A 54779-nucleotide genomic window follows, 5' to 3' on the forward strand; every position below is an offset into this window, starting at 1 on the left:
GACAGCACCTTCGGGGTGAGCCTGCCGTTCACCACCGCCGGGGTGGTGCTCGCCGAGGCGTTCGTCGCCATGCCGTTCCTGGTCATCGCCGTCGAGGGTGCGCTGCGTGGGGCCGACCGCCGGTACGAGGAGGCCGCGGCCACCCTAGGGGCCGGACGCTGGACCAGCTTCACCCACGTCACGCTACCGCTGGTCGCCCCGGGCGTGGCGGCCGGCGCGGTGCTCTGCTGGGCCCGCGCGCTCGGCGAGTTCGGCGCGACCATCACCTTCGCCGGCAACTATCCCGGCCGCACGCAGACCATGCCGCTCGCCGTCTACCTGGCCCTGGAGACCGACCTTCAGGCCGCGATCGTGCTCAGCCTCATCCTGCTCACCGTCTCGGTCGGCATCCTCGCCGGGCTGCGCGACCGCTGGGTCGGTACGCCGTGACCGCCGCACCCCTGCTCGACGCGCACCTGGTCGCCGACCGGGACGCCTTCCACCTCGACGTCCGGCTGCGGATCGCCGCCGGGCAGGTGGTCGCGCTGCTGGGCCCGAACGGCGCCGGCAAGACCACCGCCCTGCGGACGCTCGCCGGGCTGCACCCGCTCACGGCCGGCCACCTCAGCCTGGGCGGCGTCGACCTGGACCGCCCCGACCAGCGGGTCTGGATTCCGCCCGAGCGGCGGCCGGTGGGCGTGGTCTTCCAGGACTATCTGCTCTTCCCGCACCTCAGCGCGCTGGACAACGTCGCCTTCGGGCCGCGCCGGCACGGCGCCGACCGGCGGGCCGCGCGGGCCCGGGCCCAGGCCTGGCTCGACCGGGTGGGCCTGGGCGGGCAGGCCCGGCACAAGCCGCGGCAGCTCTCCGGCGGCCAGGCCCAGCGGGTCGCCCTGGCCCGGGCCCTCGCCGTCGAGCCGACCCTGCTGCTGCTCGACGAGCCGCTCGCCGCCCTCGACGCGCGGACCCGGCTGGACACCCGCGCCGAACTCCAGCGGCACCTCGGCGACCACGCCGGCGCCGCCCTGCTGGTCACCCACGACCCGCTCGACGCCCTGGTGCTCGCCGACCGGCTGGTCATCGTCGAGCACGGGCGGGTGGTCCAGGAGGGCGACGCGGCCACCGTCACCGCCCGGCCCCGCACCGACTACGTGGCCCGGCTGGTCGGCCTCAACCTGCACCGCGGCCGCGCCGCCGGGCACCAGGTCACCGTCGGTGGACTCACCCTCACCGCGGCGGACACCGTGCACGGGGACGCCTTCGTCGCCTTCCCGCCCGCCGCCGTCGCGCTGCACCCGACCCGCCCCGACGGCAGCCCGCGCAACGTCTGGCCGGCCACCGTGACCGGGGTGCAGCGGCACGGCGACAACCTGCGCGTCCAGCTCGACGGCCCGGTCGCCGTGGCCGCCGACGTCACCCCCGCCGCGGCCGCCCACCTGCGGCTGCGGCCCGGCCAGCCGGTCTGGGCCGCGGTGAAGGCGGCGGAGACCCGGGCCTACCCGGCGTGACGGACGCCTCGTGGACGCTGCACCCTCGCCTGAGGGAGGTTTGAGCTGGGGTTCTGCCCGGTCAGTGAACCGGGAGCGACGAGGAGAGGGGTTCGGGTGCCCGACACGACACACAACCGGTCCAGCCAGGATGCCGTGCTGCCGGACGACGTGACCGACCCGCTGCTGTGGCGGGCGGCGTACGACGTCGCCACCGCGCACCAGCCGGACGAGTCGGGCCGCTGTCCCAGCCTGCTCTGCGGCGGCCAGGCCGCGCCCTGCGACACGCTGGTCGACGCCCGCCGGGCGATGCACCTCGCCCGGGGCGGCACGCCAACCACCCGGCCGACCCGCGACACGCCCGCCCGCGACCGGCACCGCGAAGCGGCCTGACCATCCCTCTCCTCGCGGATCTCGCGGCTCTGGTTGCCGGTTCGCGGGGATATGCCCTTTTCGCTGGCACCGCACCGCAAGATCGGCGCGAGCAGGATGGGGTCAGTGGCCGGGGGTGGGGCCGAAGGCGGTGAGGAAGCGGTCCCGGAAGGTGTCCATCCGCCACACCGGGGCCTGCGGCCCGGGTCGCAGCCCGTCCTGCCAGCCCCAGCCGGCGATCCGGTCCAGCACCTTCGGATCCTTCGCCACCACGGTGATCGGCACGTCCCGGCTGGCGCCCTCGCCGGTGACCGTCGCGGCCGCCTGGTGGTCGCCGAGGAAGACCAGCACCAGGTCGTCCCCGCCGTACGTCAGCACGTACGAGACGAGGGTGCCGAGCGTGTACTGGATGGAGTGCGCGTAGTCGGCCCGGATCTGGGCGGTGTCGCGCTGGACCACGTCCCGGCTGCCGCCGGTGCGGACGGACGCCTCGTCGAAGATCGACCCGTCGCCGACCGCGTCCCACGGCACCGGCTTCGGGATCGCCGACCAGGGGGAGTGGCTGGAGACCAGCGGGATCTCCGCCATCAGCGGGGCGTGCGGCCGGGCCCGTTCCAGGCGCTGGAAGGTGGCCAGGGTGTACTGGTCGGGCATCGGCGCGTAGCTGAACTTGGGACCGCGGTAGGCGAGCTTCTCGGCGTCGTAGTAGCGGTCGTAGCCGAAGAACCTCCCCTCCGGCCAGGGCTGGGTGGCGGCCGGCAGCACGCCGACGGTCTGCCAGCCGGCCCGGTGGAACGCGCCGTTGAGGGTGAGTCGGTCTCCGGCCAGCAGGTCGCGGTGGCGCTGGTCGTTGTCGATCCACAGGCCGGAGAGCAGGGTGGCGTGGGCCAGCCAGCTCCCACCGCCGAACGTGGGCGAGGTGAGGAAGCCGCTGCGGGCGTCGTACCCGCCCGCGCGCAGTTGGCGGTAGCCGTCGTCGAGCACCGCGTTCACGCCCGGCGCGAGCGCCGGGTCCTCCACGGCGTCCCGGCCGTAGCTCTCCACGAACGCGACCAGCACGTCCTTGCCGCGCAGCCCGGTCAGCAGCCGGTCGCCCGGGACGTCCCGGTACGCGTCGGTGGCGGCCTCCCCGGCGAACGCCACCCGGTCCCGCAGTCCGTGCCGGATCTGGCCGGCGTGCGCCGCGACCAGGGCGGTCGCCTCCCGGTCGGCGACCGGAACGCCGGCGGTGAGCCGTACCCCGAAGACGGCGCAGCCCAGCCAGAGCACCGCCAGGGCCGCGACGACCCGCGCCCACGCGGCCCGGTGTTGGGCGAGCAGCCGGGTCAGCCGCAGTACCGCCAGCGTGACCAGGACGAGCAGGCCGACGACGAGCAGCCCGGCCCCGACCGCCATGGCGACCGCGGCCGCCCGGCCCATGGAGTCGGTGAGATAGCCGAAGCCGTCGTCGAACAGCCCCCAGTCGAGTAGCACGTCGAACGGCCGGTCCCGGGCCACGAAGAAGCCCATGTCCAGCAGCTTCAGCACGGTGAGCAGGCCGAGGAGCAGGCCCGTCAGCGCGGCGACGGGCCGGCGTACCCGGGGCGGGAGGACGAGCAGCAGGGCCACCGCGACCAGCGCCTCCACCGGGACGCGCAGCACGGCGGCCGGCCCGACCCGGCTCAGCTGGTCCGGCACCGTCAGCGCCGCCACCACCAGCAGCGCGGCGAGCCCGGTGAGGGTGGCGGCGGCGATCCGGCGGGCCAGCGACGGCGGCCCCGCGTCGGGCGGTGCGGTCCCGTCCGGTGTCGGCGTCGCCTCCGGCGGTGCGTCCGGGGCGGGGGTGGTGGGTTCGCCGGTCGGGAGGTCCCCGGCCGGCCGGCGGAGGCGAGCGAAAGGCGACAAGACAGGTCCTTCGGCTGCGAGGGGAGGAGGTCGGGCGGCGCGGCGTCAGACGGGTTGGCGGGCGGCGATCCGGGCGGCCAGCGGCACCGGCCGGGCCACCGGGCCGGCCGGGCGGGCGGCCCGGACGGTGGGTTCGAGGACGATCCGGGTGGGCTGCGCCGCGGCTCGTGCGGCGTCCCCGGCCAGCCGGGCGTGCACGCCGGCCGGCCGGGTGGTGGCGGCGCCGGCGGGCGCGGCGGCGCCGACGGACGGGGCGGCCACCGGGCGCGCGGCCGGTGCGGTCGCGGCCGGACGGTGCCGCCACAGCCAGGCCACGTCGTGCCCGAACGACTCGACCAGCAGGGCCAGCGCGCCCACGACCAGCGCGGTGGTGGCCATCGGAGGCAGCACCTGGCTCGCCGCGACCGCCAGCACCACGCCCTGCGCCGCCGCGACGACCTTGCGCCAGTACCGGGGTGGCAGCGTGTGCCGCATCCAGGGCAGCACCCAGCTCGCCGCGACGAAGGCGTACCGCATCCCGCCGATGGCCAGCACCCAGCCGCCGACGGACGGCGCGAGATGGACGCTGAGCACCAGGATCAGGAACGCGTCGACCTCCATGTCGAAGCGGGCGCCCAGGGCGCTCGTGGTGCCGGTGCGCCGGGCCACCCGGCCGTCGACCGCGTCCAACGCCAGCGCCACCGCGGTGAGTGGGACCAGCAGCGCCACCGGGGCCGGGCCGGCGCCGGCGGCCACGACCAGGGCCAGCACCCCGCCGACCAGCAGCGCCCGGGCCAGGGTCACCCGGTCGGCCGGGCCGAGCCGCTCCGTGCCGGCGGCCCGCAGGCCGCGCCACAGCAGAGCGCAGAGCACCCCGGCGTACGCCAGGCCGGCGAGCCAGCCCGTCACGCCGAGCCCCACCGTGCCGTCGAGCGCGGCCAGCAGGAGGAACTGGACGGCCAGCCCGAGCATTGGGCCAGTTCGAACCGTGGACACCCTGCCTCCGTGTCTATGATCGACAACCCTGCCCCCCACTACGGGGAAAGTGCCCGTTCGGTTCGGCCCGATGCGGAAGAGAGGTGAATTCGTGACCCGCGACGCCCGCGCCTTCTGGCTCCGCGCCCCCGGCGAGGGCGAACTCCGCCCGGTCGACCTGCCCGTGCCTGGCCCCGACGAGGTGCTGGTCCGGACCCTCTTCTCCGGCGTCAGCCGGGGCACCGAGACCCTGGTCTTCACCGGCCGGGTCCCGGCCGACCAGTACGCCACGATGCGGGCTCCGTTCCAGGAGGGCGACTTCCCGGCCCCGGTGAAGTACGGCTACCTCAGCGTCGGCACGGTCGAGCAGGGACCCGAGGCGCTGCGCGGGCGTACCGTCTTCTGCCTGCACCCGCACCAGACCGCGTACGTGGTCCCGGCCGACGCCGTGCTGGTCGTGCCCGACGGCGTGCCGGCGGCCCGGGCGGTGCTGGCCGGCACCGTGGAGACCGCGGTGAACGCGCTCTGGGACGCCGCGCCGCTGGTCGGCGACCGGGTGACCGTGATCGGTGCCGGCATGGTGGGCTGCTGCGTCGCCGCCCTGCTGGCCCGCTTCCCCGGCGTACGCGTCGAGCTGGTCGACGCGGACCCGGCGCGGGCCGCGGTGGCCGCCGCGCTCGGCGTCGACTTCGCCCTCCCCGCCGACGCGGCCGGCGAGCGGGATCTGGTGGTGCACGCCAGCGCCACCGCCGACGGCCTGCAACGCGGGCTGGACCTGCTCCGCCCGGAGGGGACGGTGCTGGAGCTGAGCTGGTACGGCGACCGTCCGGTCACGCTCGCCCTCGGCGGTGCCTTCCACTCCCGGCGGCTCGGCATCCGCAGCAGCCAGGTCGGCACGGTGTCGCCCCGGCGGGCCGACCGCAGCTACGCCGACCGGCTGGCGCTCGCCCTGGAGCTGCTCGCCGACCCGGCGTTCGACGCGCTGCTCACCGGCCCGTCCCGCTTCGCCGACCTGCCCGACGTGCTCGACCGGCTCGCCTCGGGCCGGCTGCCCGCGCTCTGCCACCTCATCAGCTACGGCGAGGAGTGATCCGTGTTCAGCGTGACCGTCCGGGACCACATGATGGTCGCCCACAGTTTCCGCGGTGAGGTGTTCGGCCCCGCCCAGCGGCTGCACGGCGCCACCTTCGTCGTCGACGCCACCTTCCGCCGCCAGGAGTTGGACGCCGACGGGATCGTGGTCGACATCGGCCTGGCCACCGAGCAGCTCAAGGCCCTGCTCGGCGAGCTGACCTACCGCAACCTGGACGACGAGCCGGCCTTCGCCGGGGTGAACACCACCACCGAGGTGCTGGCCCGCACGGTCGCCGACCGGCTCGCCGAGGCGGTGCACGCCGGGCGGCTCGGCGCGGGGGCGCGCGGCCTCGCCGGGATCACCGTCACCCTGCACGAGTCGCACGTCGCCTGGGCCAGCTACGAGCGGTCCCTGTAGCGGATGGCCGTCGTCCACGTGGTGCTGCCGGGTGACATCGACGACCCGGCCAGCCCCAGCGGTGGCAACGGGTACGACCGCCGGGCCTGCCGGGGCCTGGCCGCGCTCGGCTGGACGGTGCGGGAGCATCCGGTGCCCGGCGGCTGGCCGCACCCGGGGGCGGGGGAGCGGGCCGCGCTGGCCGAGGTGCTCGCCGCGCTGCCCGACCACGCCCTCGTGCTGCTCGACGGCCTGGTCGCGTCCACCGTGCCGGAGGTGCTGACCCCGCACGCCCGCCGGCTGCGGCTGGTCGTGCTCGTGCACCTGCCGCTGGACGACGAGGTCGAGGCCCGCGCCCTGGTCACGGCCACCGCCGTGGTCACCACCAGCGAGTGGACCCGACGCCGGCTGCTCGACCGCTACCCGCTCACCCCCGACCGGGTGTCGGTCGCCGCGCCCGGCGCGGACCCGGCGCCGCTCGCGGCCGGCTCGCCCGACGGCACCCGGCTGCTCTGCGTTGCGGCGGTCACCCCGCTCAAGGGCCACGACGTGCTCGCCGCCGCCCTGGCCGAGGTCGCCGACCTGCCATGGACCTGCGACTGCGTCGGCGCGCTCACCCGTGACCCGGGCTTCGTCGACCGGCTCCGCCGGCAGCTCGCCGACGCCGGCCTGACCGACCGGGTACGCCTGCCCGGCCCGTGCACCGGGGCGGCGCTGGACGCTGCGTACGCCGCCGCCGACCTGCTGGTGCTGCCCTCCCGGCGGGAGACCTACGGGATGGTGGTGACCGAGGCCCTGGCGCGGGGCCTGCCGGTGCTGGGCAGCGACACCGGTGGGCTGCCCGAGTCGCTCGGGCACGCCCCGGACGGAGCCCGACCCGGCCTGCTCGTGCCGCCCGGGGACCCGGCGGCCCTGGCCGGCGCGCTGCGTACCTGGCTCACCGGGCCGGAGCTGCGGACCCGGCTGCGCCGCGCCGCCCGGCGGCGGCGGGACACCCTCACCGGCTGGACGGTCACCGCGGACCGGCTGGCGGCTGCCCTGAAGGAGGCGACCGCGGCATGACCACCCAACTACCCCCTCAATTCGCCGACTGGCTGCGGTTGCGGGAGCCCGTCGACGCGGCGGCCCGGTCAGCCGACCTGGTCGACATGGTCCGGCGTCGGCTCGCCGTCGACCGGCCGGTCGTGGTGCACGACCTGGGCAGCGGCACCGGGTCGATGGCCCGCTGGCTGGCGCCCCGGCTGCCCGGACCGCAGCGCTGGGTGCTGCACGAGCGGGACGCCGACCTGCGGGCGCTCGCCGCCGCCGAGCCGCTGGTCGCCGCCGACGGCAGCCCGGTCGCCGTGGAGACCCGCGACTCCGACATCACCCGGTTGGCTGACGCCGATCTGGCCGACGCGCACCTCGTCACCGCGTCGGCGCTGCTGGACATGCTCACCGCCGACGAGGTCGAGCGGGTGGTGGCCGCCTGCGCCGGCCACCCCACCCTCTTCGCGATCTCCGTGGTCGGCCGGGTGGAGTTCACCCCAGCAGACCCGCTCGACGCCGAGTTCGCCGCCGCGTTCAACGCCCACCAGCGCCGCACCGTCGACGGCCGCACCCTGCTCGGCCCGGACGCCGTGGACGCCACCCGGGCGGCGTTCCGCCGCCGGGGAGTCGACGTGCGGGTCCGGTCCACCCCGTGGCGGCTCGGTCCCGAGCAGTTCGCGCTGACCGCCGACTGGCTGGCCGGCTGGCTCGAGGCGGCCGTCGAGGAGCGGCCGGAGCTGGCCGGGGTCGCCGACGCGTACCGGGAGCGGCGGCTGGCGGACGCGGCGGCCGGGCGACTGCGGGTGGTGCTGCACCACGCCGACCTGCTGGCCGGGTGAACCGACCGGCGTCGTGGGACGTGACATCGGGTGGACCGAGGGAGGACCGCTTGTCACCCGGCACCATCGTCGCCAGCACGCCGACGCCCGCCGGGCCGGCCGCGCCCGCCGCGCTCGCCGCGTCGACCGCGAGCGCGCCGGCGCGGTCGCCCTGGGCCTGGGTACGCACGCTCGGCGGGCTCGGCGTCCTCGCCCTCCTGGTCTGGTCGGTGGGTACCGGCCCGTTCCTGGCCGGGCTGCGGCTGATCGACGCGCCGGCGCTCGCCGCCGCGCTCGGCATCGGCGCGCTCACCACCGTCTGCTGCGCCTGGCGCTGGTCCCTGGTCGCCGGTGGGCTGGGCGTACGGCTGCCGCTGGCCACCGCGGTTGCCCACTGCTACCGGGCGGTCTTCCTCAACTCCACCCTGCCCGGCGGGGTGCTCGGCGACGTGCACCGGGCGGTCCGGCACGGCCGGGACGCCGGCGACGTGACCCGGGGCGTCCGAGCCGTGGTCTGGGAGCGGACCGCCGGTCAGGTGGTCCAGCTCGTCATCGCGGTGGCCCTGCTGGCGGCGCTGCCCTCCCCGGTCCGGCCGTACCTGCCAGCGCTGGTCGCCGTGCTGGCCGTCGCCGCGCTCGGGCTGGTGCTGCTGGCCCGGGCGGTGCCCCGCTCCGGCGCCTCCCGATGGGCGCGGGCGGCCCGGACCGCCGTCGCGGACGTCCGTGCCGGCCTACTGGCCCGCCGTACCTGGCTGGGCGTGGTGATGGCCTCGGCGGTGGCGGTCGCCGGCCACCTGGCCACCTTCGTGGTCGCGGCGCGCACCGCGGGAGCGGACGCGCCGCTGTCCCGGCTGCTGCCGTTGACTCTGCTGGCGCTGCTCGCCATGGGGCTGCCGATGAACGTGGGCGGCTTCGGGCCCCGCGAGGGGGTGGCCGCCTGGGCGTTCGGCGCCGCCGGCCTCACCGCCGCCCAGGGCGTCGCCGCCGGCACGGTGTACGGGGCGTTGGTCCTGGTCGCCAGCCTGCCGGGCGCGGCGGTGCTGCTGGCCCGCCGGCGCCCTGCCCGGGAGTCCGGCGACTGTCGGTGATGCCGCCTACGGTGAAGGTGCGAGGTGTGCGTTGCCGGGTCCGTCCGGCAGCCCGGACGGAGGTAAACGATGGACGAAACGCTGCCCACGGCGACGGTCCGCACCCAGGTCACGGTCCCGCTGCGGTTCCCCGACGGGTACGTCACGACCGCCCGGGTCTCCTCCTTCCATGGGCTGGCGGACGGCCGGGAGCACCTCGCGCTCGGGCTCGGTGACCGGGCGGCCGGCGGGGACCGGCAGGAGGCGGATCTGCCCCCACCGCTGGTCCGCCCGCACAGCGAATGCCTCACCGGGGACGTCTTCGGCAGCCAGCGCTGCGACTGCGGGCCGCAGCTGCGGGAGGCGGTCGAACGGATCGCCGAGGCCGGGGGATACCTGCTCTACCTGCGCCAGGAGGGCCGGGGCATCGGCCTGTACGCCAAGCTCGACGCGTACGCCCTGCAGGACGGGGGCCTGGACACCTACGAGGCGAACGAGGCGCTGGGGCGGGGTGCCGACGAGCGCGACTACACGGTCGCCGCGCAGATGCTCACCGCGCTGGGCGTGACCCGGGTGGCCCTGCTCAGCAACAACCCGGACAAGGCGGCCCAGCTCGACCGGCTGGGCGTGACGGTGGTCGACCGGGTGCTCACCGGCGTACACCTGTCCCCGGCGAACGCCGGCTACCTCGCGGCCAAGGTGACCCGCGCCGACCACGCCCTCGACCTGCCGTTCGTGCCATGACCGCCCGGCCATACGTGCTGCTCAGCTGCGCGATGTCGATCGACGGCTACATCGACGACGCCTCGACCGAGCGGCTGCTGCTCAGCAACGACTCCGACCTCGACCGGGTCGACGAGGTCCGGGCCGGCTGCGACGCGATCCTGGTCGGCGCCGCCACGGTGCGGCGGGACGACCCGCGGCTGCTGGTGCGCTCCGAGCAGCGCCGCGCCGACCGGGTGTCCCGCGGCGTGCCGCCGTCGCCGGTGAAGGTCACCGTCACCGGCAGCGGCGACCTCGACCCGGCCGCCCGCTTCTTCACCTTCGGGGACGGGACGAAGCTGGTCTACTGCCCGAGCGGCGCCGTGGAGAAGACCCGGGAGCAGGTGGGCGAGGTGGCCACCGTGGTCGACGGGGGCGACCCGGTGACCCCGGCGGCGATGCTCACCGACCTGGCCGACCGGGGCGTACGCCGGCTGATGGTGGAGGGCGGCGGCAGCCTGCACTGCCAGTTCCTCACCGCGGGCGTCGCCGACGAGCTGCACCTGGTGGTCGCGCCGTTCTTCGTGGGGGACGGCCGGGCGCCCCGCTTCGTCGGGGACGGCAGCTTCCCGTGGCACCCGGGCCGGCGCGCCCGGGTCGTCGAGGTACGCCAGCTCGGCGACGTGGTGCTCACCCGGTACGCCCTCTCCGACCGCTGCGACTCCGCCTGACGCGGGCGGCCGACTGCCCGACCGACTTTGATCAGCCAGGCTACGGTCGGCCGCATGTCGAACGGGAGGATGCCGACCTATCCCAACGTCCCCCTCGCCTGCCTACTGCCGTGCGCGATGATGGTGGTCATCGGGATCTTCTCCGACCCGAAGCCACCACCTCCACCGGCCGGCGTGCTCGTTCCGGCGGAGGTGCTCGACGTGCGGCGGGACGAGACCGGCCGGGCGGTCTCCGTACTGCTGCGGGTGGACCAGGCCGACGACCTGCCGGTCATCTGCGGTATCGAGCGGGCGGCCTTTCCCGATGGCCGCCCGCCGGCGCTGCATTCGCGGACGACGGTCGACTACACGCCGCCCGCCGGCTGCGCGCCCCCGCCGTCGTCCGAGGACCAGCTCCCCGGCTGGGCGGTGAGCGTGGCCGGGGCCGTCGGGCTGGCCCTGATGATCTTCTGGCTCTGGGCGGGCTCGGACCGCGCCACCCGGCCCCGCTACCGGAGGACGAGGGAGCGGGGCCGGGCGGTCGCGGAGGTCAGAGCACCTGGGACAGGAAGCGGCGCAGCCGCGGATGCTCCGGCGCCTCGAACACGGCGGCCGGCTCGCCGGCCTCCAGGACCACGCCGGCGTCCATGAAGGCCACCGTGTCGGCCACCTGGCGGGCGAAACCCATCTCGTGGGTGACCACCACCATGGTCATGCCGGCGGCCGACAGGTCGGCCATCACCCTGAGCACGCCCTTGACCAGCTCCGGGTCGAGCGCCGAGGTGGCCTCGTCGAAGAGCATCACCTGCGGCCGCAGGGCCAGCGCGCGGGCGATCGCCACCCGCTGCTGCTGGCCGCCGGAGAGGTGCGCCGGCCGGGCGTCGGCCTTGCCGGCCAGCCCGACCAGGTCCAGCTGGGCCCGGGCGATCTGCACCGCCTCGTCCTCGGGCAGCTTCTTGAGCTTGCGCAGGGCGAGGGTGATGTTGCGCTGCACGGTCATGTGCGGGAAGAGGTTGAACTGCTGGAAGACCATGCCGATCCGCTGGCGCAGCGCGTCCGGGTCGTCGCGCAGCACACTGCTGCCGTCCAGCAGCACGTCGCCCCGGTCCGGTTCGATCAGCCGGTTGATGGTGCGCAGCAGGGTCGACTTGCCGGAGCCGGACGGGCCGATCACGCAGGCGGTGGCGCCCCGGGCGACGTCGAGGTCGGCGCCGCGCAGCACCTGGTGCGCCCCGAAGGCCAGGTGCACGTCGCGGACGGCGAGGCTGACCGAGGTGGCGGTGGCGGTCGCGGTGCTCATCGCGGATCCTTCCGTCCGGTGGTGGGCAGGGCGGTCTCACCGGCCACGGCCAGACCGGCGTCGTCGGCGTCGTCCGGTGCGACGGCGACTGTGCGGCCCTGGCGCAGCCGCCGGTCGATCCAGTTGACCGCGTGGGTCAGCGGCACGGTCAGCGCCAGGTAGCACAGGCCGGCCAGCAGCAGCGCGGACTCGTTGCCGGTGGTGGCCGCGTAGTCCTGGCCGATCCGGAACAGCTCGCGCTGGCTGGCGACCAGGCCGAGGAAGTAGACCAGGCTGGAGTCCTTGATCAGGGCGATGAGCTGGTTCACCCAGGCGGGCAGCACCCGGCGTACGCCCTGCGGGACGATGACGAGGCGCATCGCCTCCCCCCAGGAGAAGCCGAGCGCCCGGGCCCCCTCCAGCTGGGCGGCCTCCACACTCTGGATCCCGGAACGGAAGATCTCGCCGATGTAGGCGGCGGCGATCAGTGACAGCGCCAGCACGCCCAGCGGGTAGGGGTTGGGGCCCCAGACCTCCATGCCCAGCGGCGCCAGGCCGACGCCGATGAGCAGGATGGTCGCCGCCGCCGGCAGGCCGCGGAACACGTCGGTGTAGACCCGCGCCGGCCACCGCAACCACCGGGTACGCGAGATGCCCGCGACGGCCAGCAGCATGCCCAGCACCGAGCCGAGCAGGGCGGCGGAGACCGCCAGGATCAGCGTGTTCGGCAGCCCGACGGTGAGCATCTCGGGCAGCGCCTCGCGCATGGAGTCCCAGTCGAAGAAGGTCTCCCACAGAGTACTCAATGGATCCATCAGACGTCCCTCCTACCGCCCCGCTCGTTCGTCGTCGTAGGTCAGGAAGCCGCCGACGGCGACGGCACCGCGACCGTGCCGCTGCCCGGCTTGAAGTCGGCCGGCACGGGCCGGCCGGGGTAGTACTGCGCCTGGAGCTTGCTCCAGGTGCCGTCGGCGATCACCTCGTCGAGGCCCTTGTCCAGCGCCTCGCGCAGCTTGTCGTTGCCCTTGGCCACGGCGTACGCGGTCGGGGCCGGGCTGAGCTGCTTGGCGGCCACCTTGATCTTGCCGTTGCTGTCGGCGGCGGACTTGTCGCCGATCTCGGCCGGGGCGATCCAGGCGTCGGCGGTGCCGGCCTTGAGCTGGTTGACCGCGCCGTTGTAGTCCGGCACCCGCACCGGGTTCAGGTTCTGCTTCGTGGCGAAGTCGTCCTGCACCGTGCCCTGCACGACCACCACCCGCTTGCCGGCGAGCTGGTCGAAGCTCGTGATCGACGAGCCGGTCGGCACGTCGAGTCCGAAGTAGCCGAAGTCGTAGCCGTTGCCGAAGTCGACGGTCTTCTTCCGCGCCTCGGTGATGGTGATGGAGGAGCTGCCCACATCGAACTTGTGGTTGTTGACCTGCGACAGCAGGGCCGAGAAGTCGGTGCCCACGAACTCGACCTTCAGGCCCGCCTTGGCGGCGACCGCGGTGAGCAGGTCGTTGTCGAAGCCGGTGAACTTACCGTCCTTCAGGTACACGTTCGGCGGGGCGTCGGTGAGCGTGCCGGCCCGCAGCACACCGGGCTGCAGCAGGCCGTACGGGTTGGCGGCCTCGCTGGTGGAGCCGTCGTCGCCGCAGGCGGTGAGGCCGGTGGCGGCGAGCAGGGCGGCGGCGCCGAGCACGGCGACGCGGGTCAGGGCGGAACGGATGCGCACGTGTTTTCTCCAGACTGGACCGTCGGCGCGGGCGCGCGCCGACGACGGCTCGCCGAGAAGGGGCGGAGCCGCGGAGGTGGATCGAGAAAAAAGGGGGAGTGGCGCTCAGCGCGCGCCGGCGCGGCGACAGGCGTCGCTGCACACCCGCATCAGGTCGACGTGGCGGCGCTTGACCAGCGCGAAACCGGCCGGGTATGCGACGACGTCGACGGGCGGGGTGCGGAAGTGTGCAGACATGGTGCTCCCTGGTCGGTGATGACCTGGGTACCAGGCCACGCTTGCACCGGCGGCTGCCGGTGCCTGGTCTTCACCCGGGGCACCCCACCGCGGAGGAGGGTTGCCGGCCAGCGAGCCGGGGCTTGGCGCTGGCGCTCATGACCTGCCGAGAAGGCTAGCAGCAGCCCCGCCGGGCCCGTCCAGCCGTTATGACCACCCTCACGTCGCGTCCATACCCGCGTCGGCTCAGGGGCGGCGCACCGGAGTGGTTCGGGCAGCTCGGACCGGCCCGATCCGGCGGTACCCGACCCGCCCGCTCGGGCGGGCCGGCAGGATCGGCGCGTCCCGGCCGGTGCCGTGCCGGCCGTCACCGGACGACCGCTGCTCGTGGTACTCCTGCTCCACGTTGACGGTCCAGACGTCGTGTCGGGCGCCGTGGGCGATGTTCTCCGCGGTCAACATGGCCGTCAACATCGAGTGGTCCTGGTTGTTGTACCGGTGCATGCCGTTGCGCCCGACCGGATGCACGTTCGGCACCTCGCGGGCCAGCCAGGCGCGGATCACGTCCACGTTCCGCTGGTACCGCTCGTCGTAGACCGGGTACGCCTTCGGCATCCGTACCACGTGGCCGGCCTCCACGCACCCGGGCCGGACCAGGCCGAGCCGCTCCAGCTCCGCGGTGGCGAGCGTGACGAGTCGCTCGTCCGGCGTACGCCACATCTCGTCGTCCTCGAAGACGAAGTACTCCAGGCCGAGACAGGTGCGCCCGTCCTTGACCAGGTACGGCGACCAGGAGCCGAAGTTCTGGATCCGCCCCACCCGCACAGTCGGATCGTGCACGTAGATCCAGTTGTCGGGGAACGAGAACTCGGCCGGGACGACCAGCGCGACCGTCAGGAAGTCCCGGTAGCGCAGATCGTCGGCGGCGGCGATCACCGCGGGCGGGGCAGCCGGACGCAGCGCCCGCACCAGCGCGGAGATCGGCATCGAGGAGATCACGTGGTCGGCCGGCTCGACCCGTTCCCCGCCCAGGTCGGCCACCGTGACACCGGTCGCCCGTCGGGCCGCCGGGTCCCGGTGCACCGCGATCACCGGGGTGCCGGTACGCACCGAGCCGCCCCGCTTTTCCACCTCCTCCGCGCAGCGCTCCCACATCATCCCGGGGCCGAACTTCGGGTATTGGAACTCCTCGATCAGGCTGGTCACGTCCGTGCGGTCGGGCCGGGGCAGCAGGGCGTTGCGCACCGCCTTGGCGAGCGAGAGGTTCCTGATCCGCTGCGCGGCCCAGTCCGCCTGCAACCGGTCGGCCGGCATCCCCCAGACCTTCTCCGTGTACGTCTTGAAGAAGATCGAGTAGAGCCGCCAGCCGAACCGGGCCGACACCCAGCCCTCGAAGTGCGACTGGTTCCTCGGCGGCCGCAGCCGCGCCCACCCGTACGAACCGACGCAGCGCAGCGCCTCGACGATCCCCAGGTTGCGCAGGGCGTTGCGGGCGTTCAGCGGGTAGTCGTAGAGCGCGCCACGGTAGTAGATCCGGCTCATCCGGGGCCGGAGCAGGAAGTCCTCGTCGGGCAGGAGCTCGTGCCAGAAGGCCTCGACCCGGGAGACCTTGGTGAAGAACCGGTGCCCGCCGATGTCGAAACGCCAGCCGTCCCGCTCGACCGTGCGGCTGATTCCGCCCACCACCTCGTCGGCCTCGAAGACGCGGACCGCCTCCCCGTGTCGGAGCAGCTCGTACGCGGCGGTCAGCCCGGCCGGCCCCGCGCCGATGATCACGGTGCCGTTGTCATCGCTCATGGTGCCCCGAGCCCCCCGCCGCCTGTCGATGCGGCAGCGCGCATACCCGCCCCACGCCCCGTCTCACCTGCGCCGTGCGGGCGAATGTCGCGGGCATCCGGCCGTCTCCGCCTCGGCCCCGGGGAACAATCCACTCATGGGGGACGGGCGGTGGACCGGCGCCGCCACCGTTGTGCGCCGCTCCGGCGTGCGCGACCGGATGCGACCGCTGGGTCGCGCGGCGTCCGGGCTCGCCGACCGGGTGCCCGCCCCGTGGGGCTTCGTGCTCGCGGTCTTCGTCGGGTCGAAGGTCGTGCTGAGCCTGGTCGGCGTGATGGCGTTGGCCGCCTGGGACGGCGTTCCGGGCGCGCCCCCGGCTGACGAGACGCTGATGCGCGTCCAGCAGCGCGCCATCTCGCCGCACCGGTGGATCTCCCTCTGGTTCGCCTGGGACTCGTTCCTCTACGACCGGCTGGCGCGACTGCCCCTGGACGAGCCCTGGCGGGACTTCGCCTTCCCGCTGCTCTACCCGTTCCTGGCCCGGCCGTTCGCCGTACTGCTCGGCGGGCACACCGCGTGGGCGCTGCTGCTGGTCAGCAACGTCGCCCTGGTGTTCCAGCTCTACTACGCCCATCAGCTCGGCGGCCGCCTGCTCGGCGACGGCGGCGCGGGGGCGGCGGGGCGCCGGTTCACCCGGTACCTCCTGCTCCTGCCGACCGCCTTCCTGTTCCAGGCGGCGCTGACCGAGTCGCTCTTCCTCTGCCTCGCCCTGGCCGCCTTCTGGTATGCCGAGCAGGGCCGCTGGCCGCTGGTCGGGCTCGTCGGCTTCTTCCTGGCGCTGAGCCGCTCGATCGGCTTCCTGGTGGTCGTCCCGCTCGCCCTGGTGCTGCTGCGCCAGCACGGCTACCGTCTCGGGCTCCGGTCGCTCGCGCGGTACCTGCGGGTCGGCTGGCCATTGGTGCTCGTACCGGCCGGGTGGCTGACCTTCATGGCGTTCGGCCGGTGGCAGAGCGGCGACTGGTTCGCGTACAAGCACGCCCAGGAGCAGGGCTGGGGCGTCAGCGTGCAGAACCCGCTGGCGGTGATCGTCCACGGGCTGACCGGCCCGCCCGTTGACGTGTTACGGGTCGGGTTGGCCGTGGCGGTGCTGGTGATCGTCCTCGTCGGCCTCCGCCGGGCCGAGCTGCCCTACCTGGTCTACAGCCTGATCGTGGTGCTGGTGCCGCTGTCGATCGGGCCGCCGGTGTACCGGAGCCTGCTCCGCTATCTGCTTGCCGCCTTCCCGGTCGCTCTGGTCCTGGCCCGCTGGGCCCGCCGAACCACCCTCGACACCTGGCTGACCGCCGGCCTGGCGGTGCTCCAGGGCGCCCTGTTCGTGGTGTGGCTGACCTACTGGACGCACTTCATCATCTGAGCCCGCCCGTTCCCGGGCCTTGCTATGCAACGAGTTGCACAGCAGGATGTCCGGCATGTCGCTGGAGCACGCCATCCTGGTCTCGCTGCTGGAGCAGCCCGCCTCCGGCTACGAGCTGGCCCGACGCTTCGACCGGTCCATCGGCCGCTTCTGGACCGCCACCCACCAGCAGATCTACCGGGTGCTCAAGCGGATGGAGGCCGACCGGTGGATCACCGCCGAGGAGGTCGGCCAGGAAGGGCTGCCCGACAAGAAGATCTGGTCGGTCACCCCCGGCGGGCGGTCCGCCCTGGTCACCTGGCTGCGCGCCCCGGTGCAGCCGGAGGCGGTCCGGCACGAACTGGCCGTCAAGATCCGCGGCGCCGCGTTCGACGACCCGACCGGTCGCGCCGCCCTGGTCGCCGAGGTCGAGCGCTACCGCGCCGACCACGAGGCCACCCTCGCCGGCTACCGGGCCGGCGAACGCCGCGACTTCCCCGACCCCGCCGCCCTGGACGCCCGCGGTGCGCTCCAGCACGTCGTGCTGCGCGGCGGCATCGCGTACGAGCGGATGGTGCTGGCCTGGCTCGACGACGTCCTCACCACCCTCCGCGACCTCGACCCCGCCCCGCTCAGGAAGGCCGACTCGTGACCGATCCGCTGCTGTTCCACCCGCACACCTACGACCCCGCCCACCTCGACGACACCTCGCGGCGGCTGCTGCGTGCCACCGTCGACTGGTTCGAGCAGCGCGGCAAGCGGGCCCTGGTCGACAGCTACAACCACCACGAGTGGTACGCCGACTTCCTCGACTTCGCCGCCAAGGAGGGTCTCTTCGCCACCTTCCTCACCCCGGCGGCCGACGCCGGCGGCGACCCGGACAAGCGCTGGGACACCGCGCGCAACGCCGCGCTCAGTGAGATCCTCGGCTTCTACGGCCTCGGCTACTGGTACACCTGGCAGGTGACCGTGCTCGGCCTCGGCCCGGTCTGGCAGAGCGGCAACGCCGCCGCCCGGGCCCGCGCCGCCGCGCTGCTCGACGAGGGGCACGTGACGGCCTTCGGCCTCTCGGAGCGGCCGCACGGCGCCGACATCTACTCCACCGACATGCTGCTCACCCCCGACGGCGAGGGCGGCTTCCGGGCCACCGGCGGCAAGTACTACATCGGTAACGGCAACGTCGCCGGGCTGGTCTCCGTCTTCGGCCGCCGCGCCGACGTCGAGGGCCCCGAGGGGTACGTCTTCTTCGCCGCCGACAGCCGGCACCCCGCCTACCGGCTGGTCCGCAACGTGGTCAACGCGCAGATGTACGTCAGCGAGTTCCGGTTGGCGGACTACCCGGTCCGCGCCGAGGACGTGCTGCACACCGGCCAGGCCGCCTTCGACGCCGCGCTGAACACCGTCAACGTCGGCAAGTTCAACCTCTGCACCGCCTCCATCGGCATCTGCGAGCACGCCATGTACGAGGCGGTCACCCACGCCCACCGCCGGATCCTGTACGGCCGGCGGGTCACCGACTTCCCGCACGTGCGGCGCGAGCTGACCGACGCGTACGCCCGCCTCGTCGCGATGAAGCTGTTCAGCGACCGGGCGGTCGACTACTTCCGCTCGGCCGGCCCGGACGACCGGCGATACCTGCTGTTCAACCCGATGACCAAGATGAAGGTCACCACCGAGGGCGAGAAGGTCATCGACCTGCTCTGGGACGTCATCGCCGCCAAGGGTTTCGAGGCCGACACCTACTTCGACAAGGCCGCCAAGGACATCCGCGGCCTGCCGAAGCTGGAGGGGACGGTGCACGTCAACCTGGCGCTGATCCTCAAGTTCCTGCCGAACTACCTGTTCCGCCCGGCCGAGCACCTGCCCGTGGCGACCCGCCGGGACCCGGCCGACGACGAGTTCCTCTTCCGGCAGGGCCCGGCCCGCGGCCTCGGCGCGATCCGCTTCCACGACTGGCGCATCCCGTACGACGCATACGCCCACGTGCCGAACGTGGCCCGGTTCCGGGAGCAGGCCGACGGGCTGGCCGCCCTGCTCGCCGCGCACGCCCCCGACGAGGCCCAGCAGCGCGACCTGGACTTCCTGCTCACCCTCGGCCAGCTCTTCGCCCTGCTCGTCTACGGCCAGCTCATCCTCGAACAGGCCGAGCTGACCGGCCTCGACGCGGACCTGCTCGACGAGATCTTCAACCTGCTGGTCCGGGACTTCTCCGGCTACGCCACCGAGTTGCACGGCAAGGCGGCCACCAGCGACGAGCAGGCCGCCTGGGCCCTGGCGCACGTCCGCCGCCCGGTCCGCGACGCCGACCGCACCGCCCGGGTCTGGGACCGGGTCGTCGCCCTCGCCGGCGCGTACGAGATGAATCCCTGACCGATCCGGCCGACCCCGGCCCGCACGGCGGGGGTCGGCCAGTCCCAGGTCCGTCAGGCCAGCGCGGTGGTGAGCCGGCGGGCCTCGGTCACCAGCCGGGTGCCGCCGCCCCGCGCCACCACGTCGGCCAGGCCGGGCACCTCGATGCGTACCCCGGTCGCAGTGGCGGTCTCCGCGGCGAGGGTGAGCAGGTCTGGGGTGCCCCGCGGCGGCGTCGGCGTGGCCAGCAGCGGCGGCAGCGCCGCGGCGAGCAGCCGCCAGGTGCTCAGCCGGGCGCCCGCGGCGACCGCGTCGCGCAGCGGGGTCGCCGCCCGGGCGAGGGTCACCTGGCCGTCCGCCGCCAGCGCGCCCAGCCGCCCGCCCACGGCCGGCGCATCCAGGTCCCCGGCCGTCGCCAGCATCAGCAGGGCGTCGAGCGCGGCGACCCGGTCCACCTCGTGCCGGGCGCACAGCCCGTACGCCAGCGCCAGGTCGAGCGCCGGGCCGCCCGTGCCGGTGCACTCGGCCAGCGCCGGCAGGACCGTAGCGCCCTCCCGGACGTCCTCCTGCGCCGCCCTGGCGACCTCGGGTATGAGGTGTGCGGCGACCAGGTCCCGATGCCCGGGCAGCAGGGCGGGCCACAGGTCCCCCCAGCCGCCGTGCCCCCGCCCGACCAGGTGCTCGGGCACGGTGAGCAGCCCGAGCGGATCCGCTACACCGTCGGGTGGGGTGGTGGCGACCACGGTCCGCCGGCCGGGCAACCGGTCGTACCGGAAGTCGTAGCTGCCCACCCGCTCCCGCCGGCCGACCGTCACCACCTGGTGGACCGGTGCCGGGAGGGTGTCCCCGCGCAGCCAGCCGGCCAGCTCGGCGCCGGCCGGCGTGCCGAGCGCCGCCGCCTTTGCCGCCAGCCCCTCGTCCACCTTGGCCGGCAGCCGCAGCAGCGCCTGGGTGAGATCCCACCGCCAGACCGGGCGGTCGCCCAGGACGGCCAATCGGTCGTACAGCGCGGCCGGGTCGACGGCGCCGGTGACCGAGGTGGGCGCGGCGAGCAGGCCGGGGTCGTCCCGTCCGTCGAGCCGCTGGCCGACCTCGGCGAGCCGGGCACAGTACAGCTGAGTCGGCGCGGGCCGGCGGGCCGGCGGGCCGGCCGGACCACCCCGGAACGGGCGCGGCGTGCGGGGGCGGGACTCGGTGAGGATGCCGGCCCACTGATCGCGGCGGGTGGCCGCCTCGGCCTGTGCAGCGGCGGCCAGCAGGACCCCGTGCAGCTGGACCGACAGGTTGAACACCGCCCAGATGTGGTCGTCGGCGCCCACCCGGTGGTGCCGCAGCACCGGCAGCAGGGCGGCTGCCAACCGGTCCCGGTCGGTGGTGCCCAGCCGGACCAGCCCGTCGGCGACCCGCTCGACCGCCAGCGCCGGCCAGCGCCCGCCGAGCAGCGCCGACACCTCCTCCACCAGCTCGTCCACCTCGGTGATCGGGGGCGGGGTGGCCGCCACCGGTGCCGGGGGCGGGAGCTCGTCACCGGCCACCCGCACCGCGACGGCGGGGGCCGGCCGGTGGCCGTGCCGCTCCGCCAGCGCCACCGCCCGGTCCCGCAGGTCCGCTGCGGGATGCTCGGCAGCCACCGCGAGGACGGCCCCGATCTCCGCCGCCCGGCCCGGCCACTGCCCGGCGAGCCGGTCCAGCCAGGACAGCTGCGCCCGTACCAGCGTCTTGTCCGGCCGGGTCAGCATCGTGCGGGCGGCCTCCAACAGGGACTCCAGCTCCACCGAGTCACCAGAGTCCCGCAGTGCCCGCTGCGCCGCCATGGCGACCGGCCCGGGCGCGTCGGCGAGCAGCCGCAGGTACCCGCTGGACCGCGCCGCCACCTCCTCCGGGGTCGGTGCCAGCAGGTCGTGCAGGGCCAGGAACGGGCGCAGCGCGACCGGCCGGTCCCCGCGCAGCAGCCGACCGAGAACCCCGTCCAGCAGGACCGCCCGGTCGATCCGCCCCTCCGCCGCCAGCGCGGCCAGGGCCCGGGGCGCCGCCTGCCGGTCACCGCCGAACGTCAGGTCGGCGCCGACGCCGTCCACCTCGAACAACCGGGGCAGCAGCACGTCCAGGAACGGATCGGCGCGCAGCCGGTCGACCAGCGGTAGCTGCTGTGGCCGGTCGTGGGGCCGCTGCCACCACATCGCGTACGCCCAGCCGGCGACGAACGCGTCCCCGGTCGGCGGCGCCACCTTCTCTGCCAGCAGCAGCCCCGCCGCGAAGTGCCAGCCTTCCCACGGCTCGCTGCGGCGCAGCCGGTCGGCCAGCTTGTACGCCAGCTCGGGCAGCCAGGTCACGCCCCGCTGGCGGGCCATGGCGACCACTTGCTCCGGGTCGGCGTCCCGCAGCATGACCGACCGCCGACCGAGCAGTGCGGCGGCCTTCGTCGCGGTGCTGAGCGTGCCGACGACCGCCACCGCCAGGGCGGTCGCCTCCTTCCCCCACCACCAGTTGTCCCGCCGCCGCCGGACGTGGGCGACTACCTCCTCGCCGAGCGCCCGGCGGGCCGGCTCGTCCAACGCGTGCAGCACCGACCGGACGGCGGGCACGTCCCCGCGGACCAGGGACTCGAAGAAGTCCGTCACGCCCGCACCTCCGCCGGCGCCGCCACCATCGACACCGCCAGGGCATGCTTGCAGGGCCCGCGCTGCCCACGGTGCCGCCCCCACCACCGGCAGGAGCAGGTGTACGCGCCGTCGGGCAGCCGCCGCACCCGGTAGACCTCGTCGCCGCTGCGCACCGTGGCGTGCTCGCCCTGCCCGGCGACCGCGCCGTGCTCGACCAACACCCGGGCGCCGACCAGGCGGGGGTTGTCCCGCTCGGCCCGCCCCGCGTCGTACGGCATGACCCGGTGGAAGTACCCGCCGTCGGCCACGTCGTAGCCGACCCGCCCGGCGGTGCCGAGCTGGGCGAGGGCGGCGCGTACCCGGTCGTCGGGCAGGCCGGCCGCGTCGGCGAGCGCGGCGACGTCGATAGTCGGGTCCCAGGAGAGCAGCGCGGCGACCAGCTCCGCGTCGTCGACCACCTCGTCGCCGGCGAGCGCCAGCAGGGCGGCGCCCTCACCGGAGAACCCCCGGTACGGCTCCGGGGAGAGGGTCAGCGACAGCCGCAGCGCCCCGGTGTCGAGTTCCCACGTGCTCGGCACGGCGGGGGAGCCGGCCCGCACCGGTGGCCCGTACACCCGCAGGGCACGCGCATGCCGGAGCAGGCCGCGCAGCGCCGCCAGCCGGCCCGCGCCGGCCAGGCAGACGGCACCGGGCGCGGGCCGCGAGGTCAGCCGGAGGGTATGCCCGGCGGGCACCGCCCAGAGCACCGACCGGTCGGTGCCACCGGGGAGCCGGCGCAGGAACGCCGCCGCCTCCGCGGCCGGGATCTCGGCCCGCGGCTCGAATCCCGCGGTGAGTACCTGCACCTCGGCGAAGCCGCGCAGCCAGCGGCCCGGCAGCGGGACCTTCTTCTCCACCACCGCACCGTCCATCGTGGCGACCGTCAGGTCATCTGGGCCGACGGTCAGGTGCAGCGGTTCGAGCCCGCCGACCCGGGCCAGCGCCTCCCGCAGCGGCGGGTTGACGTCGACGTTGGTGGTGCCGTGCCCGACGATCTCGCCGTCGACGCCCGCCGGCAGCACGTCCATCCGGGCGTACACCCCGCAGCAGCCGGAGAACGACTCGAAGCGCAACCGGTCCCGGCTGCCCGTCACCACCGGGTCCAGGCTCGCCGGGCTGACCGGTTGGTGATAGCGGGTCCGGGCCACCTCGGCCACGGCGAGCAGCCCGGCGGCGGCTGCCGCGGGGGTGGTGAGGAACCCGGAGAAGAACCGCGGGTTCGCCGCCGGGCCACCGCAGGTCTGCAGGTCGAGACCGGCGGGGCGCAGCGCGGACGGCTGGAGGTATCGGTACGTCTGGACGGCGTTCACGGCGCACACCGTAGGGCGACGGACCGACATCCACGCCCCGCCCTGCTACCGTTTCTCCCCGTGTTCGCACTTCCCCTGACCGACGACGCCGAGCTGCGGCCGCTCAACCCGTGGCACGCCGACGAGTTCCTCGCCAACCTGGACCGGTGCCGGGAGCACATCTCCCCCTGGGTCGGTGCGTCCTTCGTGGCCACCGACGCCGAGTCCGCCCGCAAGGTGCTGCAGAACTACGCCGACCGGTGGGCCCGCGACGACGGCGGTATCTGGGGCATCTGGCAGCGCGGCACCCTGGTCGGTGGGGTGCTGTTCGTCTCGCTCAACACCACCACCGGCGTCGGCGAGGCCGGCTGCTGGCTGGAGCAGGCGGCCGAGGGCCGAGGGCTGGTCACCCGTGCCGCCCGCGTGATCATCGACTGGGCGATCCGGGAGCGCGGCATCCATCGCGTGGAGTGGGTGACCAAGGCCGGCAACGACCGCAGCATCGCCGTCGCGCGGCGGTTGGGCATGAGCCGCGACGGTGTCCTCCGCGAGGCTGCGCCGACGCCGACCGGCCGCGCCGACATGGAGGTCTGGTCGGTGCTGGCCCCGGAATGGAAGCCCTGACGCGTCGCTGCCGGCGGAGTTTTGTCGTACCTGGACGTGAACATGTGTCCATGGCTGCCCCCGCACTGGCCGACCGGTCCCCCGAGCCGCGCGCCCTGCCGCTGCGCGAGGTCCGCACCCGGCTCACCCAGCTCGTCGCCCTCGCCGAGCTGACCGACACCGTCACCATCGTCACCCGCGACGGCGATCCCCGACCGATCGCCGCGATCGTGCCCGCCCCCGCCGCCCGCACGACGACGCAGACCCGCGCCGACTCCGAGCGGATCGCCGCGATCAGCGCCGGCTGGTCCCGCCGCCTGGAGGAGCAGCACCGGCAGAGCACCCGGCGGCACGCCGCCGAGCGGCGTGCGCTCGTCGACGCCCTCGCCGAGGTCTGGGCCGAACTCGACCGCCGCGCCCCGGCCGGCGACCCGGCGCTCGCCCGGCTCCGCGCCGCCCACGCCGACCTGCTGCGCGACTGACCCGCCGGCGGCCACCCGATCCGGGGCCGCCGCCGACGTACGCGTCAGTCCCGGCCGCGCTCGGCGCGGTAGCGGCGGATCAGCGCGGCGATGGAGGAGTCCACGTCGCCCAGCTCCGCCGAGCTGCCGGTGAGCTTCGGCGCGAGCTGGTTGGCCATCACCTTGCCCAGCTCCACACCCCACTGGTCGAACGCGTTGAGGTCCCAAACCGCGGCCTCGGTGAAGACGATGTGCTCGTAGAGGGCGATCAGCTGGCCCAGCGTCGAGGGGGTGAGCTTCGGGGCGAGGATCGACGTGGTCGGGTGGTTGCCCGGCATCACCCGGTGCGGGACCACCTCGGCCGGCGTGCCCTCCGCCTCGACCTGCTCCTTCGTCCGGCCGAACGCCAGCGCGGCGGTCTGCGCGAAGAAATTCGACATGAACAGGTCGTGCATGTCGCCGAGGTCGTGGTTGGGCTGGCTGAACCCGATGAAGTCGGCCGGGATCAGCCGCGTTCCCTGGTGGATGAGCTGGTAGAAGGCGTGCTGCCCGTTGGTGCCGGGCTCGCCCCAGAAGATCTCCCCGGTCGGGTACGTCACCGGCCGGCCGTCGCGGGTCACCGACTTGCCGTTGCTCTCCATGGTGAGCTGCTGCAGGTACGCCGGGAACCGGTGCAGATACTGCGCGTACGGCAGCACCGCGTGGGTCTCCGCGTCGAGGAAGTCGGTGTACCAGACGTTCAGCAGGCCCAGCAGCGCCGGCACGTTCCGCTCCACCGGCGTGCTGCGGAAGTGCTCGTCGACGGCGTGGTAGCCGGCCAGCATCTCCCGGAACCGCTCCGGCCCGATCGCCAGCATCACCGACAGCCCGACCGCCGAGGGCAGCGAGTACCGGCCGCCCACCCAGTCCCAGAAGCCGAACATGTTCTCCGGGTCGATGCCGAAGTCGCGGACCCGCTGCTCGTTGGTGCTCACCGCGACGAAGTGCCGGGCGACCGCCGAATCGTCGGCGTCCAGCCCGGCCAGCAGCCAGCGCCGGGCCTGGTTGGCGTTGGCGAGGGTCTCCTGAGTGGAGAACGTCTTGGAAACCACGATGAACAGCGTGGACGCCGGATCCAGGTCGGTCGTCTTGTCGTGGATGTCGGTCGGGTCGATGTTGGACACGAACCGGCAGCTGATCCCCGCGTCCCGGTACGCCTTGAGCGCCTCGTACGCCATCACCGGCCCCAGGTCGGAGCCGCCGATGCCGATGTTGACCACGGTGGTGATGCGCTCGCCGGTGTGGCCGCGCCACGTGCCGGAGCGCACCCGCTCGGCGAAGGCCGACATCCGGTCCAGCACCCGGTGCACGTCGGCGACGACGTCCTGCCCGTCCACCACCAGCGACGCGTCGCGGGGCAGGCGCAGTGCGGTGTGCAGGACGGCCCGGTCCTCGGTGGAGTTGATGTGCTTCCCGGCGAACATGGCGGCGATCCGGTCGCTCAGCCGGACCTTCTCGGCCAGCACGGTGAGCAGGGCGATCGTCTCGTCGGTCACCAGGTTCTTGCTGTAGTCCACGTGCAGGTCGGCGACCTCGCCGGTGAGTCGCTCGCCCCGCTGTCCGTCGGCGGCGAACAGCTCCCGCAGGTGCGTGCCGCGCATCGCCTCAGCGTGCTTGCGCAGCGCCTGCCATTCGTCGGTGGTGGTGACGTCCACAGCCATCGGGTCGATCTTCTGCTTCCTACTCGTTGCTCATTGCTGAGCGGTTCGGATGGTTCGCTCTCCGCTCGGCTGGTGCCGGGCTGGAGTCCTGGACCGGCAGTCTGGTCCGATGGCGATCGGTCCTATCCTGCAGGATCTGCTTCACCACATGGTGTGGGGTGTGCAGGGCGATGTCGGGATCGCCTGCTCGCTGCAGGATGTTGATCGCAGCGTTCACATCAGCCTGCCACACCACCCCGCACCAAGTGCAGTGAAACCGATCCCCGCTACGCCGGCCGAACCGGCCGCAGCGGTGACAGGTTTGTGAGGTGTAGGCGGCATTGACGGGAACGAACGCAGAACCTCTACGCTCCGACACGTTTCTGAGCGCCTCCGCGGTGACCCCCTTGGTCCACGCGGCTAGACGCCGATTCACATTCCTACCGAGCGTCTTGCGTCCAGCGAACCGTTTGGTGAGGTCTTCAGCGACCACGGTGGCGGCCTTGTCCACGACCTCGTGCACGGCGGTGAAGATCTCAGTACGCACCTGCGAGCGGTGCCGGGCCGTCTTCCGCTCCCGCTCAACGCTGCCAAGGTTGTTGGACCTGATTCGGTGCGCTTTCGCGTGATCACCGCGACGTGCGGCGGTGTTCGCGATTGAACGCAGCTTCGCCCGGCGCCGGTTGCGTTCCTTCAGCCGATCCGACTCTGTTGCCAGCAGTTCGCCGAGGCGGGGGCCGTGGTGATCACCGTCGGAGTCGGTGAGGGCTTCGGTGTAGCCCTTGTCGACGCCGATGGTCCGGTCGCCGCCGGGTCGCCGCGAGGATCGCAGCCGCGACGCGTCGACCTGATAGTGCACCTCGACCCGGCCGCCGCGGAGGATCAGCCGCAGTGTCCCCGTCGGCGCCACCGTCGTCGACAGCGGAATGCGGATGCGGTTGTGGCCGCGCTTCCAGCGCTTGCGCATCTGCCGGGCCAGGAACGGGTCAGTGGCCCACTGGTCGGCCTTCAGCGCGGTGAACATCCGCTTGCGCTCAGCCGCATCCTTGGTGCGCCGGTCGATGGCCCTCCGGACCTGCACTTTGGCCGCCTCCATGTTCGCCGCGATGTCGGCCATGGCGTCGCGGACGGTCTCCTTCCACGCGTTCGCCAGCACACCGAACCGTGTGTGGGTGCCTTTAGCAAGCCACTGGTCCCGTACCTGCCGATCCCTCAAGCCAGAACCGACACCCGCGACTGAGCCGTACCGCTGCCACACCTCACTACGAACCCGACCCAACCGGCGCGCCTGCTCCACCAACGCCGCGTACTTACGCTCGTTCACGGCTATCGAGTAAGCAATCCGAGTGACCTTCACCGCCTGCCTCCACGGCTAGATCCGCCCGACTGAGTTCCTTCTCGTAGCGTCGCAGCCCGTCCGGCCTGCACGAGGCGGGGCGCACGACCGCCAGCAGATCCTCGACCAGTTCCCCTCGCGGGGACAACTCCCACCGAGCGGCTCACCCGCATGGCAACTCACCGATCCGGTCGGAGCTGGTCACAATAGGCAAGCATAGATCGCTGCACGGAGGAGCCGACAGCTACCCACTCCCCATCACGACGGGCCGTCAGCGGGCTGTCTGCCCGCCCCCAGAGGGGCGGCGTTGACCTCGAGCGCACTCGAAATCCTACGGTGGCGGGACCGGCCGCCGCCCGGCCCGCGCGGCGTCACCCCACAAGGAGCATCCATGCGCTACCGCGTCCTCGGCGGCACCGGCATCGAGGTGAGCGTCCACTGCCTCGGCACGATGATGTTCGGCGCGGTGGGCAACCCCGACCACGACGACTGCGTACGCATCGTGCACGCCGCCCTCGACCAGGGCGTCAACTTCGTGGACACCGCCGACATGTACTCGGCGGGCGAGTCCGAGGTGATCGTCGGCAAGGCGCTGAAGGGCCGGCGGGACGACGTCGTCCTGGCCACCAAGGTGCACTTCCCGATGGGGGAGGGGCCCAACCGGGGCGGCAACTCGCGGCGCTGGATCGTCCGGGAGGTCGAGGAGAGCCTGCGTCGCCTCGACACCGACTGGATCGACCTCTACCAGGTGCACCGCCCCGACCACACCAACGACGTGGAGGAAACCCTGGGCGCCCTGACCGACCTCGTCCGGGCCGGCAAGATCCGCGCCTTCGGCTGCTCCACGTTCCCCGCCGACGAGATCGTCGAGTCGCACCACGTCGCCGAACGGCGCGCGCTCGGCCGGTTCCGCACCGAGCAGCCGCCGTACTCGATCGTGGCCCGGGGGATCGAGACCTCGGTGCTGCCGGTCTGCCAGCGCTACGGCATGGGCGTCCTGGTGTGGAGCCCGCTGGCCTCCGGCTTCCTCTCCGGCCGGTACCGGCAGGGCCGGTCGGTCGATCTCACCGCCGGCCGGCCGGCGCGCACCCCGGCCCGCTTCGACCCCGCGCTCCCCGGCAACGCCGCCAAGTACGCCGCCGTCGAGGAACTGGCCGCGCTCGCCGAGGAGGTGGGCTGCACGCTTCCCGAACTGGCCGTCGCGTTCACCGTGGCGCACCCGGCGGTCACCTCGGCGATCATCGGACCGCGCACGATGGCGCAGTTGGACGGGCTGCTCAAGGGCGCCTCGCTCACCCTGGACGACGCGGTGCTCGACCGGGTCGACGAGATCGTGCCGCCCGGCACCAACCTCTACCGGCCGGACGGCGTCTGGGCGCCGCCGGTGCTCACCGACCCGGCCCGCCGGCGCCGCCCGCTGTCGCAACGGGCGGCCGCCTGAGCGGGAGTTTCCACCGTCGGTGTCCGCGGCGGCCCCGGGTGCAGACCTCCGCCGCCGTTGCGTCAGCGTCGCTACCCTCCGACCCCAGAGCTGTCTTTTGAACGTTGCCGTGTTCGGGCCGGCGAGTATGGGGCAAGGGTTACCAGGCCTTGATTGGGTATGGTGCTCGAATGATCTTCGAGCGGGGGCAGACGATCGTCCGTCGGCACCTGTACCCGGACGGCCGGGTCGGCTCGGTGCTGTGCGGGCGGGTGGCCAGCGACGACGAGCGTGGGCTGGCGCTGTGGATCGAGGCGGGCTCACAGGCCATGCGCCGGGTTGACGGCGCTGGCCAGCCGACCCGGAAGCTGTCGCTGCTCACGGAGCTGCGGATGACTACGATGCTCAGCCTGAGTACGTGGGAGCCTTTCCGGACTCTGATGCTGATGCCGCGTGGGGCGGCGCACTCGGTCTGGTGGAGCTGGCGACCGGACGGCGATTTCGACGGCTGGTATGTCAACCTGGAGCGTCCGGTCACCCGGTGGGCTGGTGGGGTCGACGTCTACGACCAGGAGCTCGACCTGCTCGTCTATCCGGATGGTAGGTGGTCGTGGAAGGACGAGGACGCGTTCGCCGAGTACACCGGCGAGCCGGCGTTCTGGGATGAAGTCGAGGCCGCCGAGGTCCGGGCCGAGGGCGAACGGCTGCTTGCCCTGGCCTGCGCCGGGGCCGCGCCCTTCGACGGCCGGTGGATGGACTTCCAGCCGGATCCGGCGTGGCGGCCGACGTTGATGCCGCACTGGTGGGAGTTGCCGGCGGACGCGACCTGCTGGGGTCCCGAGTACTTCCAGCCCTGAGAGCGTGCTTGAAGATGGCGCCGACGATGTCGCGGCGGTAGTTCTCCGGCCGTCCACCTGCGCGCGCCGGGTGGCAGCAGCGGTTCGATCAGCGCCCACTGGGCATCGATGAGGTCCGAGGGGTAGCGACGCTCGCGCGGCATCCGACCATCGTGGACGATCAATCGATCGGCCACACGACACGCGACCAATCACGAGAACTGCTCAAACGCCCTCACGGGTGTCAGGGGCGGATCTGGTTGTCGCTGCCTTGGACCTGATGTCGTAAACGACTCACCCAGGCCGGGCGGGCTCGTCACTGCCCGCCTCTCGCACTGGCGGGGGGTGGCGGCGATTCGTTGGTGATGTCAGCTCCAAAGGCAGCGACAAGGTATGACGCCCGAACCCGCGGGACTGGCTACGCTGCTCCGATGTTCTTCGAGCCAGGCGAGATCATCAACGACGGGCTGCTGCTCTGGCATCCAGCCGGCTGCGACTTTGCTCGGCTCATCGATGCGGATGGCAGGAGCCTGCCGTCCGCGCCGAGGGGGAGCGGCTCGTCAAGCCGATCGAGGCAGGTGGCTTCCCCTTCGACGGCACCTACACCGACTTCCGTCCCCACCAGCACTGGTCGATGCTGCGACTCACGTCGGCCGCCACCCGCTGATATCCGTTCGACCGGCCCGCGAGTCCTCCGCCAGACTCTCCCCGTGGATCGTCGCGACCTGGTCCGGGTGAGCAAGCAGATGTCCCTGGCGCTGCGGCACCGGCCGGACCGGTTCGGACTGGCGCTCGACCGGGCCGGCTGGGTGCCGGCCGCCGATCTGCTCGCCGCGCTGCGGATCACCCGCGCCGACCTCGACGCCGTGGTCGCCGGCAACGACAAGCAGCGATTCGCCGTCGCGCGCGGGACCGACGGTGTGGACCGGATCCGCGCCAACCAGGGCCACTCCGTTACGGTCGAGCTCGGACTGGCGCCGGCCACCCCGCCCGACCGGCTCTTCCACGGCACGAGCGACGGCGTCCTGCGCGCGATCCGCGTCGAAGGGCTGCGCCGGGGCCGCCGGCACCACGTGCACCTGTCGCCGGATGTGGCGACCGCCCAGCGGGTCGGGGCCCGCCGGGGCGGCACGGTGGTGATCCTCACCGTGGCGGCGGCCGCGATGGCCGAGAACGGCTTCGTCTTCTACCGCAGCGACAACGGCGTCTGGCTCACCGACGCTGTGCCGCCCGCGTACCTGAGCGGCTGAGGCCGGGCGGCGGTCAGACCACGGTGACCGGGTGGCGGACCACGCCGTCGAAGAGGTAGCCCAGGTCGTTGTGCGTGGCCCGGTCGGGCTGCCCGGCGCCGGTGACGTCGGTGGCCCGGGCGCGCAACGTCCAGCGGCCGCGCGCCGGGGGGCGCCAGACGGCCGTCCACCGCTGCCAGGGCCCGCCCCGGTCGGCGGCGACCAGCTCGGCCGGGCGCCAGCCGTCACCGGTGTCCACCTCGACCCGGTCGATCGGCCCCGCACCGGACCAGGACCGGCCGTGCAGCAGCACCTCCGCGTCGGCCGGCACGCGGGCGTCCCAGGCGAGTTCGAACGCGCTCTTCACCGACTGGGCGCCCAGCACCCCGCCGTCGACCGGATGCCCGGGCCCGAACATCCGGTAGAACTGGGTGTTCCAGGGGGAGAACAGGGGAGTGGTGGAGACCTCGACCGGGCCCACCCACTTGATCGAGGAGATGCCGATCCAGCCGGGCACCACGACGCGTACCGGGAAGCCGTGGTCGGCGGGGAGCGGCTCGCCATTCATCTCGTACGCCAGCAGCACATCGTCGAGGGCCTTGGCCACCGGCAGGGGCCGGCGGACCCGGCCGAGGTTGGCCCCGCCGGTCACGTAGTCCGGGTCCAGCCCCTCCGGCATCACGTCGACCGCGTCGTCGGTGAGCCCGGCGAGGCGGAGCACCGTGCCCAGCCGTACGCCTCGCCACCGGGCCACCCCGACCCCACCGAGGTCCCAGGCCACGCCCGGGGCCGGGTCGTCCTGCTGGTCGGCGAAGTAGCGCCGGCCGTTGCCGGCGCACTCGAGCAGCGCGGTGCTCTCCTCGGCGGGCAGCCGGCGCAGCTCGTCGAGGGTGAACTCGACCGGGGCGTCCCGGGTGGGGGCGTCGCGCAGCCCGGTGCCGAACAGGCGCAGCCGCCAGGCGCGGGCGTCCAGGCGGGGCGTCACCGTGTGGTTGCGGACGAAGAAGCGGTCGTTGGGGACCACGTACCCCTGCCCGGCCATCGCGTCCCAGCGCATCTCCGCGTTGGTCTCCAGCGGGCGCAGCAGCTCGGGCAGCAACGGCTTGGCGATCGGCGCTCCCGGGTCGACGCCGACCGGCGCCGGAGCCACCGCGACCGGATCCCGTTCCGCCGCGGCGGCGGTCAGGGCGGCCATGGCCGAGCCCAGCTCCAGCAGGTCGTCGCGGGCGACGCCGGCGCCCTGGGCCTGCCCGGCCAGCCACTGCCGGCTCCGCCGGGCGTCGTGGTCGGCTTCCTCGGACGACGGGGGACGGGACACGGCTGACCTCCGGCTCGGCGACGCTGCCACCGCATTCAACCAGTACGGTTCTCGCGGCGTCGGCCCAGGTCAGGGCTCAGGCCACGCCGATCGGCGGCACCACGCCCGTCACGGCTCGCGCTGCACGGCGAGGAAGTCGGCGAGCACCCGGGTGTGCGTGGAGAAGGCCAGCTTGACCGGCTCGGTGAGGACCAGCCACTCGGTGGCCTCCTCGGTCGGGGCGGACGGCGGCAGATCGCCGACCGCTCGCTCGGGCAGCACGCCGAAGACCATCATGGTGCCGCCAGCCGGTGCCCCGTGCACCGCGAACAGCCGCGCCTCGTCGGCCTCGGCCAGCAGGCCGGTCTCCTCGCGCAGCTCCCGGACCAGCGCCTCGGACCACTCCTCGCCGTACTCGATGAAACCGCCGGGGAGGGCGAGCTGGCCGCGGGCCGGCTCGATGTCGCGGCGGACCACCACCACGCCGAGGCCGGCCGGAGTCCGGACCGGCAGCACGGCCACCGCGACGGGCAGCGGGTTACGCCACACCGTCTCCCCGCAGACCGCGCAGACCCTCGGCCAGCCGACCTCCGTCGCGTAGGCCGAGCCGCAGTATGAGCAGTGGGAGAACGGTGCAGCAGCGGTCACGCCGCAGCACGTTACCCGCTCGCCCGGCGGAGCGCGCCCGTCACCGGTCCGACGCGGGGTGTCACTCCGGGTGCAGGAGCTGCTCCGCGATCCGCCGGACCTGCGCCATGGTCATGCCGGTCCGCTGCGCCACTGCGAGCGGGTGGTCGGTCGGCTCGACCTCGATCAGCGGCCGGACCCCCACCGGCCGCATGTGCACGTGGGTTTTGAGGTTGACCGTGCTTGGCCCGTACACCGGAAGCTCGGTGGAGAGCCAGCCGAAGTAGGGCGGCTCCGCCTCCCGCCCCGGGGTTTCCCACAGCTCCACCGTGCGGCCGAAGTTCGCCCCGCTCAGCGACACCCAGACACCCCAGGAGAAGTGACCCTCCGTGTCGAGCAGCGGAATGTCAAGGTTGCCCTGGACGAAGAAGTGCTCGCCGTGGATGACGCACAGGTCGGGGGTCAGTTCGCTGTCGGTGTCCGCCGCCAGTTCCCCCGACCAGTAGACCGGCGCGTGGGTGCGGTAGGAGAGCGGCGGTTCCTCATGCCGGAGGCCACAGGTGCCGCAGGTGTACCCCAGGGTGTCATGCACCGGGCGACCCTAGCCGATCCGAGCGTGGTTAGGCCGCCCGCAGCGCGGCGCGGGCGTCCATCAGGGCGAAGCCGAGCAGGTTCTCGCCCCGCCACCGCGCCGGGTCCGCGGCGCGCGGGTCGTCGGCGCCCAGGCCGATGCCCCAGATCCGGTCGACCGGGCTCGCCTCGACCAGTACCCGGTCACCGGTGCCGAGCAGGAACCGGGCCAGCTCCTCGTGCCGGCCGAACTTGGCCACGCTGCCGGCGACGACGATTTCGTAGCGGCGCGCCACCCAGGTCGCCTCGTCGAAGCCGCGTACCTGCCGGCCGAGCGACTTGGCCCGGTGCGGGTGCGCGGCGGCGAGGACGCGCTCGGCGATCCCGGTGTCGCCGAAAAGCATGGCCTTGTGCCACATACGCCCGGGACTGGAACGTTCCGGCCTCCGGCGTCGGCTACGTGACCCGCTTCGAGGTGGACCGCGACTTCGCCGCCCGCTACCCGGTACGCCAGGTCGGCGGCCGGGACATCCGCGAGCTCTGGATCCCGGCCGAGGACCTGCCCCTGCTCAACCGGCACCTCGTCGGCCGGATCGAAGTCGTCCACGAGTTCCGCGGGTAGCTCCCTGCCGATCATGGAGTTGTGGTGCCTGCCGAAAACCGCGAACAACTCGAAAACGGGCGCCACAACTCCATGATCGCCGGGAGCCGGGGTGGGGTGGGGTCAGGACGCCGGCGCGCCGGTGTAGAAGGCGGTGACGCGGTCCTGCGCGGCCCGCGCCTCGTCGCTCGGGGTGCCCGCGGCGATGCTCGCCTCCGCCCACTGCTCGCTGCTCAGCGTCATGAACCGCCGCCCCTCGTCGGAGGCCATCCAGGCGGCGGCCGCGGCCGGGTCGACCCCGCTGCCGTCGGCCGCGAAGTGGGAGGCCAGGCCGAGCAGGGCTCCGTCCCACCCGACGCCGACCGCGCCGGGGCCGTACTCGGCCCAGCGCTGGTCGTCGACGTGCGCGACGTGCTCCAGTTCGAACCGGGTGCGCCCGGCCTCGACCTCGGTGAGGCGCACCTCGATCCAGCTCACCTCGTCGCCGTACTCCCAGGTGGCGGCGAAGCTGTGCGGCGGGTCGCAGCGCTCCACCGTGCCCGCGGCGTTCCCCTCCAACTGGTAGCGCCCGCCGACCTTCAGCTCGCCGGAGATCGGCAGGAACCAGCGGGGGATTCGTTCGGCGCTGGTGCAGGCGTCCCAGACGTCCTCCACCGGCGCGGCGTACGTCTGGCTGATGGTCATCACCCGTGCCTGGCCGGCGGGCAGCGTACGGCTGCCGATCCGGCGCTCGACGGCGCTGATCTGGCCGATCACGTCGATCATCGGGTCTTCCTCTCGTCGGGATTGCTGTCGCGCAGCCGCCGCTCCCGCCGGCCGCGGGCCAGCTCGGTGGCGAGCGCCTCCAGCGGTGGCGTCCAGAACCGGCGGAACCCCGCCAGCCACGCGTCGACCTGCCGCAGTGGGCCCGGGTCCACGGCGTAGAGCCGGCGGGTCCCCTCGGGTCGTACGGTCGCGAAGCCGTTCTCCCGCAGCACCTTGAGGTGCTGCGACACGGCCGGCTGAGAAATTCCGAACTCCTGCTGGATCGCGGCGCAGAGCGCGCCGGCGGTCCGCTCGCCCTCGGCCAGCAGCTCCAGGATCCGGCGGCGGACCGGATCCCCGAGGACGTCGAAGGCGTGCACGGACCCTTTCTATCAGATCCCGCTTATATAAGCGAGCGCCTGGCGTCGGCGAAGCGCGGAGGGGTTCGTCGGTGTCCGGACGATCGGCGCGGTGCGGTGGGCGGGGCGCGGCGGCCGGTGGGCGCCCCGCCCACCGGTCAGCCGCTGAGCCGCGCCGCGACGGCGCCGCGCAGCTCGGGCAGCCGGTCGTGCAGCAACCCCGGGCACTGGGTGTTGTTGAAGTCCTTGTGCCCGTAGATCTCGCTGGACGGGATGCCGTACTGCTGGCAGGTGAAAGCGCAGAACCACACCAGGCTGTCCCAGAGCGCCTGCGGCGGCTGCACGTCGAGGTAGATGCCCTCGTTCTCGATGCCGATGGCCTGGCTGTTCTGCCCGACGCAGTGCGCGCCCTGCACCATGGTCTGCCCGTGCAACAGGGCGTACAGGCTGCAGTGCCGGCCCTCGGTGAGGTGGCCGCCGCGGCTGTTGGTGAAGTGCTGCCCGGAGTCGAGCCAGCCGTTCGTGTCCATGTGCAGGTCCTGGATGTCGCGCGAGTTCTGGTACGCGTGGGCCAGGCTGTAGTCGGTGGAGTTCGGGAACGCCGTGTGATGGATGATGATCTTGTTGGGCCGACTCTGCACGACGCTCACCGCCGACGACGGCGGGCGGGCACCCCAGGTCGCGCAGTTGGCGATCACCGGCTGGTCGACCCGGGTGGCGACGGCCCGGGCGCCCTGGTCGGCACCGAACTGGGTCAGCGCGGCGGCGCCGGCGGCGCCGCCGAGCAGGACCGCGCCGCGCAGCACGGCCCGCCGGGGGACGGGGACGGACATCGGAGCCTCCTCGATGAGAGACGGACGCCGTGCCGGTGGCGGGCCCCCACGGCCCGCCACCGGCGAGCGGGTCAGCAGGGTCCGTTGCAGGCCAGCACCTTGAGCCGGTCGAGGGTGCCGTTCCAGACGTCCTGGTCGCCGGGGAAGGTGCCGGAGGAGGCCCACTGCCAGAACGAGTACGTCCCCCAGCCGGCCGGCAGGGTGCCGACGCTGCTGGAGTAGCGCGCGATCCAGAGCGGGTTGTTGGCGGCGAACTGCGAGGTGTTGCCGGTGCAGGTGGTCCACCAGTCGGTGGTGGTGTAGATGGTGGCCCACCGGCCCGTGCGGGCGTGGTACTGGTTGACGAACGAGGCGATCCAGCTGCGCATCGAGGCCTGGCTCAGCCCGTAGCAGGTCGCGCCGTACGGGTTGTACTCGATGTCGAGCGCGCCGGGAAGGGTCTTGCCGTCCTTGGACCAGCCGCCGCCGTGGTCGACGAAGTAGTTGGCCTGGGTGGCGCCGCTCGTGGTGTCGGGCCGGGCGAAGTGGTACGAGCCGCGGATCATGCCGACGTTGTACGAGCCGTTGTACTGCTGGGCGAAGTACGGGTTGGTGTAGTACGTGCCCTCGGTGGCCTTGACGTACGCGAACCGGGCGCCGTTGTTCCAGGCGGCGGACCAGTTCACGTTGCCCTGGTAGCTCGAGACGTCCATGCCGGGCAGTCCGGCCGGGGCGGCGCTGGCGGGAGTCGCGACGAGGGTGACCGAGGCGGTCAGGGTGACCGCGGCGAGCAGGGCGGCGGCAGTCGTACGCAGCGCCGATCGCAGGGGACGGTTCATCTTTCCTCCCTGGGGGTTGCCGCTTGGGGACGGCGGGAGTTGGTGAAAGGAACTGTCAGTATTAGGTCACAAGATGGAGACAAACTTCAATAGATACATGGAAGATCATATTTCTCATGCGCGGTGGCGTGCACTCGCGGACAGCTTCTCCTGATCCGCGGGCGGGCAGCTGCAATGCCAAGGCGCTAGTCGCCGGTGAGCAGCGGATCGGCGGTCCTTCGCATCAACCGAGATCGGCCGACCTGCTCAGTGAAGCCCCAACGCCGGTAGAAGGGCATCAGATCCGGCTGGCAGACCAACTCGATGCTGCGTACGGTCGCCAGGCGAGGATGCCCCACGATGGCGTCCAGCAACATCGCGCCCAGGCCACACCCCCTCGAATCGGGCGCCACAATCACATCCAACAGCACCGCGAGGTACACGTCGTCGGTGATCACGCGGGCAAAGCCCACCAAGCGCCCGGACGCCCGGTGAACCAGGGCGAAGACCAGGCCGGACGCCGCCAGCATCCGGGTCACGTCGCCACCGGTCCGACCAGCGGTCCACCACGCCGAAGCGAACAGGTCCATCAGCTGCGGCAGACAGTCGGCTTCGACGGTCTCCCGCAACTCGATCTGCGAGACGTTCACGAGCGGCGGGACAGGAGGGCTCGGACCTGTTCTCGGGCGCGGTCGGTGATGTCCGGGCCATGCGTGATCGCGGCAGCTCTCGCCATCGACCGAGCCTATCGGGCATCACCGTCGATATGTCGGGTGCGAAAGCCCAATGCGTCCCGGCGTGTCGATCCGAGCGGTCCCCGTTCGTGTGGAGGGTGAAGGGTCGGCACCGGGCAGGCCCGACGGGTGAGGAGAAGCGGATGAAGCAGTACCTGATCAGCATGTACCAGCCGGCCGGCGAGGAAATGCCGGACCCGGAGTTCCTGGCCGAGGTGATGCGCAAGGTCGACGCGATCGGCCGGGAGCTGAAGGAGTCCGGGTCCTGGGTCTTCGGCAACGGCCTGCACGCGCCGGAGACCGCGACCGTGCTCCGTCCGCAGGGGGACGAGGTCCTGGTCACCGACGGGCCGTACGTCGAGGGGAAGGAGTATCTGGGCGGCGTCACCATCATCACCGCACCTGACCTCGACGCCGCCCTCGAATGGGGCCGCCGGTACGCCCTGGCCACCACCCTGCCGATCGAGGTGCGCCCGTTCCAGGGCGAGGTATGACCGTCCCCACCGACGTCGAACTCGTGTTCCGCGCGGAGTACGGGCGCGCGGTCGCCGTCCTGGTCCGCCTCCTCGGCGACATCGACCTCGCCGAGGAGGCGGTCCAGGAGGCGTTCGCCATCGCGGTCGACCGGTGGTCCGCCGACGGGCCGCCGCCGAGCCCGGCCGGTTGGATCATCACCACCGCGCGGAACCGGGCCGTCGACCGGCTGCGCCGCGAGGCGTCCCGCGCCGATCGGCACGCGCAGGCCGCCCTCCTGTACGCCCCCGATCCGCCGGCCGAGGAGGGTCCCGTGCGCGACGACCGGCTCCGCCTGATCTTCACCTGCTGCCACCCCGCGCTCGGCAGCGCCGCCCGGGTGGCGCTGACCCTGCGGCTCCTCGGCGGCCTGAGCACCGCCGAGATCGCCCGGGCCTTCCTGGTGCCCGAGTCGACCATGGCGCAGCGCCTGGTCCGGGCCAAGGCCAAGATCCGCGACGCCCGGATCCCGTACCGGGTGCCGCGGGACGCGGACCTGCCCGACCGGCTCCGGGCGGTGCTCGCCGTCGTCTACCTGATCTTCACCGATTGGCACACCGCCAGTTCGGGGGAGCGCCTGGTCCGCGCCGAGTTGTGCGCCGAGGCGATCCGGCTGGGCCGGCTGCTCGCCGAGCTGATGCCGGACGAGCCGGAGGCGCTCGGACTGCTCGCGCTGATGCTGCTCACCGAGGCGCGGCGGCCGGCGCGGACCGGGCCCGACGGGGCCCTGGTGCCGCTGGGCGAGCAGGACCGGGCTCGCTGGGACGCGACGCTGATCGCCGAGGGGCAGAACCTGGTCCGCCGCTGCCTGCGGCGCGACCGGCCCGGCCCGTACCAGATCCAGGCGGCGATCAGCGCCGTGCACAGCGACGCGCCCACCGCCGCCGACACCGACTGGGCTCAGATCCTCACCCTGTACGACCAGCTCATGGCGTACGCCCCCGGGCCGGTGGTGGCGGTGCACCGGGCCGTCGCGCTGGCCGAGGTGGCCGGACCGGCCGCCGCGCTGGCCCAGGTCGACACGCTGGACCTGGCCGGCTACCACGTCTTCCACGTGGTCCGCGCTGACCTGCTGCGCCGGCTCGGCCGGCGGGCCGAGGCCGCGCGGGCCTATGACGCGGCGATTGACCGCACCGACAACGCCGTCGAGCGGGCGCACCTGCGGCGCGCCCGCGACCTGCTGCGGAGTGACGCATGACCGCACCGCGGCGGGTCTGGTGGACGAATTGCGTCGGGGAGTCGCCCCGCCGGCACGACGGTCGGCTCGGGCTCGCCGACTGGGGCGCACTCACCGCGCCCGCCCCGGCCACCGGCTGAGCCGATCGGCGGGTCCCGCAACCGGGTGGCCGGTGGGAGCGTCTGAGGTGGACGATGGGCGCGTCCGGGGGGTGGGGGATGAACCGGAACCGGGTGTGGGGTTGGCTGCTCCTGGCGCTGCTCGCCACGCTGGTCGCGGGCGGCTGGCTACTCGTCTCCGATCTGCTCTGGACGGTGCCGGCACCACGGCTGGTGCTGGCCGCGGTCCTCGCGGTGACCGCCGCACCCGGTCTGGTGGCGTGGCGGCGGCGCGGCGACCGGTGGCCGCCGGTGGTGACCTTCCTGGTCGCCGCTCTGGTCGGCGTCGGCGTCGTGCAGAGCATCGAGCCGAGCACCGGGGTGGTGGCCCGGGTGCTCGCGGAAATCCCGGTGCCCCCGGACATGGCCAACCCGATCGACACGTCCGGCTGCCGGTGGTGCGTCGGGTTGCTGTCGCCACCGCCGGCACCCCACGCCGATCGGGGGGTAGTGACCACCGACCCGGACCGGCTCTGCCGGGAGATCGTCGCCCAGGCGCAGCGTTCCGGGTGGACCCTGCGCGGCTGGACGGACGCCCCCTTCGGCGCGTACCTGACCCGGCCGGCCCCGTTCGGCGCGTACGGCCTCGAGGTCACCGCCTACGAGTCCATCCCAGGATCGCCGGGAATTACCCAGGTGGGCGACCACTGGATCGGTCCCGCGGTGTGGCTGACGGTGATCGCGCATCCGCCGCGGGACGGCCGCGCGGTCCCGGTGGCGGGCCCGTCGCCCGGCGGCAGGTGATGGACCGTTTGAGGATCTTGCCGGGCCGTCAGTCCGCGTCCCACCCGGCCCGCGGCGGCTGCCCGCTCATTGGTCGTGCCCGGCGTCGGCTCGTCCGATCGGGGCGCGGAGGCCGCCGACGAAGAGCGCGACGAGCTGCTCCCCGACCTCCGCGAAGGACAGCGGCCCGCTCGGGTGGAACCAGGTGTGGATGTTGCCCAGGGCGCTGAGGAAGGTGTGGGTGACCACGGTCGCCGAGACGTCGGTTCGTACCGCGCCGGCGCGCTGGCCCTCGGCGACCAGGTCGCGGAGCAGCTCGTGGTACCGCCGTCGCTCGCGGCGGGTGGCCTCGGCGTGCTCGTCGTCGAGCAGGTGTGTCGATCGGGCCCAGACGGTGAGTTCGTCGAGATGCTCGGCGGTGTGCTCGACGACGTCGCGGGCCGCCGCGTGGATCCGCTCCTCGACCGGCCCGGCGCCCTCGACGATCTCCCGCAGCCGCCGCGTCTGCTCGGCCAGCAGGTCCCGGTAGATGCTGGTGAGCAGTTCCGACTTCGAGCCGAACCAGTGGTAGAGGGCACCCTTGGTGACCTCCGCCGTCGCCACGATCTCCTGGACGCTGGTCGCCTCGTAGCCGCGTCGGGCGAACAGCTCCGTCGCGGCCGCCACGACGCGCTGCCGGGCCGACCCGCGCGGCGCTCGCCGCCGCCCGTTGACGGGTCCGTCGGTCGGGGGAGCGTCGGCCGCCTCCGTCGCCGCGACGCTCACCGCGGCGCCAACTGCCGGCGGAGCTCCTGCCGGGCGACGTCGCGGACGTGCACCTCGTCCGGGCCGTCGGCGATGCGCAGCGTACGGGCGCCGGCGTACATCGCCGCGAGCGGGAAGTCGTCGGAGACGCCAGCCCCGCCGTGCACCTGGATCGCCCGGTCCAGGACCTCCAGCGCGACCCGGGGCGCCACCACCTTGATCGCGGCGATCTCGGTGCGCGCCGCCTTGGCGCCGTACCGGTCGATCATCCAGGCCGCCTTGAGCGTGAGCAGCCGGGCCTGCTCGATCGCCATCCGGGACTCGGCGATCTGCTGCTGCACCACGCCCTGCCGGGCCAGTTCCTGACCGAAGGCGACCCGTGAGGCGGCCCGGCGGACCATCAGGCTCAGCGCCCGCTCGGCCAGGCCGATGGCCCGCATGCAGTGGTGGATTCGGCCGGGGCCGAGCCGGGCCTGGGCGAGCGCGAACCCGCCGCCCTCCTCGCCGAGCAGGTTCGTCGCCGGCACCCGGACGTCGGTGAAGACGACCTCGCCGTGGCCGTGCTGGTCGTGGTAGCCGAAGACGGGCAGCGAGCGGACCACCTCGACGCCGGGGGTATCCACCGGCACCAGGATCATCGACTGTTGCCGGTGCCGGTCCGCCGACGGGTCGGTCTTGCCCATCAGGATCAGCACCGCGCAGCGGGGGTCGGCGATGCCGGTGGTCCACCACTTGCGACCGTTGATGACGTAGCTGTCGCCGTCCCGCTCGATCCGGGTGGAGATGTTGGTGGCGTCGCTGGACGCGACGTCCGGCTCGGTCATCGCGAAGGCTGATCGGATCTCGCCGGCGAGCAGCGGGCGCAGCCAGCGCTCCTGCTGCTCGTCGGTGCCGAACATGTGCAGGATCTCCATGTTGCCGGTGTCCGGCGCGGCGCAGTTGATCGCCTCCGGGGCGAGTTCGATGGACCGGCCGGTCAGCTCGGCGAGCGGGGCGTAGTCGACGTTGGACAGGCCGGAGACGTCGGGCAGGAACAGGTTCCACAGTCCACGGCGGCGGGCCTCGGCCTTCAGGTCCTCGACCACCGGCGGCAGGTGGTGCCGCGTGCCGGCGGCGGCCAGTTCGGCCCGCTGCGCCGCGTAGACCGGCTCGGCCGGGTAGACGTGCTCGTCCATGAACTCCTGGAGGCGCTTGAGGTGCTCGCTCGCCCGGGCGCTGGGTTCGAAGTCCACGAATGCCTCCCATTGACTCGCCGGCCGGCGGCTCGCTACCGTCGCCGGACGCGAACATACCGGCTGGTCGGTATGCCGTCCAGGGAGTGCGACGCGGCGCAGGTGAGGAGCACCAGGGTGAGCGTGATGGACCGGTTCCGCCTCGACGGGAAGGTCGCCGTGGTGACCGGCGCCTCGTCCGGCCTGGGGGTGTCGTTCGCCCGCGCGCTCGCCGAGGCCGGCGCCGACGTCGTGCTCGGCGCCCGCCGCGCGGAGCGCCTGCCGGAGACCGGGGCGCTGGTCGAGGCCGCCGGCCGGCGGTACGCGGCGCGCGCCACCGACGTCCGGGAACCGGCGGACTGCGCGGCGCTGATCGCCACCGCGATCGAGCACTTCGGCCGGGTCGACGTGCTGGTCAACAACGCCGGGGTCGGCACCGCCGTGCCGGCCACCCGGGAGACGCCGGAGCAGTTCCGCGCCGTCGTCGACGTCAACCTGATGGGCAGCTACTGGATGGCCCAGGCCTTCGCCCGGGCCGCCACCGACGGCGGGGCGATCGTCAACATCTCCAGCGTGATCGGGCTGCGCACGGCCCACCTCCCGCAGGCCGCGTACGCCTCCAGCAAGGCGGGGGTCATCGGGCTCACCCGCGACCTGGCCGCCCAGTGGACCGGCCGCAAGGGCATCCGGGTCAACTGCATCGCCCCCGGCTTCTTCCGCTCCGAGATGAGCGACCAGCTCCCGCCGGAGACGTTGACGATGGTCGAGCGGACGGCGCCGGCCGGCCGCCTCGGCGAGCACGAGGAACTCGCCGCCACGCTGATCTGGCTGGCAAGCGACGCCTCCTCGTACGTGACCGGCGTGACCGTGCCGGTCGACGGCGGTCTGGTCATGCCCTGACAGCACTGTCCCCGTCACCGTGCACCCCACCGATGACCATCGCCGATTCACGCTGACCGAGTACACCGGGCCGGCTCGTCGGCCGGTCGAAAATCGCCTCGACCTCCGGAGAGCGCATCGCTGAGTCAGTCGTCGCGTAGGCGGCGCAGGATCCGGCCCAGCTCGGCCCGGTCGTCCTCGCTGAGGCTGCCGAAGAAGCGGTCCGCCTCGGCGGCGCGGGCGACGCGGATCGCCTCGCCGATCCGGCGGCCCTCGTCGGTGGGCGCGACCAGGGTGGCCCGCCGGTCGGCGGGATCCGCCTGCCGCTCGACCAGCCCCCGCTCCTCCAGCCCGTCCACCACCTCGGTGGTCGAGCGGGGCGCGATGTGCAGGTGGTCGGCGAGCGCGCTGAGCCGCATCGGGCCGTGCCGCATCAGCACCGCGAGCGCCCGGGCGTGCCCGGGGTTGATCTCCCACGGTTCGAGGGTGCGCTTGGCCTGGTGGCGCAGCCGTCGGGCCACCGCCCAGAAGGTCTCCGCCAGGCTCTCCTCGTCGCTGTCGCTCACCGGAATACGGTAGCAGCACTTCTTGTTGCAACCTCATGATGAGGTAACCTCAGCAACATCCCCCGGACGGAAGTGAGCATCCCTTGGACGGATTCCGAGAGGGCCGCGGAGGCGGCCGCACCACCGTCACCGCCGCCGAGAAGGCCCAGGCCCGGAAGGTTCCCCTGCGCCGGGTCGGCGGGCTCTTCGCCGCCCACCGCGGCCAACTCGCCGTGGTGGTGGCGACCATCGTGGCGTCGTCGGTCATCGCCATGGCGTCGCCGTTCCTGCTCCGTACCGTGATCGACCGGGCCCTGCCGGAGCGCGACCTGACCCTGCTCGCCTGGCTGGTCGCGGGCATGGTGGGGGTGGCCGCGGTGACCGCCGTGCTCGGCGTGGCGCAGACCTGGATCTCCACCCGGGTGGGACAGGAGGTGATGCACCGGCTGCGGACCGACGTCTTCACCCACCTCCAGCGGCAGTCGATCGGGTTCTTCGTCCGCACCCGCACCGGTGAGGTGCAGTCGCGGATCACCAACGACATCGGCGGCATGCAGACGGTGGTCACCTCCACCGCCACCTCGATCGCCGCCAACCTGACCACCGTGGTCGCCACGGCGATCGCCATGGTGGCGCTGAGCTGGCGGCTCTCGCTCGTGTCGGTGGTCGTGCTGCCGCCGGCCATCTGGCTGACCCGCCGGGTCGCCCGGCTGCGCCGGGAGATCACCGCCCAGCGCCAGCGGGAACTGGCCGACCTCAACGTCACCGTCGAGGAGGGGTTGTCGATCAGCGGCGTGCAACTCGCCAAGACCCTGGGCGCCGGGGCGGCGCTGGTCGACCGGTTCACCGCCTCCTCGACCCGCCTGGTCGACCTGGAGCTCCGCTCCGAGCTGGCCGGCCGCTGGCGGATGGCCTCGATGACGGTGATCTTCGCCGCCATCCCCGCCGTCATCTACCTCGGAGCCGGCCTGCCCGGCACCGCCGGCACGCTCACCATCGGCACCCTGGTCGCCTTCACCGCCCTGCAGGGCAGCCTGTTCCGCCCGCTCATGGGCCTGCTCAACGTGGGCGTCTCACTGACCGCCTCGCTGGCGCTCTTCGCCCGGATCTTCGAGTACCTAGACCTGCCCGTCGAGGTGGCCGACCCGCCGCGGCCGGCGGCCGTCGACCCGGCGCGGGTCCACGGCCACCTGCGCTTCTCCGACGTCACCTTCAGCTACCCGGGCAGCGACACCGCGGCCGTGGCCGGGGTCAGCCTGGACGTCCCGGCCGGCACCAGCCTGGCCCTGGTGGGGGAGACCGGCTCCGGCAAGAGCACCCTGGCGGCACTGATCAGCCGGCTGCACGACCCCGACGCCGGCCGGATCACCATCGACGGCGTCGACCTGCGCGACCTGCGCCTGACCGACCTGGCCGCCGTGGTCGGCGTGGTCAGCCAGGAGACCTACCTGCTGCACGCCAGCGTGCGGGAGAACCTGCGGTACGCGCGGCCGGACGCCACCGACGCCGAGATCGAGGCCGCGGCCCGCGCCGCGCAGATCCACCACCTGATCGCCGCGCTCCCCGACGGGTACGACACGATGGTCGGCTCCCGCGGCCACCGGTTCTCCGGGGGCGAGAAGCAGCGGCTGGCCATCGCCCGTACGCTGCTGCGCGACCCGCGGATCCTGGTGCTGGACGAGGCGACCAGCGCGCTGGACACCGAGACCGAACGCGCGGTGCAGCGGGCCTTCGACGAGCTGGCCCGGGGCCGCACCGTGATCACCATCGCGCACCGCCTCTCCACGGTCCGCGACGCCGATCAGATCGCCGTGCTCGACCACGGCCGGATCGTCGAGTCCGGCACCCACCAGAGCCTGCTCGACCGCGCCGGCCGGTACGCGTCGCTCGCCGCCTGAGCGCCGCCCGCACCCGCCCGGCAGGTCAGGCCCCCTCGTAGCGGTGGCGCCAGAGCACGCCGTCGTCGTCGGTCCGCAGCCAGGTCCCGTCGCCGAGCGGCTCCAGGTCGTACGCGTGCCGGGTCTCCGCCGGGAACCCGCCCCGGACCTCCCCGGTGCGGACGTCGACCAGGTGGTGCCGGTACCACTCCTGCTCGGTCTCCTCGTCCTCGCCGGCGACGGCGACGACCGCGGCGTCCCCGTCGAGGTAGCCGCCCGCCCACTCGACGAACGCGTCGCCGCACTCGTGGCCGAAGGCGGCCAGCGGAACCCGGACCGCCACCGCGCCGTCCGGCCAGGTGTGGAAGGCGGCGTCCTCCTGCTCGTGGTGCACGGTCATCACGTGCCGCCCGTCGGGCGCGAAGCCGATCACCGTGCGGTCGCCGTCCCACAGGTCGTCGCTCAGCTCGATGCCGGCCTCCGTCAGGCGCCCGCGGAACACCCGGGAGCCGTCCTGCCCCTCGCCGACGTCCAGCAGCATGTGCACACCGTCCGGCTCGGCGAAGTGCTCCCCGCCGTGGCCGACGCTCGGCAGCTCGACGTCGGCCCGGAGGTCGCCGGTCGCGGCGTCGACCACCAGCCAGCGGTCCAGCCCGTCGCCGCGCATGGCCATCGCGTCCGGCCGGTAGATCCACACCAGCCGCTCGTCCACGGAGAACGCGCAGGAGACCCGGGCGTTGAGGATCCCCTGTTCCGGCCGCGGGCCGAAGTCCAGCCGCCAGAGCGTACGGCCGTCCCGGTCGACGCACCGCACGTCGTCGGTCGTCGCGTACACCAGCCGGCGCAGGTCACGGGTCACCGCCCAGCCCTCGATGCGGCCGTCTTCGCCGCTGAGGTCGAAGACGGCGGCGGGGGAGAGCCGGCCCGTCACGGCCGGGTCGGAGAGGTCGTACGCGTGCATCCGACCATCGACGAGGCGGGCGCTTACCGGGGGGATCACGGTCATGACGGGTGAGGCTAGACCAGGGGTGCGACGGGCGCTGGTACCGGAAAGACACCCGATCTCCAAGACATGAGTTGCACGTCCATGGTGGGTACAGTGGCGCGGTGCATAACGGAGTGCAGGCGCAGGTGCCGGTGCTGTACGTCGCGGACGCCGACCTGGCGCGGCCGTTCTACGAGTGTTTCGGCTACCTCGAGATGCGCTCCGGCGGCGACGGCGACTCCCGCTGGTCCTACCTGCGGTGCGGAGAGCTGACCCTGCTGCTGGCCGAGGTGAAGCCGCGCCTGGTCACCGTCGCGCTGCCCCTGCTCGTCTACCTCTACGTCGGCGACCTCACCGCCACCATGGAGCGGCTGACCGCCGCCGGGCACACCGTCGAGCGGGTCGGCTACCCCGAGCACGCCCCCGGCGGCGAATGCCGCACCACCGACCCCGACGGCAACGTGGTGGTCTTCGGGCAGCGCCGGGCCGCCCCCGAGCAGTCCCGAGGTCCCGAGTCCGGCAAGGAGGCGCGCTTCTCGCTGATCCGGGAGGCCGCCGCGGCGGTCAGCCGGCGCGGTGTCGCCCCCGCCCGCTGCCAGATCGGCGGCCCGCACGGCGAATCCTGCCCCGAGCCCGCCGAGGTCAAGCTCGCCGACCCGTGGGGCGACACGGTGTGGGGCTGCCTGGCCCACGCCGAGGAGACGCTGCTCAACGTCCGCGGCGCGTTCCTGGCCACCGAGGACGGCCTGGGCCTGGGCGCCTTCCTGCGCGGCCGCCAGCCCCGACCGGACCAGGTGCCGCAGACCTGACCGTCCGGACGTCAGCCCCGGTCGAGGCGGGACGCCAGGTCGAGGGCGGCCCGGATCGGGTCGTCCGCCCAGCGGCTGGCGAACACGTCGTACAGCCGCCAGCCGGCTCGGGTCAGCGTCCGCTGCCGCTCCACGTGCGCCGACACCCCCTCCGGGTGCACCGCGCAGATCACCCCCACGGCGTCCGCGTCCGCACCCACGCAGAGGTCGACCCGCCACCGGCCCACCGGATAGCCGGGCCGCACCGGCAGCCCGAGCCGGCGCAGTTCCTCCGCCAGCGCGGCGGTCCAGCCCGTCACCGGTTCCGCGTCGGGTGCGACCGGCGGCCGTCCCGCGTACGCCAGGTAGTCGCCCACCAGCCCCTCGGGCGACCGCAGGGAGGTGACCACGGTCAGGCGCGCGCGAGCCCGGGTGACCAGCACGTTGAACAGGTTCGGCTCGGCCACGAACCGGTGCCGCGACGGCGGGTCGCCGTCCACCAGCCCCAGGGAGGCGATCACCACGTCCGCCTCGCTGCCCTGGAACGCGTGCACGGTGCCCGACCGCAGGCCGAGACGCTCGATCTCGTCGACGTCGAACGCGGCCAGCAGCCCGGCCTCCAGCGCGTCCGCCTGCGCCCGGAACGGGCTGACCACCGCGATCCCGCCGTCCGGCGGGCCGGCGGCGAGCCGCCGGACGAGGTCGAGGGCGGCGGTGACCTCGGCCTGGTTGACGCCGTCGACCACCGACGCGTCGGCGACGGTCAGCACGTCGATGACGTCGGCGCGCTCGTTGCGCGGATGCCGGGTGACCAGCTCAAGCCGATCCTGGTAGAACCGGCGGGCGGAGAACTGGATCAGGTGCGGGACGGACCGGTGGTGCTCGCCGAGCCAGGTGACCGGTGCGGCGCCGGCCGCCACGTCGAACGCCATCGACCGGCGCACGTCGAGCCGGTCGCCGAACCGGTCCAGACCGTGCCGGTGCAGGGTGCTGGCGACGTCCACGTCGGCCACGAACGACACGAACCGCAACTGCCGGGGATCGCCGGCCACCAGCGCGCGCCGCGCCCGGGCCAGCACCGGGGCGGCCCGGAGCTGGTCGATGTGCGCCGCCTCGTCGAGCACCACCAGGTCGAACATCCCGGCCACCGGCGGCAGCAGGTCCTCGACGTCGGTGACCGTGCCCACCCAGAGCGGCAGCGCCCGCACCAGCGCCTCGGCGTCCAGCCCGGCGAGCAGTTCTCGCCGGCGGTTCCGGCCGGCCCGCAGCGCGGCGCCCAGCCCGCTGGTCGCGCGCCGCGCCGCGCCGGTCCACCGGCGGGCGCTGGCCGACCGGTGGCGCATCGCCGTGCCGACGGCGCCGGCCAGCGCGGCGTCCGCCTCGGCCAGGCTGCGCCAGGCGGCCGCCAGGTCGGTGCCGCCGGTGGCGGCCAACCGGGCCGCCCCCCGTACCGCGGTCGCCGCCGCCACCGCGGCCCGCACCCGGTCCACCGGTACGTCGGTGCCGCCCACCAGCCGCCGCAGCCGCTGCCCGGCGCGGGCCCGCCGCCAGCGCCGCCACCAGCTGTCGCCCCCGCGGGTGGCGTCGGCCAGCGCGGACCGGACCGCGGCCAGGTCGGTGTCCGGGTCGAACACGTCCGGCACGTCCCGGCTCAGGGCGGGCAGCAGCGGCTGCCAGCCGGGCAGCATGGCGGCCAGGCGTTCCTCCTCGAGGGCGGCGACCACGCCGGCCGACACGGCCGTCACCCGGTCCCGGGCGGTCGCCACGGCGGCCTCGTCGGCGCGCAGCGTGGCGTCGTCCACCCCGATCGCCGCGCCGCCGGCCAGGTCGGCGGCGATCGCCTCGCGGCGCTCGGCGTCGCCGAACAGCACCGGCGTCGGCCCGGGGTGGCGGCGCAGCAGCTCGCCCAGCACGTCGGCGGCGTGCACCGACTGGGTGGCCACCAGCACGGATCCGCCCCGGTCCACGGTGTCCAGGGCGGCGGCGACCAGGGCGTGACTCTTGCCGTTGCCGGGCGCGCCCGAGACGACCACGACCGGCTCGGTCCTCGTGCGCCGGACCACGTCCCGCTGGGCCGCGTTCAACGGCAGCGGCGACAGCACCTCGGCATCGTCGGCTGGGATGTCTGGCGGCCCACCCTCGGCGACTTTCTCCAGGTAGAGCCGGCTCAACGCCGTGTCCGCCAGCCCGGGGCGGCCCGCCCAACCGAGCAGGGTGTCGCGCAGCCGGCCGGCGAGCACGTCGCGGGTCGTGAAGAGCGCGGCGGCGGCGACCGCGGTGAGCTGGCCGTCGTCGATGCTGCGCGGCGGCTTCGCCAGCACCGCCTCCAGCTTCAGGCCGGCGGCCTCGGCGGCGGTGGTGATCCAGGCCGTGGTCCCGGCCGCGGTCAGCCAGCCCGGCCCGGCGAGCCCCGGGGCGGCCTCCAGCCGGGCGGCGAGTTCCCGGTCGTCGATCAACGAGGTCAGTTCCAGGTCCCCGGCCGGCACGATGCGGTAACCGCGGAGGGTGCGGTCCAGGCGTACCGGCTAGGCCAGCAGCGGCAGGCGGACCCGCCGGCGGCCGCCGTCGAGGTCGGCTCCGCCGACGACGAAGGCCAGGCCGCGCCGCAGGATCCGCTCGTCGCGGTGCAGCGCGTCCAGGGCCGCGAGCCGGTCCAGCCGGGCACCACGCGGCCCCCGGTCGGGGCCGGGCAGCCAGATCAGCGGACGGCCGGCACCGGACACGTCGAAGGTCCGCTCGGCGCCGGCCGGGGCCAGGTCGGCGAGCGCGGTGAGGATCCTCGCCGCCTCCATCGCCCGCCGATTCTGCCGTACGTTGGCCCGGGCGGCCTGCCGCCTGCGGCTCAGGCTTCGGAGGGCCCGCCGTTCTCCGGATCACCCTGCGCGGGCGACGCGTCGCCCGCCTGCGGCGACGCCGGCTCGCCGGGACTGGGACGCGGTGGACGGGCGGCGGGTGGCTGAGGCAAGGGGTTGAGCAGAAGCTCCTCCATGATGGAGTCCGGTTGGGCGCCACGCTGCTTCCCCGCCTGTCGCGGCGCGGCTTCCGCCTCCCGCTGGCGCGGTGGGTGCTCCTCCCGCAGCGCCTCCGGCATGCCGGCCTGCGCGGCGCCGTCGTCCACCCGCTCCGCCGAGTCGCGTTTGCGCCGATCCTCGGCGTACTCCGCCCGCCGGCGGTCGAGGTCGCGCTGCCAATCCAGGGCGATGCGCTGGTCCCAGTACGGCTGCAGCAGTTTGCGGACCGGCTCGTCCAGGTGCACGGAAACCTCCGGCTCACAGGTGAACGTGACGCCGCCGCGCTCGTAGCCCCAGGGCAGCGCGTCGTCGCCGGTCAGTGCGGCCTCCAGCGCGATCGCGAGCTCACGCGGGCGGTCCGGCGGGATCTCCGCGGCGCACCGGCGGGCGATGCGCCGCAGCCGTTGCGTTGCATGGGGCTGGAAGTAGTCGACGTACCAGCCGAAGAGTTCCGGCCGCGCGTTGTCGGAGGACCAGGTGAACGTGGCGCCGACGACGAAGTTGTACACCTGACCCTGCGCCGGCACCGGCAGGGTCGGGGACACCCGCCGGACGACGAGGGCCACCGCCGGGGGTTCCGGTTCCTGGTCCGGCCAGCGCAGCTGGTTCAGGACGGGCTGGGCCGCCTTCCACCACTCCTTCGCCCTGCGCCGCGTCGTCGTCCGGAGTTCCCGGGCGCGGGTGAGCCACCGCTCCCGCCGGTCCTGCGCCGGCTCCGGAGGTTCCGGGACCTGACCGCTCTCCGGGGTCTCGCCGGCGCCGGCCGCTGGGCTGGTGTCGTCCGTCTCGCCAGCGTGGGAGCCGTCGTCGGCGCCGGACGTCCCGGTCATCGCACCCCTCTCCGGTCGAGCAGCCGCGCGCCCGGCCGTACGGTGCGTGGCCGGTGCGGTCGGGTGAGGGGTGAGCGGGCCGCCCGTCGGCGCTCCGCCGTCCCACGCTAACAAGTCGGCACGGCGGCGGACGGCAGCCGCGCGGGCGGCGGGGCGTCGCACCGGCATCTTCGGGTTGACGGTGCCGATCAGTCAGCCGAGCCGGAAGGCACCACCCAGGCGGTTGGTTGCCCGGTGACTGCCGTGATCATGTCGAAGTCACCGTCGTAGTGCAGCACCGTTGCGCCGTGCCGTTCGGCGGTGGCGGCGATCAGCAGGTCTGCCATTGACAGAGCGCGGTGGTTGCCCTTGTGCAGCGCCTGGACCTGGACGTCGATCGCCCGGTCCCATGTCTCGTCCGGCATTGCCAGCCACTCGAAGCCGCCGAGCAGCCAACGCACACGCTGCGCCTCCTTGCCCGAGCGGGCGCTGTGGATCACCTCGATCTCCACCGCTCCACACACGGCGAGCAGCCCTCTGTCCGACAACTCGTCAAGCACGGGGGCCACGGTCGGCTTGGGCCAGCGGGCGAGCGCCGACTTGTCGAGGAGGTAAAGTTCCCGGCTCACGCCGCGTCCGGCTTGGCGGCGCCCGTTCCACCGGTCAGGTCGGGAAGCCCACCGGTCTTGAGCCAATCGGCGAACTCGCGCCGCTTTTCCCGATTGACGACCGCCGCAAGAGCAGCGTTGACAGTCGCCTTCTTCGTCGTGGTACCGAGGATCTTCGACGCTTCCGCGAGCAGGTCGTCGTCAACGTCCAGGATCGTTCGTGACATGGTACGGACCTCTCTGCCGACAGCCGGCCAGAACCGATGATATCAAGAATTCCTCTAGCTGATATCAATGCGCTTCCGGCCAGGAAGTGTCCCGACGGTCTGCCAGGATGACGGCATGAGCACACCACAGTTCCCGAAGGGTGCCCCGACGTGGGTTGACATCGGCACGACCGACATTGCGGGTGCCGTCGCCTTCTACACCCGGCTCTTCGGCTGGGAACACCGGGATTTCGGACCCGACGCGGGCGGCTACGGAGCGTTCCTCAAGGGCGGCCGGCAGGCGGCCGGGATCGGCCCGGCGGCGGATCCGGAGCGCGGCACGTCCTGGGCGACCTATCTCGCTACCGACGACGCGACGGCGACCGCTGCCGCCGCGGAGGCCGCCGGCGCAAAGGTGATCATGGCGCCGATGCAGGTGATGGACCAGGGCAGCATGGCGGTCCTGCGCGACCCGACGGGCGCGTACGTCTCGATCTGGCAGCCCGCCAGGCACCGCGGTGCCGAGGTCACCGGCGAGCACGGCAGCTTCACCTGGGCGGAGCTCATGACGAGCGACATCGCGGCGAGCAAGGCGTTCTACGCCTCGGTCTTCGGGGTCACGACGCGTGACGTGGCAATGGGCGGCGACGAGACCTACACACTCATCGAGGCCGGTGGGCAGCCCGTGGCGGGGGCCATGCAGATCAGGCCCGACTGGGGCCCGATGCCCTCGCAGTGGAGCGTCTACTTCGCCGTCGACGACTGCGACGCCACCGCGGACCTGGCCATCTCACTGGGCGCGACGGAGATGATGCGGCAGGACTCGCCCGCTGGGCGATTCGCCACGCTCACCGACCCGCAGGGCGGCGCCTTCTCGATCATCAAGAACGAACCGAACTTCTCCATGTGACGCCGCGGCCGACCGCTCCGGGCGCGGGGTGGTGACAGCGCGACCGAGGCCGGCGAGTTGGACAAAGATCTCGCGCCGGTCGGTCGCCCGGCCGCGCCGGTCGATGGCGTAGCCGGTCAGCCAAACCCAGCCGGTGTAGGTCGGCCGGGGGCAGACCGAGACGACCCGAAAGGTCAGGGCGCGGTCGCCGGCGAACTGCACCGAGGCCCGGCCGTCGATCCGCAGCAGGTCTCCGGGTTGCGGTCGCACCGCTACCAGGGGCCTTCGTTCGGTGGCCGGCACTCGCGGGCGTGCATGGTCTGCCAGTCACGCAGCGCCCGCTTGAGCCGGTCGTTCTCCTCGCCGAGCAGGCGTATCCGCCGGTGGAGGTCGATCAGTTCGTCGGCGACCATGGCCTGGAACTCGCGTACCTGATCGGGGGCGAGGCCCCGGCGGCGCGCGTCGAACGTGCGCGTCCGCACCTCGTGTGGGGTCAACCGGTCCGGATGCCCGGTCCCGTAGGGCTGGCCACCTCGATACACCTGGGCCACGTCGGTCCTTTCCGGGGCAGGCGGGAGCGCGGAGGGTCGGTGCGGTGGGTCTGGAAGGGCGGGCCGTCCGCACGCCGGCCGCGGGCGGCCCGCCCGCTCCGCCGCCGCAGCTCAGTTCGGCGGTACGACAGCGGAGCAGTCCGGTGGGTCGGGACGGGCACGCGCACCCGCCCCAACCGGGGGGATGCCTCTGCTCCTTGTTGCCACGCAAGGGGAGAGGCAGGCATCAACTTAGCTGTCCCAGTCGTCTGAGTCAAACGATGAGTTGTTGTGAGGTGTCGGTGCGTGATCGAATTGGCGTGCCACGCAGGGGGAGTCATGCCGATCACCGCCGACTACATCCGCATCGCCGATGAGATCGTCGCCGACATCAGAGCCAAGAAGCTCAAGCCGGGAGACAAGCTGCCCTCGATCGCGCAGCTCGCCGCGATGCACCACGTGAGCCCTTCGACCGTCAAGCAGACTTACGTGCGGCTCGAGGCGCTGCGAGTGATTTGGCGTCACCAGGGCAAGGGCATCTTCGTGAACGATCCGAAGCTCTGGATGCGCGAACCCTGATGTTCCGACGGCCTGACGGGTAGCCGACAGTATCGACGGCGACGCCGCTGAGTGTCGGACCCGGGCGGGAGACTGGCCTCCCGCCGCCGGAGGTGTCCATGCCGTACGTCAGGTCGCACACCAGGAAAAACGGCGCCCGAGTTCGAGCGCACTACCGGAAGCGCCGCCGCGCGGGATGGGCGTCGCGCCCGCGTCGGCGGCGCGGCTCCGGTCAGTCGAGCGTCAATCTGGGTCTCGGGGTCGCCGCACTGGGGGCGGTGGCGCTGGTGGTCCTGGTCGTCGACTTCGTCGGGCGGCACCCGTACTGGTCGGGGTTCCTCGCCGTGCTCGTCGCCGCGGCAGGGGTGGTGGCGGCAGTGCTGGTGAACCGCGAGCGCGGTCGGCGTCGGGCAGCGCAGGCCGAGCGGGACCGGCTGATCGCGGTGACCGACGCAATGAGCGGCGCTGAGTTCGAGCAGTGGTTCGGTCGCCTCCTCACCGCCTCCGGCTTCCGCCAGGTACGCGTCTGCGGCGGTGCCGGTGACCGGGGCGCGGACGTCACGGCGGTCGCCCCTGACGGCCGCCGGGTGGTGGTGCAGTGCAAACGGCAGGGCCCGAGCAACCGCGTGGGGAGCGCGGCGATCCAGCGCTTCGCCGGCACCTGCCGGGAGATCCATCGCGGCGAGCTGTGCCTGATCGTGACCAACGGCTTCTTCACCAACGGCGACGGCGTCCACCTGGCCCACCGACTCGGGATAACACTGGTCGACCGGCGGGCCCTGGAGATCTGGGCCTTGACGCACCGCCCGCCGTTCGCGGTGTCCTGACGACACGGCCGTGCCGCGCCGTATCGCATCGAAGAAACGTCATTTGTGGATGTTCGGCCAGTGCCGACCGTCCTGATGAGCTGGTCGGATGGCAGGACGAACACCGCCGTTCGACGACAGGAGGGACCGTGCGCACACCATCGCGTGCGACGACGGGGACCGCCGCGCTGCTACTCGCGGCCGGGCTGGTCCTGACCGCAGGAGCTGGCGGCCAGGCGGCACCCCGGGAGGAGATCCGGACCCAGGCGCAGCCCGGCCACCTGCCGGGTGACAGCCACGACAGCAAAGCCAAGGACAACCGCAAGGGGCGGACCGCGCCCACCGACCGGCAGCGGGACCGGGCCGCCGCGCTCGGTGCCCGCGTCCGCTGGACCGACTTCGGCACCCCCGCCACGCTGACCGCGAGCGACCGGCCGCTCGCCACCGGGCTGCCCGCCGACCCGGCCACCGCGGCGCGGGCGTACGTGGCGGCCAATCGGGACCT

The 54779-nt window shown here is 73.5% G+C and carries 59 protein-coding genes, 2 pseudogenes and 1 riboswitch (2 of these 62 only partly in view); of the genes and pseudogenes, 30 read left to right on the top strand and 31 right to left on the bottom strand.

Annotated elements, in window-relative coordinates; all coding sequences use genetic code 11:
* The 3 genes from ACFYOS_RS05550 to ACFYOS_RS05560 all read left to right on the top strand — a co-directional run.
* Positions 1-429, top strand: partial view of an ABC transporter permease gene (locus ACFYOS_RS05550; RefSeq protein WP_387136202.1) — the 3' portion only. Its footprint begins 366 nt before the window's first position; only the last 429 of its 795 coding nucleotides appear in the window; the start codon falls outside the window, past its left edge; it ends in the stop codon at positions 427-429.
* Positions 426-1487 (top strand): ABC transporter ATP-binding protein, encoded by a 1062-nt coding sequence (locus ACFYOS_RS05555; protein ID WP_387136203.1) that lies wholly within the window; start codon positions 426-428, stop codon positions 1485-1487. The genes ACFYOS_RS05550 and ACFYOS_RS05555 overlap by 4 nt, the downstream gene beginning before the upstream one ends.
* A 96-nt stretch (positions 1488-1583) precedes the next feature.
* On the top strand, positions 1584-1859 hold the full coding sequence (locus ACFYOS_RS05560; RefSeq protein ID WP_387136204.1) for a hypothetical protein: 276 nt from the start codon (positions 1584-1586) through the stop codon (positions 1857-1859).
* Between the two features lie 102 nt (positions 1860-1961).
* Here the strand turns inward: ACFYOS_RS05560 and ACFYOS_RS05565 are convergent, their stop codons facing one another.
* Together ACFYOS_RS05565 and ACFYOS_RS05570 are read right to left on the bottom strand one after the other, a co-directional pair.
* A complete protein-coding gene (locus ACFYOS_RS05565) occupies positions 1962-3722 on the bottom strand; it encodes a sulfatase (RefSeq protein ID WP_387136205.1) in 1761 nt (586 codons plus the stop codon).
* 45 nt (positions 3723-3767) lie between these two features.
* Entirely contained in the window at positions 3768-4697 is a 930-nt protein-coding gene (locus tag ACFYOS_RS05570) for a CDP-alcohol phosphatidyltransferase family protein (RefSeq protein WP_387136206.1), read from the bottom strand.
* A 91-nt stretch (positions 4698-4788) separates the two neighbouring features.
* Here ACFYOS_RS05570 and ACFYOS_RS05575 point away from each other — a divergent pair, with 91 nt between their 5' ends.
* The 7 genes from ACFYOS_RS05575 (at position 4789) to ACFYOS_RS05605 (ending at position 10494) form a co-directional block, all read left to right on the top strand.
* Entirely contained in the window at positions 4789-5766 is a 978-nt protein-coding gene (locus ACFYOS_RS05575; RefSeq protein WP_387136207.1) for a zinc-binding alcohol dehydrogenase, read from the top strand.
* Positions 5767-5769: 3 nt separating this feature from the next.
* The gene (locus ACFYOS_RS05580; RefSeq protein WP_387136208.1) at positions 5770-6168 is read left to right on the top strand and encodes a 6-pyruvoyl tetrahydropterin synthase family protein; all 399 of its coding nucleotides are present in this window, start codon (positions 5770-5772) and stop codon (positions 6166-6168) included.
* Between the two features lie 3 nt (positions 6169-6171).
* Positions 6172-7209: a glycosyltransferase family 4 protein gene (locus tag ACFYOS_RS05585; RefSeq protein WP_387136209.1), complete on the top strand. Its 1038-nt coding sequence runs from the start codon at positions 6172-6174 to the stop codon at positions 7207-7209.
* Positions 7206-8015, top strand: a complete 810-nt coding sequence (locus ACFYOS_RS05590) for an SAM-dependent methyltransferase (RefSeq protein WP_387136210.1) — start codon at positions 7206-7208, stop codon at positions 8013-8015. The genes ACFYOS_RS05585 and ACFYOS_RS05590 overlap by 4 nt, the downstream gene beginning before the upstream one ends.
* Positions 8016-8080: 65 nt before the next feature.
* Positions 8081-9082: a lysylphosphatidylglycerol synthase domain-containing protein gene (locus ACFYOS_RS05595; RefSeq protein WP_387136356.1), complete on the top strand. Its 1002-nt coding sequence runs from the start codon at positions 8081-8083 to the stop codon at positions 9080-9082.
* Between the two features lie 69 nt (positions 9083-9151).
* A complete protein-coding gene (gene ribA / locus ACFYOS_RS05600; RefSeq protein ID WP_387136211.1) occupies positions 9152-9805 on the top strand; it encodes a GTP cyclohydrolase II in 654 nt (217 codons plus the stop codon).
* Complete coding sequence (locus ACFYOS_RS05605) at positions 9802-10494, top strand: RibD family protein (protein ID WP_387136212.1); 693 nt, start codon at positions 9802-9804, stop codon at positions 10492-10494. The genes ribA and ACFYOS_RS05605 overlap by 4 nt, the downstream gene beginning before the upstream one ends.
* Positions 10495-10838: 344 nt before the next feature.
* Here ACFYOS_RS05605 and ACFYOS_RS05610 read toward each other — a convergent pair whose 3' ends face one another.
* The 6 genes from ACFYOS_RS05610 to ACFYOS_RS05635 all read right to left on the bottom strand — a co-directional run bounded on the left by ACFYOS_RS05610 (position 10839) and on the right by ACFYOS_RS05635 (position 15479).
* Positions 10839-10973 carry a hypothetical protein gene (locus tag ACFYOS_RS05610; protein ID WP_387136213.1) on the bottom strand — a complete coding sequence of 45 codons (135 nt, stop codon included), beginning with the start codon at positions 10971-10973 and terminating at the stop codon, positions 10839-10841.
* A 50-nt stretch (positions 10974-11023) separates the two neighbouring features.
* Positions 11024-11773, bottom strand: a complete 750-nt coding sequence (locus ACFYOS_RS05615; protein ID WP_387136214.1) for an amino acid ABC transporter ATP-binding protein — start codon at positions 11771-11773, stop codon at positions 11024-11026.
* Complete coding sequence (locus tag ACFYOS_RS05620; RefSeq protein ID WP_387136215.1) at positions 11770-12567, bottom strand: amino acid ABC transporter permease; 798 nt, start codon at positions 12565-12567, stop codon at positions 11770-11772. The genes ACFYOS_RS05615 and ACFYOS_RS05620 overlap by 4 nt, the downstream gene beginning before the upstream one ends.
* 41 nt (positions 12568-12608) lie before the next feature.
* On the bottom strand, positions 12609-13466 hold the full coding sequence (locus ACFYOS_RS05625; RefSeq protein WP_387136216.1) for an ABC transporter substrate-binding protein: 858 nt from the start codon (positions 13464-13466) through the stop codon (positions 12609-12611).
* Positions 13467-13571: 105 nt separating this feature from the next.
* On the bottom strand, positions 13572-13703 hold the full coding sequence (locus tag ACFYOS_RS05630; protein ID WP_387136217.1) for a hypothetical protein: 132 nt from the start codon (positions 13701-13703) through the stop codon (positions 13572-13574).
* A gap of 32 nt (positions 13704-13735) precedes the next feature.
* Positions 13736-13846, bottom strand: a riboswitch (SAM riboswitch).
* Positions 13847-13928: 82 nt separating this feature from the next.
* Positions 13929-15479 (bottom strand): NAD(P)/FAD-dependent oxidoreductase, encoded by a 1551-nt coding sequence (locus ACFYOS_RS05635; protein WP_387136218.1) that lies wholly within the window; start codon positions 15477-15479, stop codon positions 13929-13931.
* A 136-nt stretch (positions 15480-15615) separates the two neighbouring features.
* On the opposite strand from ACFYOS_RS05635, the gene ACFYOS_RS05640 reads away from it, so the two are divergent.
* Genes ACFYOS_RS05640 through ACFYOS_RS05650 form a run of 3 tightly spaced genes read left to right on the top strand, consistent with a single transcriptional unit; the run spans position 15616 to position 19221 of the window.
* On the top strand, positions 15616-16872 hold the full coding sequence (locus ACFYOS_RS05640; protein WP_387136219.1) for a hypothetical protein: 1257 nt from the start codon (positions 15616-15618) through the stop codon (positions 16870-16872).
* 55 nt (positions 16873-16927) lie between these two features.
* Positions 16928-17503, top strand: coding sequence for a PadR family transcriptional regulator (locus ACFYOS_RS05645; protein ID WP_387136220.1), 576 nt, complete (start codon positions 16928-16930; stop codon positions 17501-17503).
* Positions 17500-19221: an acyl-CoA dehydrogenase family protein gene (locus ACFYOS_RS05650; RefSeq protein WP_387136221.1), complete on the top strand. Its 1722-nt coding sequence runs from the start codon at positions 17500-17502 to the stop codon at positions 19219-19221. Before ACFYOS_RS05645 ends, ACFYOS_RS05650 begins: the two co-directional genes overlap by 4 nt.
* Positions 19222-19274: 53 nt before the next feature.
* Here ACFYOS_RS05650 and ACFYOS_RS05655 read toward each other — a convergent pair whose 3' ends face one another.
* Complete coding sequence (locus ACFYOS_RS05655; protein ID WP_387136222.1) at positions 19275-21821, bottom strand: hypothetical protein; 2547 nt, start codon at positions 21819-21821, stop codon at positions 19275-19277.
* The gene (locus tag ACFYOS_RS05660; protein ID WP_387136223.1) at positions 21818-23152 is read right to left on the bottom strand and encodes an SWIM zinc finger family protein; all 1335 of its coding nucleotides are present in this window, start codon (positions 23150-23152) and stop codon (positions 21818-21820) included. Before ACFYOS_RS05660 ends, ACFYOS_RS05655 begins: the two co-directional genes overlap by 4 nt.
* Positions 23153-23212: 60 nt before the next feature.
* Here ACFYOS_RS05660 and ACFYOS_RS05665 point away from each other — a divergent pair, with 60 nt between their 5' ends.
* On the top strand, positions 23213-23755 hold the full coding sequence (locus ACFYOS_RS05665; protein ID WP_387136224.1) for a GNAT family N-acetyltransferase: 543 nt from the start codon (positions 23213-23215) through the stop codon (positions 23753-23755).
* 50 nt (positions 23756-23805) lie between these two features.
* Positions 23806-24216, top strand: a complete 411-nt coding sequence (locus tag ACFYOS_RS05670) for a type II toxin-antitoxin system Phd/YefM family antitoxin (RefSeq protein ID WP_387136225.1) — start codon at positions 23806-23808, stop codon at positions 24214-24216.
* A gap of 44 nt (positions 24217-24260) precedes the next feature.
* Here ACFYOS_RS05670 and pgi read toward each other — a convergent pair whose 3' ends face one another.
* Positions 24261-25895, bottom strand: a complete 1635-nt coding sequence (gene pgi, locus ACFYOS_RS05675; protein WP_387136226.1) for a glucose-6-phosphate isomerase — start codon at positions 25893-25895, stop codon at positions 24261-24263.
* Positions 25896-25914: 19 nt separating this feature from the next.
* On the bottom strand, positions 25915-27198 hold the full coding sequence (locus tag ACFYOS_RS05680; RefSeq protein ID WP_387136227.1) for an RNA-guided endonuclease TnpB family protein: 1284 nt from the start codon (positions 27196-27198) through the stop codon (positions 25915-25917).
* Between the two features lie 403 nt (positions 27199-27601).
* Here ACFYOS_RS05680 and ACFYOS_RS05685 point away from each other — a divergent pair, with 403 nt between their 5' ends.
* The 3 genes from ACFYOS_RS05685 to ACFYOS_RS05695 all read left to right on the top strand — a co-directional run bounded on the left by ACFYOS_RS05685 (position 27602) and on the right by ACFYOS_RS05695 (position 30716).
* Positions 27602-28651 carry an aldo/keto reductase gene (locus tag ACFYOS_RS05685; protein WP_387136228.1) on the top strand — a complete coding sequence of 350 codons (1050 nt, stop codon included), beginning with the start codon at positions 27602-27604 and terminating at the stop codon, positions 28649-28651.
* 170 nt (positions 28652-28821) lie between these two features.
* Positions 28822-29487 carry a DUF402 domain-containing protein gene (locus tag ACFYOS_RS05690; RefSeq protein ID WP_387136229.1) on the top strand — a complete coding sequence of 222 codons (666 nt, stop codon included), beginning with the start codon at positions 28822-28824 and terminating at the stop codon, positions 29485-29487.
* A gap of 689 nt (positions 29488-30176) precedes the next feature.
* Entirely contained in the window at positions 30177-30716 is a 540-nt protein-coding gene (locus ACFYOS_RS05695) for an RNA 2'-phosphotransferase (protein WP_387136230.1), read from the top strand.
* 13 nt (positions 30717-30729) lie between these two features.
* Here the strand turns inward: ACFYOS_RS05695 and ACFYOS_RS05700 are convergent, their stop codons facing one another.
* The 4 genes and pseudogenes from ACFYOS_RS05700 to ACFYOS_RS05715 all read right to left on the bottom strand — a co-directional run.
* Positions 30730-32013: a sulfite oxidase gene (locus ACFYOS_RS05700; protein WP_387136231.1), complete on the bottom strand. Its 1284-nt coding sequence runs from the start codon at positions 32011-32013 to the stop codon at positions 30730-30732.
* A gap of 108 nt (positions 32014-32121) precedes the next feature.
* On the bottom strand, positions 32122-32640 hold the full coding sequence (locus tag ACFYOS_RS05705) for an NUDIX domain-containing protein (protein WP_387136232.1): 519 nt from the start codon (positions 32638-32640) through the stop codon (positions 32122-32124).
* Between the two features lie 61 nt (positions 32641-32701).
* Complete coding sequence (locus tag ACFYOS_RS05710; protein ID WP_387136233.1) at positions 32702-33211, bottom strand: DUF2199 domain-containing protein; 510 nt, start codon at positions 33209-33211, stop codon at positions 32702-32704.
* A 28-nt stretch (positions 33212-33239) separates the two neighbouring features.
* Positions 33240-33608, bottom strand: a pseudogene (locus tag ACFYOS_RS05715) (NADAR family protein); the annotation flags it as partial.
* Between the two features lie 2 nt (positions 33609-33610).
* Between ACFYOS_RS05715 and ACFYOS_RS05720 the strand changes: the two are divergent.
* Positions 33611-33811 (top strand): annotated as a pseudogene (locus ACFYOS_RS05720) (ADP-ribosylation/crystallin J1); the annotation flags it as partial.
* 102 nt (positions 33812-33913) lie between these two features.
* On the opposite strand, the gene ACFYOS_RS05725 reads toward ACFYOS_RS05720, so the two are convergent.
* The 5 genes from ACFYOS_RS05725 to ACFYOS_RS05745 form a co-directional block, all read right to left on the bottom strand.
* A complete protein-coding gene (locus tag ACFYOS_RS05725) occupies positions 33914-34555 on the bottom strand; it encodes an SRPBCC family protein (protein ID WP_387136234.1) in 642 nt (213 codons plus the stop codon).
* Positions 34552-34914, bottom strand: coding sequence for an ArsR/SmtB family transcription factor (locus tag ACFYOS_RS05730; protein WP_387136235.1), 363 nt, complete (start codon positions 34912-34914; stop codon positions 34552-34554). Before ACFYOS_RS05730 ends, ACFYOS_RS05725 begins: the two co-directional genes overlap by 4 nt.
* A gap of 137 nt (positions 34915-35051) precedes the next feature.
* Positions 35052-35726, bottom strand: a complete 675-nt coding sequence (locus tag ACFYOS_RS05735) for a peptidoglycan recognition family protein (protein ID WP_387136236.1) — start codon at positions 35724-35726, stop codon at positions 35052-35054.
* 71 nt (positions 35727-35797) lie between these two features.
* A complete protein-coding gene (locus tag ACFYOS_RS05740) occupies positions 35798-36544 on the bottom strand; it encodes a lysozyme (RefSeq protein ID WP_387136237.1) in 747 nt (248 codons plus the stop codon).
* Between the two features lie 185 nt (positions 36545-36729).
* Positions 36730-37173 (bottom strand): GNAT family N-acetyltransferase, encoded by a 444-nt coding sequence (locus tag ACFYOS_RS05745; RefSeq protein ID WP_387136238.1) that lies wholly within the window; start codon positions 37171-37173, stop codon positions 36730-36732.
* A gap of 227 nt (positions 37174-37400) precedes the next feature.
* On the opposite strand from ACFYOS_RS05745, the gene ACFYOS_RS05750 reads away from it, so the two are divergent.
* From ACFYOS_RS05750 to ACFYOS_RS05765, 4 genes are all read left to right on the top strand, one after another.
* Complete coding sequence (locus ACFYOS_RS05750; protein WP_387136239.1) at positions 37401-37751, top strand: YciI family protein; 351 nt, start codon at positions 37401-37403, stop codon at positions 37749-37751.
* The gene (locus ACFYOS_RS05755; RefSeq protein ID WP_387136240.1) at positions 37748-38968 is read left to right on the top strand and encodes an RNA polymerase sigma factor; all 1221 of its coding nucleotides are present in this window, start codon (positions 37748-37750) and stop codon (positions 38966-38968) included. The genes ACFYOS_RS05750 and ACFYOS_RS05755 overlap by 4 nt, the downstream gene beginning before the upstream one ends.
* Positions 38965-39087: a hypothetical protein gene (locus tag ACFYOS_RS05760; protein WP_387136241.1), complete on the top strand. Its 123-nt coding sequence runs from the start codon at positions 38965-38967 to the stop codon at positions 39085-39087. Before ACFYOS_RS05755 ends, ACFYOS_RS05760 begins: the two co-directional genes overlap by 4 nt.
* Positions 39088-39165: 78 nt before the next feature.
* Positions 39166-39849 (top strand): hypothetical protein, encoded by a 684-nt coding sequence (locus ACFYOS_RS05765; protein ID WP_387136242.1) that lies wholly within the window; start codon positions 39166-39168, stop codon positions 39847-39849.
* A gap of 66 nt (positions 39850-39915) precedes the next feature.
* Here ACFYOS_RS05765 and ACFYOS_RS05770 read toward each other — a convergent pair whose 3' ends face one another.
* Both ACFYOS_RS05770 and ACFYOS_RS05775 read right to left on the bottom strand, forming a co-directional pair.
* Positions 39916-40494 (bottom strand): TetR/AcrR family transcriptional regulator, encoded by a 579-nt coding sequence (locus tag ACFYOS_RS05770; protein WP_387136243.1) that lies wholly within the window; start codon positions 40492-40494, stop codon positions 39916-39918.
* 95 nt (positions 40495-40589) lie between these two features.
* Positions 40590-41804, bottom strand: a complete 1215-nt coding sequence (locus ACFYOS_RS05775) for an acyl-CoA dehydrogenase family protein (protein WP_387136244.1) — start codon at positions 41802-41804, stop codon at positions 40590-40592.
* A gap of 126 nt (positions 41805-41930) precedes the next feature.
* On the opposite strand from ACFYOS_RS05775, the gene ACFYOS_RS05780 reads away from it, so the two are divergent.
* Positions 41931-42683: an SDR family NAD(P)-dependent oxidoreductase gene (locus ACFYOS_RS05780; RefSeq protein ID WP_387136357.1), complete on the top strand. Its 753-nt coding sequence runs from the start codon at positions 41931-41933 to the stop codon at positions 42681-42683.
* 125 nt (positions 42684-42808) lie between these two features.
* Here the strand turns inward: ACFYOS_RS05780 and ACFYOS_RS05785 are convergent, their stop codons facing one another.
* Complete coding sequence (locus ACFYOS_RS05785) at positions 42809-43228, bottom strand: MarR family winged helix-turn-helix transcriptional regulator (protein WP_387136245.1); 420 nt, start codon at positions 43226-43228, stop codon at positions 42809-42811.
* Positions 43229-43311: 83 nt separating this feature from the next.
* On the opposite strand from ACFYOS_RS05785, the gene ACFYOS_RS05790 reads away from it, so the two are divergent.
* Positions 43312-45105, top strand: a complete 1794-nt coding sequence (locus tag ACFYOS_RS05790; protein WP_387136246.1) for an ABC transporter ATP-binding protein — start codon at positions 43312-43314, stop codon at positions 45103-45105.
* A gap of 25 nt (positions 45106-45130) precedes the next feature.
* Here ACFYOS_RS05790 and ACFYOS_RS05795 read toward each other — a convergent pair whose 3' ends face one another.
* Entirely contained in the window at positions 45131-46090 is a 960-nt protein-coding gene (locus ACFYOS_RS05795; RefSeq protein WP_387136247.1) for a hypothetical protein, read from the bottom strand.
* Positions 46091-46191: 101 nt separating this feature from the next.
* Here ACFYOS_RS05795 and ACFYOS_RS05800 point away from each other — a divergent pair, with 101 nt between their 5' ends.
* Positions 46192-46878 (top strand): VOC family protein, encoded by a 687-nt coding sequence (locus ACFYOS_RS05800; RefSeq protein ID WP_387136248.1) that lies wholly within the window; start codon positions 46192-46194, stop codon positions 46876-46878.
* Between the two features lie 11 nt (positions 46879-46889).
* Here ACFYOS_RS05800 and ACFYOS_RS05805 read toward each other — a convergent pair whose 3' ends face one another.
* The 5 genes from ACFYOS_RS05805 to ACFYOS_RS05825 all read right to left on the bottom strand — a co-directional run bounded on the left by ACFYOS_RS05805 (position 46890) and on the right by ACFYOS_RS05825 (position 51512).
* Positions 46890-49343, bottom strand: coding sequence for an AAA domain-containing protein (locus tag ACFYOS_RS05805; protein WP_387136249.1), 2454 nt, complete (start codon positions 49341-49343; stop codon positions 46890-46892).
* 39 nt (positions 49344-49382) lie between these two features.
* Positions 49383-49649 carry a hypothetical protein gene (locus ACFYOS_RS05810; protein WP_387136250.1) on the bottom strand — a complete coding sequence of 89 codons (267 nt, stop codon included), beginning with the start codon at positions 49647-49649 and terminating at the stop codon, positions 49383-49385.
* Between the two features lie 50 nt (positions 49650-49699).
* On the bottom strand, positions 49700-50698 hold the full coding sequence (locus ACFYOS_RS05815) for a hypothetical protein (RefSeq protein WP_387136251.1): 999 nt from the start codon (positions 50696-50698) through the stop codon (positions 49700-49702).
* Positions 50699-50886: 188 nt separating this feature from the next.
* Complete coding sequence (locus ACFYOS_RS05820; protein WP_387136252.1) at positions 50887-51306, bottom strand: PIN domain nuclease; 420 nt, start codon at positions 51304-51306, stop codon at positions 50887-50889.
* Positions 51303-51512: a type II toxin-antitoxin system VapB family antitoxin gene (locus tag ACFYOS_RS05825; RefSeq protein ID WP_387136253.1), complete on the bottom strand. Its 210-nt coding sequence runs from the start codon at positions 51510-51512 to the stop codon at positions 51303-51305. Before ACFYOS_RS05825 ends, ACFYOS_RS05820 begins: the two co-directional genes overlap by 4 nt.
* Positions 51513-51627: 115 nt before the next feature.
* On the opposite strand from ACFYOS_RS05825, the gene ACFYOS_RS05830 reads away from it, so the two are divergent.
* Positions 51628-52401, top strand: coding sequence for a VOC family protein (locus ACFYOS_RS05830; RefSeq protein WP_387136254.1), 774 nt, complete (start codon positions 51628-51630; stop codon positions 52399-52401).
* Positions 52402-52652: 251 nt separating this feature from the next.
* Here the strand turns inward: ACFYOS_RS05830 and ACFYOS_RS05835 are convergent, their stop codons facing one another.
* Positions 52653-52931 carry a DivIVA domain-containing protein gene (locus ACFYOS_RS05835; RefSeq protein WP_387136255.1) on the bottom strand — a complete coding sequence of 93 codons (279 nt, stop codon included), beginning with the start codon at positions 52929-52931 and terminating at the stop codon, positions 52653-52655.
* A 318-nt stretch (positions 52932-53249) separates the two neighbouring features.
* Here ACFYOS_RS05835 and ACFYOS_RS05840 point away from each other — a divergent pair, with 318 nt between their 5' ends.
* The 3 genes from ACFYOS_RS05840 to ACFYOS_RS05850 form a co-directional block, all read left to right on the top strand.
* On the top strand, positions 53250-53489 hold the full coding sequence (locus ACFYOS_RS05840; protein ID WP_387136358.1) for a winged helix-turn-helix domain-containing protein: 240 nt from the start codon (positions 53250-53252) through the stop codon (positions 53487-53489).
* Positions 53490-53746: 257 nt separating this feature from the next.
* Positions 53747-54295 carry a restriction endonuclease gene (locus tag ACFYOS_RS05845; RefSeq protein ID WP_387136256.1) on the top strand — a complete coding sequence of 183 codons (549 nt, stop codon included), beginning with the start codon at positions 53747-53749 and terminating at the stop codon, positions 54293-54295.
* A 128-nt stretch (positions 54296-54423) separates the two neighbouring features.
* A protein-coding gene (locus ACFYOS_RS05850; RefSeq protein ID WP_387136257.1) for a M36 family metallopeptidase crosses the window boundary here: on the top strand, positions 54424-54779 show its beginning. Its footprint extends 2575 nt past the window's final position; 356 of the gene's 2931 nt are visible here — the first part of the coding sequence; its start codon is at positions 54424-54426; its stop codon lies beyond the right edge, outside the window.

Origin of the sequence: Micromonospora sp. NPDC005806 (genome assembly GCF_042871425.1) — a bacterium.
GTDB lineage: Bacteria > Actinomycetota > Actinomycetes > Mycobacteriales > Micromonosporaceae > Micromonospora.

Excerpts from the sequence above, each read along its gene's own strand:
- ACFYOS_RS05585 (WP_387136209.1), top strand. The coding sequence starts at position 6,172 with ATGGCCGTCGTCCACGTGGTGCTGCCGGGTGACATCGACGACCCGGCC.
- ACFYOS_RS05590 (WP_387136210.1), top strand. The coding sequence starts at position 7,206 with ATGACCACCCAACTACCCCCTCAATTCGCCGACTGGCTGCGGTTGCGG.
- ribA (WP_387136211.1), top strand. The coding sequence starts at position 9,152 with ATGGACGAAACGCTGCCCACGGCGACGGTCCGCACCCAGGTCACGGTC.
- ACFYOS_RS05605 (WP_387136212.1), top strand. The coding sequence starts at position 9,802 with ATGACCGCCCGGCCATACGTGCTGCTCAGCTGCGCGATGTCGATCGAC.
- ACFYOS_RS05615 (WP_387136214.1), bottom strand. The coding sequence starts at position 11,773 with ATGAGCACCGCGACCGCCACCGCCACCTCGGTCAGCCTCGCCGTCCGC.
- ACFYOS_RS05620 (WP_387136215.1), bottom strand. The coding sequence starts at position 12,567 with ATGGATCCATTGAGTACTCTGTGGGAGACCTTCTTCGACTGGGACTCC.
- ACFYOS_RS05630 (WP_387136217.1), bottom strand. The coding sequence starts at position 13,703 with ATGTCTGCACACTTCCGCACCCCGCCCGTCGACGTCGTCGCATACCCG.
- ACFYOS_RS05635 (WP_387136218.1), bottom strand. The coding sequence starts at position 15,479 with ATGAGCGATGACAACGGCACCGTGATCATCGGCGCGGGGCCGGCCGGG.
- ACFYOS_RS05640 (WP_387136219.1), top strand. The coding sequence starts at position 15,616 with ATGGGGGACGGGCGGTGGACCGGCGCCGCCACCGTTGTGCGCCGCTCC.
- ACFYOS_RS05645 (WP_387136220.1), top strand. The coding sequence starts at position 16,928 with ATGTCGCTGGAGCACGCCATCCTGGTCTCGCTGCTGGAGCAGCCCGCC.
- ACFYOS_RS05670 (WP_387136225.1), top strand. The coding sequence starts at position 23,806 with ATGGCTGCCCCCGCACTGGCCGACCGGTCCCCCGAGCCGCGCGCCCTG.
- pgi (WP_387136226.1), bottom strand. The coding sequence starts at position 25,895 with ATGGCTGTGGACGTCACCACCACCGACGAATGGCAGGCGCTGCGCAAG.
- ACFYOS_RS05685 (WP_387136228.1), top strand. The coding sequence starts at position 27,602 with ATGCGCTACCGCGTCCTCGGCGGCACCGGCATCGAGGTGAGCGTCCAC.
- ACFYOS_RS05690 (WP_387136229.1), top strand. The coding sequence starts at position 28,822 with ATGATCTTCGAGCGGGGGCAGACGATCGTCCGTCGGCACCTGTACCCG.
- ACFYOS_RS05725 (WP_387136234.1), bottom strand. The coding sequence starts at position 34,555 with ATGATCGACGTGATCGGCCAGATCAGCGCCGTCGAGCGCCGGATCGGC.
- ACFYOS_RS05735 (WP_387136236.1), bottom strand. The coding sequence starts at position 35,726 with ATGTCCGTCCCCGTCCCCCGGCGGGCCGTGCTGCGCGGCGCGGTCCTG.
- ACFYOS_RS05740 (WP_387136237.1), bottom strand. The coding sequence starts at position 36,544 with ATGAACCGTCCCCTGCGATCGGCGCTGCGTACGACTGCCGCCGCCCTG.
- ACFYOS_RS05750 (WP_387136239.1), top strand. The coding sequence starts at position 37,401 with ATGAAGCAGTACCTGATCAGCATGTACCAGCCGGCCGGCGAGGAAATG.
- ACFYOS_RS05755 (WP_387136240.1), top strand. The coding sequence starts at position 37,748 with ATGACCGTCCCCACCGACGTCGAACTCGTGTTCCGCGCGGAGTACGGG.
- ACFYOS_RS05760 (WP_387136241.1), top strand. The coding sequence starts at position 38,965 with ATGACCGCACCGCGGCGGGTCTGGTGGACGAATTGCGTCGGGGAGTCG.
- ACFYOS_RS05765 (WP_387136242.1), top strand. The coding sequence starts at position 39,166 with ATGAACCGGAACCGGGTGTGGGGTTGGCTGCTCCTGGCGCTGCTCGCC.
- ACFYOS_RS05780 (WP_387136357.1), top strand. The coding sequence starts at position 41,931 with ATGGACCGGTTCCGCCTCGACGGGAAGGTCGCCGTGGTGACCGGCGCC.
- ACFYOS_RS05795 (WP_387136247.1), bottom strand. The coding sequence starts at position 46,090 with ATGACCGTGATCCCCCCGGTAAGCGCCCGCCTCGTCGATGGTCGGATG.
- ACFYOS_RS05810 (WP_387136250.1), bottom strand. The coding sequence starts at position 49,649 with ATGGAGGCGGCGAGGATCCTCACCGCGCTCGCCGACCTGGCCCCGGCC.
- ACFYOS_RS05815 (WP_387136251.1), bottom strand. The coding sequence starts at position 50,698 with ATGACCGGGACGTCCGGCGCCGACGACGGCTCCCACGCTGGCGAGACG.
- ACFYOS_RS05825 (WP_387136253.1), bottom strand. The coding sequence starts at position 51,512 with ATGTCACGAACGATCCTGGACGTTGACGACGACCTGCTCGCGGAAGCG.
- ACFYOS_RS05830 (WP_387136254.1), top strand. The coding sequence starts at position 51,628 with ATGAGCACACCACAGTTCCCGAAGGGTGCCCCGACGTGGGTTGACATC.
- ACFYOS_RS05840 (WP_387136358.1), top strand. The coding sequence starts at position 53,250 with ATGCCGATCACCGCCGACTACATCCGCATCGCCGATGAGATCGTCGCC.